Origin of the sequence: Paenibacillus sp. GM2 (assembly GCF_900069005.2) — a bacterium.
Classification (GTDB): Bacteria; Bacillota; Bacilli; order Paenibacillales; family Paenibacillaceae; genus Fontibacillus.
In genome coordinates this window covers 1-57671 of the sequence record NZ_LN831273.1, presented here as the reverse complement: position 1 = coordinate 57671, position 57671 = coordinate 1, and the positions used below count along the sequence as shown (strand labels likewise).

Here is a 57671-nt window from a genome sequence, read left to right as displayed (position 1 = left end):
CAACACCGCCGCCTGCACTGCCATCCACTGTTTTAGTGGCAAGTTCCTCTTGTGCCTTCAGCATTTGCTCTTGCATTTTCTTCACTTGCTTCATCATTTGGTTCATATTATTCACGTAAGCCACATCTCCTTCAATTCAAATAAGTGATTTCTTTATGTGTTGTAATCATACCAAAAAGTTACTCTTTAATCACGACGAGATCCTCGCCGAACATCTCCAGAGCTTCATCAACCCAAGGCTCCTTGCTCCCGCCTTGCTCTTCCTCATGTTGAAGCTCAAGAGGCTGGGCCGGAGCAGCTGCTCCGCTCTGAATCGCTTCAGTCCAGTCCTTCAGCATCATAGTCACCAGACGGTATGGCTTACCGAATTGGCGTTCGAGCACCTGCTCGATAACACCTCTATGGGCCGGCTTCTCTGTTGTCTCGCGGTGAATCTCATTCTTGAATGCAACCAGAATAGCATCCTCCAGTACAGAGACAGGCTCCCCGTTCATGAACCAGGCGTGAATTGTCACCTTTTCATCCTTAACAGCCTGCAGCACCTGGTGCCATTTGCTCTGAACCATAGCGGTATCCGAGCCAGCTTTCTCGGCGATGTACCGATCCATACCGGATGGTATTTTGGCTGCCGAGGAGACACGTGGCGATGCAGCTCTGGATGAACGGGCTGAGCTTGCTTGGCCAGAAGCCTGCGCTCCACCCCCGCCAGCTGCAGCGAGCCCCCCCTGCAGCGCCTTCTCGAGCTTCTTCTCCAGCTCGGCCAGCTGCTGCTTGAGCTGCTTAATCTCCGAGGCTTCAGCCGCGTGAGCAGCGCTTCCCGCCCCATCTCCCGGCGCGGATTCCTGCTGCGGAATGCTGCAGAGCTTCAATAAAGCAACCTCAAACAGCATCTGCGGCTGCTGGGAATACTTCATCTCCGTCTGATAGTGATTCAACGTCTCAATAATCCGGAACAATTGCGACCGTGAGAAAGCATGCGACATCTCCCTGTAATCCTCTGGGTCAAGCACACGCTCGGTCAGCTTGTCCGCCTGAGGGACGGTCTTGATCATTAGCAGATCGCGGAAATAATACATCAAGTTCTCCATGCACTTATCGGCGCTTTTGCCCTCCTGCATGAGCTGTTCAATAATCTGCATCATGCCGCCGACATCGCCTTCAATAAGGGTCTGAGCCAGCTGTGCGAACTGCTTGGACGGAATCCCCCCGGTCAAACTCATCACTTGCTCATAAGAGACATGTCCATTCGTAAATGAGGCGATCTGATCGAGAATGCTGAGGGCATCCCGCATCCCCCCGTCGGACAGCCTGCAAATATACTGAATAGCATCATCTTCGGCGGTGATCCCTTCTTGCTCGCATATCATCTTCAGACGACCGGCTTGCTCTTCCAAGGAGACACGACGGAAGTCAAAGCGCTGACAGCGTGAGATTACCGTCGCCGGAAGCCGGTGCGGCTCAGTTGTAGCCAGAATGAACATCACATGTGGAGGAGGCTCCTCAAGCGTCTTGAGGAGCGCATTGAAAGCTTCGGTTGTTAACATATGAACTTCATCGATAATATAAACCTTTTGCCGCACTTCCGTAGGGGCGTACTTCACCTTCTCACGAAGATCGCGGATTTCCTCGACCCCCCGGTTGGAAGCGGCGTCAATTTCAAGCACATCCATCACAGCGCCTGCGGTAATCCTCCGGCATGCTTCACACTCATTGCAAGGCTCTGCAGCAGGACCCTTCTCGCAGTTAACTGCTTTGGCCAAGACCTTGGCAGTAGTCGTCTTCCCCGTCCCGCGCGGTCCGCTAAATAAATACGCATGCGATAAGCGCTGCTCACGAATCGCATTCTGCAGTGTACGGATAATATGCTGTTGTCCTACCATGTCTTGAAACGACTGCGGCCGCCAAGCACGGTACAACGCAATATGCTCCATTGCGGCACCTTCTTTCTATCCCTAGGCGGCTCAGTCGCCGCCTTCTTATTATACTATACTCAGGTGAACAGAAAAACTTCTATTGTTACCCATCAGTTAGCAAAGAAGAAGTAACTACCAGAGTAGCCCCATCCCCATAAAAAAACATCTCTGTCCCAAGACAAAGATGTGTTCTTATCCAACTATGTAGCCGTGCACCTGTTATCGATCGTTGCGATCCAAGCGGCACCCTTATGGCTCAACTCGGGACAGGCACTCCTCCGGCACATGAGCGGGACTGCTTATGGCTGCTTCCTTCCGGACCTGACCAGGTTCACAGTTACTCATTGCGGAGGACCCATCCGTCAACGTCTGTCATAAAGACCGGACCTCACATCGACAAGACCTCTAACAGGAATTCAACCTCGCTATAGCGGATTGCGAGTTACAGGGCACCGCTACCTCCCCATCTAGCACGGTGAGATTAAGTATATCTCATGCCTATCCAAATTGCAACCTGGGAGAAAAACTTGGCTGCCCAACCAATTGCGGCAACAAATCTAGTCTTCTAATGGTGGGTTCTCTTCGCTGGCTGGCTTGTTCTCCGATTCATAATCCCCCTTGCTGGATATCAATGAATAGCCTATGCCGGAGTAGGTCTTAATCACTTCCTGATAGTGATCACAGCCCGCTTGCTTCAGCTTCTTGCGAACCCGGGCTACCGCTACTCTCAGGTACTCGATTTCGTTGCTATAGTCCGGTCCCCATACCGTCGTCAATATCTGCTCATGACTAATAATCTTGTCCATGTGCATCCCTAGAAGCTCCAGAATCAAATATTCAATATTGGTCAGCTTCACTTCATTCCCTTTGACATATACGCGCTTCTGAGCGATGTTGATCTCGAGGTTAAAGGTAGTAATCCGGCTTTCCTCCCGTCCGAGCTCATAATTCACCTTTGTTCTGCGCAGCACAGCCTTCACTCTGGCGAACAGCTCATCCAAGGAGAAGGGCTTCGTCAAATAGTCATCCGCCTCCAAATCGAAGGCTTGAAGCATATCGTCGGATGCGCTACGCGCCGTCAGGAAGATTACCGGGACCTTGCTAAATTTGCGGAGCTGCTTCAAAACCGTGAAGCCATCCATATCAGGCATCATCACATCAAGTAAAACCAGGTCAGGCTCATGCAAGTCGAATTGCTCCAGAAACTGCTCGCCGTTGGAGAATGTGCAGACTTGATAGTTAAAAGACAGCAAATTCGCTTTAATGAATCGCACGATCTTTGGTTCATCGTCCACGATTGCTATTTTATAGTTATTCTTCATCTTTACCTCCTATGGAACATGAATAATCGGCAGTTTAACGGTAAAGGTGCTTCCTTCATTTAATTGGCTCTTCACATATATCTCGCCGCCATGCTCGCGGATCAAGCCCTCACTGATCGACAGACCCAGGCCGGACCCTCCGCTTTTTCGTGCCGCTGAAATATCAGCTCTATAGAATCGCTCGAATATTTTCTTCTGATATTTCTCTGAGATACCGATCCCATTATCTGTTACTTCTATATAAATAAATTGATCATCATGATAAATATTGACGACAATCTTCTTTTCCTTCGCATCATTATAAGTAAGCCCATTAATAATCAGATTGATCAGAACCTGCCTCACACGAGCTTCATCTCCGTATAATAACGGGAAGTTGGACATCGTATCATAATTGAACACGATCTCGCCTTGGCTCACTACCTTCTCAGGCAGCTGATTTAATGTTCCCTTGATCAGTTGGAACAGCGGGAAGAAATCCTGATGCAATAGCAAAGTGCCGGTTTCAATTTTCTTCACGTCCATCCAGACGTCAATCAGCTCCTGTAAATGAAGCACATCCTCATGGATTCCTAACAGCAGATCATGAGAGAAGGACTCGTCCCATTTATTGGCTGCCCCTCTCAAGAGAGTCTCCACGCTTCCCCTGATATTGGTCAGTGGGGTCTTGAATTCATGACTGGCGATCGAGATCAGGTTGCTCTTGATCTGGTCAACCTCATATTCCTTCGTAATATCCCGGATGCTATACACATTGCCCAAGGGCTCACTATTCTCATACACCGCGAATTTCTTAATTTCAAAGTAACGGATTTTGCCGGGAAGCTGCGCCTTGATTCGGATCGAAGCTTCATTCTGGGCTGCAAACTCCTCAATATCAACCGACTCGAGCTCGTTAATCTGTATGAACATCTTAATGAGCTGGTTCTCATTAATTATCATTTTACCGTCATTATAGGTCTTAATGAATTGAACGAAAGCATCGTTTTGATGAATTACATTCCTTTGCAAGTTCAACAAAACAATCCCATCAGACATACTTTTCAGCAAATTGTCCAACTTGTACAGCCAGTCTCTGTATAGATCCGAATTCAACTTCGCTTGATATAAGGAGCTAAACAGGTTGGCAAGAGTGATTAAGCGCTCCGGCGGTTCATTCTTCGCTTCCTCGCTGCCTTCGTCATCAAATACAATCTTTCCGTTCTCGACCTCATGAATTTGAATCGAATGAACAACCGGGTTCCGGTTTGGGATTCGTTCATGAAGGAAATCCTCCCACTCCTCCCCTTGATGAACAGCACCGCTAGCGGTAATCGAATAATTCGGGAACCAGCAGCTTACTTGATAACTTGTTAAGTTCTGCAGTTCCTTCAGGCATTCTTTCAAGAAGAACTCCTTGCCAACTATCTGCGCATTGGGATTAAATCGATCATCCGTATCAAATTCTTCGCTCGCCGTCTTCTTTTGAGTCATTCGTGGGTCTCCATTCTTAAGACTGTTGTAATCATTCTAATTAGAAATGATGTGAAGAGCAACAGAAATGGAAAAACTCCATATTCTCAGCGAAGAATATGGAGTAATCCTATAATATCCGTTTCGATAAACTATGCGTTGACTTTAACAGTGCGTACCGTCTCAACTGTTACTTTACCGCTCTTGATAACGAACAATCTCGTCGGTACATCAATGATCGCATTTGTAACTGATTCAGAGTCGAGCAATACGAGGTCTGCATTATTGCCCACAGCGATTCCATAGCCCTTCAAGTCGAGAGCCTTCGCCGGATTCGTAGTGATCATTGGCAGAACCGTATGCAAGTCATCTGCACCGCCTAAATGGCCTACAGGAATCGCAATCATAGCTGTCAGCATCAAGTCGCCGTTACCATATGGTGTGAATGCGTTGCGAATATTATTCGTCGCAATACACATGTTTACACCGCCGTCGCGAAGTGCGCGGATAGGAGTAACTGTACGGCGAACGTTATAAGCATCATTACGCGCTCCAAGATGCAAGTCTGTGCATGGAAGGCTCATTACGCTGATTTTTGCTTCATTCATCTTCTCGATAATTGGCAGCAATTGCTCACGAGGCATAGCGGCGATGCTGGTCAAGTGACCTACCGATACTCTGCCTACGAAGCCTTCAGCAATAGTCTTCTCAGCAACATAGTCAATCGTGGTGCCTTCTGCATCATCCTTGAAGTCCTGATGAAGGTCGATTGGCTTATTGTATTTCTTAGCAAGCTCGAACACAAAGTCGATATGCTCTTTAGCTGAGATGTCATTGTATGGAACTCCACCAACGATATCGCAGCCCATCTCCATAGCCTCGTACATCATTTTATCCGTGCCTGGGGCTTTGAAGATTCCCTCTTGAGGGAAGGCAACAACTTGAATGTCGATCAGGTTCTTATACTCTTCACGGAGCTCAAGAATTACTTCAAGTCCTGTGAAGCCCTGGGATGGATCGAATTCAGAATGAGTCCGCAAATGAGTCGTACCGTTCTTAATGAGCATGTCCAATGTTCTGGTGGCACGATCGCGAATATCCTGCTTCGTAAACGTAGGCTTCAATTGGCCTGTAACCCGAATGGCCTCCTGCAATGTACCTGATTTGTTCGGCAGACGGTCTGCAATGAGCGCTTTATCCAAATGAAGATGGCTCTCTACTAGGCCTGGGATTAACACCTTACCGTTCGCTTCGATAACACGGCCTGCTTCCGCTTCGATATTCGCTTCTATGCCAACAATTTTCCCATTGTCGATTGCAATATCACGAAGCTCCGCGCCCTCAGCAATTCTTGCCTTCTTAATCAAGATATCCATTGTTTGTTCCTCCCGGTTGAATAATTAATGATTTGCGTAAATCCGAACGACTGTGACTTATCCGAAGATCAACGAAAGTACCAACAGGATGGCCATCGAGAGTCCAACCCACTTCGCATTACCTTTAACGACTTGCAAAATTGGAATCTGGAACCCGGACGAAAGAGCTTGCATCGTAATATTAACGAAGCTGAGCTGACTTCCAAGACCTACACCCATCGCTACAAAACCAAAGGCAACAGGCGAGAATCCGAGAGTTACGGCAATTGGCAGTACCAGGGTCAGAATGGAACCCACGTATGCTCCGGCTGGAATACCAACCAATATACCTGCCAGTACGGCTACAGGAACAACGATAGCTGTAGGAGCCTGACTTGCTACGTTCGAGATCGCTGCAAATGCGCCGGTCTGACCGATCATATTAATGAAGGCCAGGAAAATACCTACGCTGAACAGACGTGTCAAAATATAAGTTGAACCATCAACCATCGCTTCCAGCGATTTGTTAAGTGTGAATTTCGTGCAAAGGAAAATCAAGAACACGGTCAACATGGTGTACACGAGCGGTGTAAACAAGCTATAGCTAATTGCTTTATTAATGATAGGTCCGAGAATAACCGATCCGAGCAAGAAGATTGCCGGGATTGTCATTTTAAACAGCTGTTTGTTGTTCATTCCAGCAAACTCGCTGCTCTCTTCACCTACGAAGAGCGCCTTTCTGCGTTTAGCTCCCCAGAATGCAATAGCGATACCAAGAATAACAAAGCCCAAAGTGAACAGACGCATTTCAGCTACATAGTCGGCTACTGGAATGCCGGACAACTTCGAGACGATCCCCGACTCCAGCGATGCAGGAGATGTTGTAAAGCTGACTGCAGATACGATAGACATCGCTGCAATAACTTCTGGAATAGCGCCCAATGCCGCCATCGCCAATGGTGCGATAACCATCGCGCTTCCGCCGCCGATGCCTGACATATAAGCTGCTGCAGCTTGCAGCAAAACGATAAATGCTGCGAAAATTTCAACGCGTCCCTTAATCCCTCTACGAACCAGGGTCAAGGCTGAGGTGTATCCACCTGATTTAAATACAGCCATCGCTACCGCCGAGTTAATAATCGGTACGGTAATCGAGAGCATACCCGGAATCGAGTCCAGGAAGGCCTGGTTGGCCTCAGTCAAAGATATGCCGCCGATGATCATAGCCATCACGCCGCCGACCAGACCAGCTGCAATCATATCCACTTTCATGAACAGCAGGACCAGAATGACAATCAGGGGCAGAATCGTTAATAGCGCGTACCATCCGGTAGGAGTCGGTACATCAGCACCAATGGAATCTGCCGCGAAGGCTTGCATAGGTAGCATGAGCAAGAACATGGCCAAAGTAAACATTGACGTTAAAAGATATTTTTTCGTCTTCATGGTATGCACCTTTCTATGCGAGTTTGTGATTCATTGAATCTGCATTTGGAACTAACCAAGTACCTGATTTGCCTTCCAGTGCATCTTGCAATTTATCAATTGAAGTAATGATGACATTTCTGCCCCCATTCTTCAAGAAGAGAATCGCCGCTTCGATCTTAGGCCCCATGCTTCCTTTCGGGAACTGCCCCTCATTCAGGTAAGCAATAGCCTCATCCAGCGTAATACGATCCAGGTTCTTCTGGTTCGGCTTGCCGAAGTTAATTGCCACTTGAGCAACACCTGTCAGAATGAACAAATAATCAGCTCCGATCTCTGCAGCGAGTAAAGCGCTGGCAAAGTCCTTGTCCACAACCGCTTCCACACCTTTAAGCTGTCCGTTCTCCTCTACGACAGGGATTCCTCCCCCGCCCACAGTAATGACTGTCAAGTCCTTGGACAGCAGCGCGTCAATGGCTTCCTTCTCAACAATCTTGGAAGGAATCGGTGATGGAACAACATGCCTGTAACCGCGGCCGCTGTCTTCCACGTAAGGGAAAGCCCCCCCTTCGGCGAAAGCCTTATCCAAACTTTCCTTCGTATAGAAAGGACCGATTGGCTTGGTTGGATTATTGAATGCCGGATCGTTCGCATCCACTTGCACCTGCGTTACCAATGATACAGCCTTCTTGTCCAATCCACGGCTAGCCAGCATGTTTGTAATCGTTTGCTGAATTAAATAACCTAAATTCCCTTGCGATTCAGCCCCATATACATCGAGAGGAAACATTGGAATAACATCAGCGGACAATTTCGCCTTAACTAGTGAATTACCTACTTGCGGCCCATTGCCATGGGTGACAACAACTTGATGCCCTTGTGCGATCATATCAACAATGGGTTGGCAACTTGTTAAGATATTCACTTTCTGTTCGGCAATCGTGCCTTTTTGACCCTCTTGGATGATGGCGTTTCCACCAATTGCAATAAGCATTTTACTCATAATAACCTCTCCATATTGAAACTAAATAAGATAGCTATCTATACCTTAATCATACGTAGGGTAATCCCTTAAATCTAATCAAAAGTTCATTAAAATAATCGGCAATTCAGCTTCAAAAAAATAAAATAAACATAACAAAGGCAGTTATAAAACGGCCGTTTTCCCTTAGTGTCAATGAAGGGCACAGCAACGATATATAGGGCGAGTTATGAGAATTCCCAAGTTGCAGCTGAACAATTTTCCCTGTAACCCGCCCATGAAGTGCATTACAAATCTATAACAATCCACATGACATGATGGCAAATAAGAGTCCGAAATACGTATCCATCCCAGAACTGCTGCCTACATCCAGCAAAGCTGTTGCACATTCTTCGAAATCGTAATCCGGTTCATTCAGCAGCGCGGCAAGTATATCTAGTATTACTGTGCTGAAGTAGCCCTCGCATGCGCTGTAATAATAGTTGACACTAACCTGTGTCGTTAAGCTGGGCAGCTTGCCCATAATTCGACTTATCGCCCAGGATACCCCGGAGTCTGCTTTGCCGAGTATTCGCTCGATGGCCATAATCCCCACGAGGAAGTCATCGCCGCTTGGCGTCAACCCTTGCCCCCGACCGATAAAATATTTGATCAAGTCGAGGTTTATCTCATGACCCGGTTTTTTGATGGCCTGTGATAAATCCAATAAACGGTGCTCCATCTCCGAATTGGCCTCCCGGGTCTCAAGCAGTGCCAACGCATCATTTAAGGTTAAACCCAGTCCCAGCTCTTTATTCATGCTTGTGGCTAAATCACGCATCTTCGGAGCCCATTCGGATAACCAAAGGTCCGGTTGTGCCCGCAGCTTCAAAGAACAATCGAAGGAATCCATCAATGAGATGTGAATGTGAACATTGCAGTTCGTAAATGTGAGCTGCTGCTGCTCGCGGTTCCACACAACCTCCTCGCCGATAAATGTCTCGGCAAGCAGACGATCGTATAAATACGACTCGATGTGAATGCCAAATGGTACTCCATTTCCATATTCCGTTCCTACAAAGACAAGATATTTACCGAAGGCTATATTAAGCCCATTGGTAAATATGCTCTGAACAACTCCAAAGCTCCTTATCTGGCTCAGGAAAAACACCGATGCGCTATACCGCCCTCTAGATATGAACGTAGCTGGATAGAGCATTAAACTTCAATTCCCATTTTCTCCGCATAAGCCATCAAAGCCTTCTCGAAACAACCGAACGGAACGCGAACTGTACCTGCGCCAACCTGACCTACGCCTGCTTGTTTATGCGCAATACCGGTATTGATAATCGGTGTAATTCCCGTCTCTACGACTTTGCGGATGTCGATGCCCAGACAAGTACCTTGGAAGTTCCATGTAGGAATTGCATAGTTAGAGTTGTAAGCAATACAAATTTCGCTCATCTCATTGCTGATGGCCAGCGCGTCATCAAATCCGCCTGCACCTACAAAACGGGTTACCCCAGGAGCTGCTACCATCGCCATGGCGCCAACCCCAAATGTCTCAGTGATTGCGGAGTCACCCATATCCGGGTTCGCATCATCTTGAGTATAGCCAGTAAAGAACAGACCTTCCGGTGTATTAACAGGCGCTGTGAACCATTGGTCACCAAGTCCTGCCACGCGGATTCCGAACTCATGACCATTACGAGTCATCGCGGTCACGATCGTGCCGTATTCAATGGTACGGGAAGCATCCATAGCCGCTTTTGCCGAAGCCATCATAATATTCAGGAAGAACTGATCGGTATCGGCAAGGAACTTCATAACATCATGTTTTGTCTTCTCGTCCAAATCAACGATCGTCAGGTAAGGGGCGACCTCTTTAAGGAAAACAAGCGATGCGGCAATATTGCGTTGGTGGAATTCATCCCCCATCGTAATTGCCTTACCGATAATAACATTCACGTTTAATCCGCCATCCATCAGTTTCAGAACCTTGGACAACGTTGGGGCAAGTACGTCTCTCATCCAGTTCAAACGGTTGATGACTTCTTCGCTATAAGCGCCGAAACGAAGCACTTTACCGATACCTTCGTTCATCGTGCAGTAAGCACGGTTGCCATGCTCTTTGTTTTCAACAACCAACACCGGCATATTAGCAGACGTGATTCCACCCATCGGCCCTACAGCAGAGACGTGATGGCAAGGAATGAATTGAACCTCTCCACCCTCCAGCATTTTACGTGCCCCGGTCTCATCAGCAGCCCAGCCTTCGAACAAGACCGCGCCCACACATGATCCCTTCATCGGATCCGTCATATTCTCCCATTTCATTGGCGGTCCTGCATGAAGCAGGACTTTCCCGTTCAGTTCCGGAATGACCGATTTCGCCGGAACAACGTCCAGTAGGAATGGTTGTGAATTTTTTATTTTCTCAATAACCGCTTGATTAGCCTCATCAATGGTTGAATACATTCTCATCACCCCATGTTATATTTTTTACATTTTATTGAGGATGCTTAAAATCTTTCTCAGCTTTTCGTTGCCGCCAGCTACAGGTCTCCAATCGAACTGGACCACGCGGCTGCCTTCTGTCTCCAGATTGTCCGCAAAGCTGCTCAGACCAATATTGATAACACGAGGTTTGGATTCGAGCAGTTGCTTCAATTCTTCGGACGGTGCAGCAACAGTTACGTTAGGCAGATTTGCCTCTTGAACCGGAAGCTCTCTGGAGCCCACTTGAACTTCATGGCCAATAATGCGAAGAGCTGTACGTACAGCACTGAAGTTGCTATCAGTAATAATTGCGCCAGCTTCTTGCATCAGCTTCAATTGCGCATCATATCCCTGAGGATCGTTTTTCGTTCCGCAAATAGAGCCCACAAAATACAGCTTACGGCCTTCGTTGGCCGCTTCCGCAACGGCTCTTTTCACCACTTTGGACAAAGGAGTAGCCATATCTTCATGCGAGCCATAACCCAGCACGAGATCAAATAGAATAACCGCAACATCGGATTGCTTCGCAGCCTTCTCAATGAATTGGAAGCGAGTAGTTCCATCGATCATAGGGTGAGGACGGCCTTGCGTATACATATCATCACCAAGGTCAATGACTTCATGACCATCATATTGCAGCAAATAGCCTTCATCATGTTTATTGTCCTTGGCTGCATGAAGGGATTCCTTCATGATCGTAGCGGCTTCATAAGCAAGCGTACCGCCCGTATACAGACCACGGATTTTTGTCTGACCTGCTGCCAGTCCAAGATCAGCAGGCAATGCAGCTTCAGGCGCTACTTCCAGCTTGGAGCCTTTTGCCAATTCAACCGCCATAATCGCCGCTTCTTCAAGCGTATGAGCAAATTTAATGGTTGGCAAATACGATTCAGGCTTCTCGCCCATAAAGATCGCTACAGCTGGCTTACCGATATTCGCCAACAACGCTACAACTTGTTCGCGTACTTTCGGTGCCGGTGGCTTAGAAATAACAACCACTACTTCTGTATCCGCATTGTTAGCGAGAGCACGGATTCCATCCAGCATAGTAGTCGCTTCAATCTCCTCAGACAAGTCGCGGCCACCAGTTCCAAGCGCATGGCTGATACCTGCACCCATCTTGTCAATCAGCGTAATTACTTCTTGAATTCCTGTACCAGAAGCACCAACAACACCGATATTCCCTTTATTTACAACGTTGGAGAAGGCGATCGGTACTCCGCCTATAACAGCGGTACCACAATCCGGTCCCATTACGATCAGGCCCTTTTCCTTGGCAGAATCCTTGACACGCTTCTCATCTTCAATCGCTACGTTGTCGCTGAACATGAAGACATGGAGCCCGTTCTCCAGCGCGCTCATCGCTTCCTCAGCAGCATATTTACCCGGAATCGAAATGACGGCCAGATTAGCATCCGGCATCGCCTTCACAGCACGATCCCATGTTCTAACTTTTTCTACTTTATTGCTAGCAGACGCAGTCGCTTGATTCTTCAAAAATTGTTCTACTTCTTCAAGAACGGTGCTGACAATCTCTCCATTTTCAGCATCGATGGCGATGCATAGATCACTAGGTGCGGCCTTGTCGAGCTCAGGCGCGTACATCCCCGTATTTTTCATAATATCAATGTTAGCCGGGGTTCCCATCATAACAGAAACTTGATTAACACCTTCAATACCAGACAACTTATTGGACATAAGCATCAGACTTACGGAGTCTTGATATAAGTTTGGCTTAATGATAATGTGCAGCAAGCCAATCCCTCCTAATTCATGTAGTTGGCAATTACAAACTCATTGTACCTGTAGGGCCATAACAATCGCATAAATTCTAAGAGCAGGACATTAAAAATAGATAAACCGCTGTCATTTCTCTGAAACTATTAATAACAGGAAAATATTGATATATTTATAGAGTATAGTTTTGAATGAACTGGTTATAGGGAGGAATTTTAATTTTGAAAATGAAAAAACTTGGGACGCTAATATTGGGAGTATCCTTATTCGCTGCTACCCTGTCAGGTGCTTATCCAACCAGAGCAGAGGCGGCATCATCGGTTCAAATTCTGCTTGACGGCTATCCATTGTCTTTCTCTGGAGAACCTTTAGTCGTGAAGGGAACCACTATGGTGCCTTTCCGCTCGATCTCCGAAGCGTTGGGTATCGAGGTGACCTGGAATCAGGCACAAAAAACCATTACAGCAATAAAAGGGGCGGGAGATAATTCAGTTCAGGTTGTACTTACACTGAACAATCAGGAAGCCATCGTGAACAACTCTTCCGTCAAACTGGCTGTAGCCCCTATATCGCAAAACGGCACTACATTGATTCCGCTTAGCTTCTTCAGCCAACAATTTGGCGCCAAAGTAGGCTGGAATCAAGCCAGCCGTACCGTCTCAATCATTTCACCACCAAAGAAGATGTATACGCTTGGCTTCTATGCAATCTCTTCCTTCTCCGATATAAATACAGTTCCTGACTTTAGCGCTATATCTTATGGATGGAGCAGAATCGATGAGAACGGGAAGTTTACTACGAAAGGAAATGTATTTCAAATCCCTTCGGCAGCCGGTGATATCACCCCTGAAGTTCTGATTAACGATGCAGCCCAGGCAGATACAATTCCTTATCTGATGGTCTACTCGAGTGATGTCAAAGGGGAGTTAACAAAGATCATTGAGGATCAGACCTACAGAGAACAAGCGATAGCAGATATGGTTCAAGCGGCTGCCGATTACAATTTCCAAGGAATCATGCTTGATTTTGAGGGTTTAGGACTAACCACAGACAAAGAATTAACCCGCTCCTCCTTCAACGCCTTCGTCAAGCAGCTTGCCACAGCAACAAAAGCGGCTAACTTGAAGTTATCGCTGGCCCTCCATCCACTCAATTCTTCCTATAAGGGATATGATTATAAGACACTGGGTCAATTGGCGGATGAACTGGTTATTATGGCGTACAATTATGAAGGCGGCAGCTCCAAGAAACCAGAGCCGGTTGATAAAGTGAACGAGGCGGTTACGTTGGCTCTGAAAGAGACCGATAAATCCAAACTGATCCTTGGACTGAATATGGATAATGAGGATGAGAACTCCGTCAACACTTTGATTGGACTTGCCAAACGTTATGATCTGAAGGGCATCGCCATTTGGCGGCTCGGTATTGTTAATAAGAATGAGTGGAACTCCATTTATAACACAGTTGAATTTAAATCGTAGGAAATACATCATCTATTCGGGCACTTATTTCATTTCTTTGTTAAAGAAAAATCCCCTGTCCTATATTATGGACAGGGGATTTGCATTTATGCAATTCGCTGCTAAGCAGCTTTACTCTTACAAGCCGTATTTCTTTTTGAATTTATCCACACGACCACCAGCATCCACAAATTTTTGCTTACCTGTGAAGAATGGATGGCAGTTGGAGCAAATTTCAACGCGCAGATCTTGTTTTACGGAACCAGTTTCAAAGGTATTGCCGCAAGCGCAAGTTACCGTAGTCACGTGGTATTTGGGTTGAATTGCTTCGTTCATGACTTTCACCTCTTTCCGCCCTGCACCTCATGCGTGTACAGAGTTATAATGGCAACAAAAAAAATTATAGCATGCTGCTGTTCACTATGCAATCACAATAAATGTGAATTACCATCTTACCTTTGCCCTTGTTAGTTCAGCAGGGGGTACATGCGTATAAGATCCGATGACCACATCGGGCAGCTCCGCCTGGAATATCTCGATGGCCTGCTTCATACCAAGGATATCGCCTTGTGCCTTAGGGATAAGCTCCAGATAACTCTCCGGATCAATGTTTAAATTCCGCAGTTGAATCAGCTTCAAATCCGTACGGCGGGCAAGTTCAACCATCGCCTCAATCTCTTCCTCCCGGTCAGTTACCCCGGGGAAAATCAAATAGTTGATGGAAGTATAGACCCCTTGACTGGCTGCATATTTCAGCGATTTCTCTACATTGGCTAGTGTGTAGCCCCGCGGCTTATAGTATGCATTGTAATGATCGTCCAGAGCGCTAATGGTACTGACTCGCATCAGGTCCAATCCAGCATCAACAATACCATGAATATGGTCGGACAACCCTGCGTTCGTATTAATATTAATATAGCCCATATCGGTCTGGCGCCGCACTTCACGGATGGCTTCAATAATCAGCTTAGCCTGTGTGGATGGTTCTCCTTCGCAGCCCTGTCCAAAGCTAATAATCGATTCCGGCGTCTTTAAATGTTCTAGCATAATTTCTACCAATTCATCCACACGCGGACGGAAATTCATTCGCGTCTGCGGGGAGACAAATCCGCTATCATCCGGTTGCTCCGAAATGCAGCCAAAGCAGCCAGCATTGCAAGAATAAGAGACAGGAACTGCCCCCTCCCAACGATTCAGAAAAGTATTGGAAGCAGTCAAACACTCATATCCTAAAGCGCAATTTGAGAGATGCTCGTAGAGACGATTATCCGGATACTTCGCTTGCAGCGCCTTCACATTCTGTTTTAACTCCAGCGGATCACAATTCAGTGGATTCCATTTCTCAGGATCATCTGATCGCCGAGCCGTTACATAAAACTGCCCATCATTCCACACTACAGCCGAATAGCCAAATAGCGGCAGCTTGTATTCTTTGTCTGTCTTCACATAACCGGGAAGACATAGCCTTGTATATCCCTGGGGAAGCAACGCCCCCACGGCTTGAACATCTCCCTGGAGCGGAAGCATCTCACCCGTATCCGGGTCCATTCCGATCGGACGAGTACAAGGAAGACCTACTAGTGTAGCCCCTTCCGGCAGTGGAATCAACTCATCCTCCATGATCTCTACGATCATATCAGCACTGCGGGCCAAGCCATACAATGACGGGTGATCGTAAACCTGTCCTTGCGCATCAGCATATACTAAATACATGTTGTTCTCCTCTTCAGAATATCTCTCTTGGGGAAGTTCAATGCTTACGAGGCTGTTTTTAATGATAATATATAGCTCCGCTTCTCAGCTTTATTCAACTAAAGCGCCATAAAAAAACATATCATAAACATAAACTTTGGTTCAGACCTGTTGATTATTTATCAAGGATTAGGGCATCACGCAACCGCGTTTATTAAGACCCGGAATTGGACCCTGAACCAGAGGCTTGCGTCCCGTTGCGTACAGAACGGCGTGCGCTGGTTCCACCAGACGAAGTGTTATTTCCCGATGCCGATGTATCAAATGAAGCGAGAAACTCTTGATTCGTCTTAGAATCGCGCAGCTTCTTCAAGAAACCTTCGACAAAATCATAGGAATCATTCATGCTTTTACGGATCGCCCAGATGGTATCCAGCTCTTCTTTATTCAGCAGAACTTCTTCACGCCGTGTACCGGAACGACGGATATCGATAGCCGGGAAAATTCTTCTCTCCGCCAATTTACGATCAAGATGCAGCTCCATATTGCCAGTACCCTTAAATTCCTCATAAATAATATCGTCCATACGAGAACCGGTGTCCACCAGCGCAGTCGCCAGAATCGTCAAGCTTCCGCCTTCCTCCACATTCCGGGCTGAGCCGAAGAATCGCTTAGGACGATGGAAAGCCGCCGGGTCAATCCCCCCGCTTAAAGTTCGACCTGATGGTGGTACAACCAGATTATATGCCCGTGCCAGACGGGTGATACTGTCCAATAAAATAACAACATCCTTCTTGTGCTCCACCAAACGTAAAGCACGCTGCAATACAAGCTCAGCTACTTTGATATGATTCTCCGGCAGCTCATCAAAAGTTGAAGCGATAACTTCCCCCTTCACGGAGCGTTGCATGTCCGTTACTTCTTCAGGACGTTCATCAATCAACAATACGAATAGCTCAACCTCTGGATAATTAGTGGATATGCTGTGGGCAATTTCTTTAAGCAGCAGCGTCTTTCCCGCTTTAGGCGGCGCGACGATCAGACCGCGCTGTCCTAGTCCAACGGGAGCTAGCAAATCCATAATTCGCGTGGATAAATGTGTTGGGGATGTTTCTAGTACGACTTTTTCTTGTGGGTAAAGTGGAGTAAGTGCCGGGAAATGCAAACGTTCTGCAGCAATATTAGGGTTCTCTCCATTTACGGCATTTACTTGCAGAAGTCCAAAGTAGCGTTCATTCTCCTTCGGCGCTCTGCATTTACCTGAGACCAGATCGCCGGTTCTAAGGTCAAACTTGCGAATCTGCGAGGCGGAGATGTAAATGTCCTCCGTGCTAGGTAAATAGTTGATCGGCCTGAGGAAGCCGTAGCCCTCCGGCAAGATCTCTAGAACGCCTTCCATAAACATAAGTCCGCTCTGCTCTGCCTGAGCTCTTAGAATCGCAAAAATCAGTTCTTTCTTTTTTAATTGGCCGTAATATGGAATCTGATACTGTTTGGCCAGCTTGTACAGCTCCGTCAGCTTCATCCCTTCCAAGTCGGCAATTTGAAGATCCATGTAAAAACCACCTATTCAATTTTAATCATTTACTATCATATAATTTTGAAATCTATGAGAGCATATTTTGTTGACACCATACTATATTATCTCCTGTTCTCAGGCAACTTATGCGGGCAGCAGGGATGTTATTCCACCTGCCGCCATACATCGGCCCCCAAGGACCTGAGATTCGTAACCAAATTATCATATCCGCGGTCAATATATTCTACTCCAGATACTTCGGTAATTCCTTCTTTCACCGTTAATCCGGCAATGACCAGGGCAGCGCCAGCGCGCAAATCGGATGCCTTCACCTTAGCTGCATTGAGCGCCCCGCCTTCGATGACAGCCGATCGGCCCTCTACACGGATTTTGGCTCCCATTCGTACCAGCTCCGGAACATGCTTGAAACGGTTGCTGTATACGAAATCACTCAATACATTAACCCCTTCGGCCTGCGTAAGCAGACTAGTCATAGGCGACTGCAAATCTGTCGGGAATCCGGGGTATACGAGCGCTTTGACGTCAACATGCTCATATTTATCGGAACCGATGACGCGAATGGATTCATCCAATTCCTCCACAGTTACGCCCATTTCTAGCAATTTAGCAGTAAGTGCCTCAAGGTGCTTAGGAATAACGCCATCTATCACTACATCACCACGAGTCGCTGCCGCGGCGATCATATAGGTACCTGCTTGAATACGGTCAGGAATGATAGAATGCCGGCAACCTTTCAGCTTGGACACGCCTTCAATCCGAATCGTCTCCGTGCCGGCTCCCTTAATACTCGCACCCATGGAGTTCAATAATGTAGCTACATCTATAATTTCAGGCTCTTTAGCCGCATTTTCAATAATTGTGGAGCCTTTGGCCCGTGTGGCCGCCAGCATAATATTAATAGTTGCGCCTACGCTGCTGACATCCAAGTAAATCTTGGCTCCCCGCAGCTCTTTGGCATATAAATGTATGGAACCGTGTTCATTCGTTACAGTAGCGCCGAGCGCTTCGAATCCTTTGATATGCTGGTCAATTGGACGAGGCTCGAAATTGCAGCCCCCTGGCAAACCGATCGTTGCTTCATTAAACCGGCCTAGCAGAGCCCCCATTAAATAATAGGAAGCGCGCAGCTTCTTCACAGGCCCGTTAGGCATTGGGATAGATACTACATTGGAAGGGTCAATCTTCATATAATTGCCTTCCCACGATACGCGGGCCCCCAGCTCCTCCAAAATTTCTGAATAGACCGCAACATCACTCAAATGCGGCAAGTTGTCCAACACGACTTCGGACTCCGCCAACAACGCAGCCGGAATCAGGGCAATCGCACTGTTCTTGGCACCGCTGATCGAAACCGTACCGCGCAACGGGCGTCCGCCGCTAATCATTAATTTCTCCATAAGTTTAAGGGTCCCCCCACGTATTTTGCAGGCGGGACGACATGAGCGCCCCACATAATAAAGTAATGGAAATGGAAAGACACCGGCAAGCGCGGTGTACTCATCGTTTCCATATATATAACCGGACAGCCTTCTTGTCAAAGGCTGTCCTATTTGTTAACAAAGGTTATCTATCATCACAGCATCAAGCCAGACTAACTTAACCGTTAGTTACGCTTTGTTGCTAGAACCGAATTCACGGATCTTGCCAACAACGGTAGCTTTGATCTCGTCACGGCCTGGAACGATATATTTACGAGGATCATATTCGTTTGGTTTTGCTGCCAAAACTTCGCGAACCTTCTTCGTGAAGGAGATTTGGTTCTCCGTATTTACGTTGATCTTCGAAGTACCCAGGGAGATGGCCTTTTGAATGTCGTGTGTAGGGATGCCTGTGCCGCCATGAAGAACGAGCGGAAGCTTCACTGCATCACGAATTTCTTCCATTTCCTTGAATCCAAGGTTAGGCTCACCATGATAAGGTCCATGAACAGAACCAAGCGCAGGAGCAAGAGTATCGATACCTGATTCGTTAACGATGCGCACGCACTCTTGAAGGTCAGCATATTGGATGCCACCGATCACGTCGTCTTCTTGTCCGCCTACTGTTCCTACTTCAGCTTCAACGGAGACGCCTTTAGCGTGAGCATATTCTACTACTTTCTTCGTCATTTCGATGTTCTCATCGATTGGATGATGGGAACCGTCGATCATCACGGAAGTAAAGCCAGCATCGATGGCTTCTTTACATTTTTCGAAGCTGGAACCATGGTCCAGATGGATCGCAACTGGAACCGTAATTTTCATGTCATGAATAAGACCTTCTACCATCTTAACAACGGTATAGAAGCCGCTCATGTGACGCGCTGCGCCTTCGGATACGCCCAGAATTACTGGGGATTTCTCTTCTTCAGCAGCAGCAAGAATTCCTTGAGTCCACTCGAGGTTGTTAATGTTAAATTGACCTACGGCGTATTTCCCCTCAAGCGCTTTGTTCAACATGTCAGTCATGGATACTAATGGCATGGTTTCAATCCTCCTAAGGATGTTGGATTATCTAGATTTCTAGCCGACATTCACACATGTTTTATTATACCACATCGAGGCAAAAATACTATTCATGCTTTTGTATACAAAATACACAAAATATCATGTAAATAATGGTGAAATCAGCTAAATGGAAGAAGGAACCCCGCCGATTGCTTGCCGAGGTTCCTTCTGACTCTTAAAGGACGGCCCCGCCCTTTAAGTGCATATTTACCGCTGTGCGAATCTCATCGATGTCGAAAGGTTTGGTGAAGTGCATCAGTGCTCCGAGCTCGGTCGCTTCCTTAATCATGTCCAGCTCGCCATAAGCCGTCATCATGATCACTTTGATCTCGGGATTCACTTCCTTGATATGCTTCAGAATCTCAAGTCCGTCCATTCCCGGAATCTTCATATCAAGCAGAACTAGATCCGGCGACTCCGCACGTACAATCTCCAAGGCAATTTTGCCATTCGGTGCTTGAAACGTCATGTATCCCTCACTGCTGAATACTTCCATCAGTAAGATGCGGATACCATTCTGATCATCAACAATCAATACCTTCTTCTCATCCACAAAACAGACCTCCTACGATCCACCCATTTCATACTGAATGACTATATTCGCTTCAAATTTGTATATCCCTTCTAAAATGGAAAAAAGATACTATAAAAATCATTTGAGGCGAATATTTGGGATAGATCGTATGGTTCGTACTGCCTAAGCTAAACGTTCAATTTAGGATATATGAGTGATTGCCGCCTTCACGAACTCGCGGAACAATGGCTGTGGACGATTCGGACGGGACGTGAATTCCGGATGGAATTGTACAGCCAGGAACCAAGGGTGGCTCGGAAGCTCCACGATCTCGACCAATCTGCCGTCTGGCGAAGAACCGGAAATTTTCAGGCCGGCTGCTTCAATAGCCTCGCGGTAAGTATTATTGAATTCATAACGATGACGGTGTCTTTCATAGACCAGTTCATCATTATAGCATAGCATAGCCAAAGAACCCTCTTGCAGCTTACAAGGATACAGACCAAGACGCATCGTGCCGCCCAGATCTTCAATATCCTTCTGCTCCGGAAGCAGATCGATTACAGGGAATTCAGTAGATGGATTGATCTCAGAACTGTTAGCTCCTTCAAGGCCGGCAAGTGCACGTGCATATTCGATAACAGCAACCTGCATGCCCAAGCAAATTCCAAAGAACGGAATGTTGTTCTCACGCGCATAACGGATCGTCGTAATCTTGCCTTCGATTCCCCGATCGCCGAAGCCGCCCGGTACGAGAATCCCGCCTATGCCTTTCAGCATTTGCTCAACATTGTCTTCAGTGACTTCCTCAGCATTGACCCAACGAATCGATACATCAGCATTCGCATCAAATCCGGCATGGGAGAGGGATTCTACAACGCTCAAATAAGCATCATGCAGAGCAACATATTTCCCTACAATCGCGATCTCTACCTTCTTCTCCAGCTTGCTGATACGGTCAACCAGATGCTCCCATTCGCTCATATCCGGTGCAGGAGTGGTCAGCTTCAGATGATTAACGACAATCTCATCTAGGCCTTCCTCACGCAAATTCAAAGGCACTTCGTACAAAGTATTTGCATCGCGGCATTCTACCACGGCGCTAGCATCAATATCGCAGAACAGGGCGATCTTCGCCTTCATATCTTCGGACAGCTCATGCTCAGTACGGCATACGATCACATTAGGCTGAATGCCGATGCTGCGCAATTCTTTTACACTATGCTGAGTTGGCTTGGTCTTCACTTCACCGGCAGCTTTGATATAAGGAATCAGCGTAACATGGATATACATCACATTCTCACGGCCGATTTCACTCTTAATCTGACGAATCGCCTCCAGGAATGGCAGACTCTCGATATCGCCTACTGTACCCCCGATTTCGGTAATAACTACGTCCGAGCCCGCTTCACGTCCAGCGCGGAATACCCGTTCTTTGATCTCATTCGTGATGTGTGGGATGACCTGTACCGTGCCGCCCAAATATTCGCCGCGGCGTTCCTTACCAATAACAGAAGAATAGATTTTACCGGTCGTAACATTGCTGTTCTTCGACAGGTTAATATCAATAAACCGTTCATAATGGCCCAGATCAAGGTCGGTCTCGGCGCCGTCATCGGTAACGAATACTTCACCGTGCTGATATGGGCTCATTGTTCCCGGGTCCACGTTGATATAAGGGTCAAATTTCTGAATCGTTACTTTCAATCCTCTGTTCTTGAGCAGTCTTCCCAATGATGCAGCCGTAATCCCTTTACCTAATGAAGAAACGACCCCACCTGTCACGAAAATATATTTTGTCACAGTCCAAAAACCTCCTAAATTTGTACGGGTTCAAAAAGTCAGTCATATTAGAAGTCCGGGCTGAATTCATGATGATTGGAAATCAGCGACCAGGTACGTATAACGATGAAAATGACCTTTGAACAACCTTTGAACATTTACTCACAATCCCTGGCGACTATAGATCAATATAGCGTAACCCATTTAGCGTAAAAACATAGCCAAATGGGCATAAAAAAACAAAAAAGTGACACCCGAACAACGTCGGGGCACTTTTATATAAAATACATTATTTATGGTTGAATCATAAGCCCATGCAATAGTTTACTCGTTACCATAGCCCCTGTCAAGAGAAGGAGGAAGGTAAAATATTTGAAGTTTCTCTCTCTGTAGGAGGTAGTTCAAAAAACTCCTCTGGATCACGCGCTCTTAGTCTTCGTCGCTATATTCTTCTTCCTCAGACTCGTCATCCGCAAGATCGTCCTCTTCTTCTTCTTCATCCAGATCTTCCTCATCCAGAAGCGAGTCATCTTCTACACCCTCGACTTCTTCTTCCTCATCATCATCTGCAAACAAGTCATCGTCAGAATCCTCGTCAACTGCATCATAATCTTCGTCATCCTCGGAGCTGTAGCTATCCTCTTCCTCTTCAACGAAGTCGTCATCCAGATCGTCATCTTCGTCATTGATGATACGAGGGCGTTTGCCGCTGCTAACTGCATCCTCGGACTTCTCAAGCGGATACCAGCGCTTCAGACCCCACAGATTGGTGCCAACACAAGCGAAACGGCCATCGATATTAATCTCCGTATACAGTTGTGCAATAACGTCGCTAATTTCGTCCTCAGACATCCCACGAATCTTAGCAACCTCTTTCATCAGGTCACGATAATAATACGGCGTATTTGCCGCCTTCAGTACCATAAAAGCCAGGTCCACCATCGGGATTTCCTGAGCTTTCTCCGGGTCAATTTTCAAATTGAGCGAATTACTCACGTTACGGACACATCCTCTCACGCAATGTTCACCAAAAAATCGAGCTTAAATTATCGATTTCTTAATCTAACTTATCCATATCACAAAATAGTAAACCTTATTTAATGTCAAATTGCAAGTTTTAAAATGTGTTCATAAAGTGACCACCCAAACATAAAAAGAGGCAGGGCGATTACCCTGCCAATTGACTGTATCCGTTCGAAAAGGAGACCCTTATCTCCTCCCCGATGGCCCTGAAGGCCGCAGAGGGCCTTCACTTTATCCTATGTCCAGATTGCTGCATTGACACGCCGCACCTACGCCTAAGTTAGAAAAATCATCTTAACTTGACTCATTTTTCATTCAGCTGCCCATTTCCTGGAAACAGGGCCCCTTCCCCATTCGAGTCCTGATGCGTTGTCATAATATACTGCAACACGCTTCGTCAGGAGGGGCTAACTAATGGACTACTCCAAATTCCTGCGATATCTGAGCGAACACCTGGACACCTCTGGAACAGGCGGGCGGTACATTCTCCGCTTTGCCCAGAAATTGCAGTATAAAGAATGCTTGCGCCAGCTGCAGGATTACAAACGTCAATTCCCGGCCTTGCGGAGAGTTCGCGTCTCACCGCTACTGCAGGCCTTTTTCTGCCCTTTATCCCATAATAGTGGAAGCGTCGACACGAGATTCGGTTTGATGCTAGAAGAAGACACCCGAATTCGCGTTCATTCTGCTTCCACGGACAAAGACAAGAAAATTCCCCAGCCCTGGGGGGTGAAGCGTATCGGTGCGCAAGACGCCTGGTCTGTCTCCACCGGTAATCAAATCCGCATTGGGGTCATTGATACAGGTGCTGACTTCAGCCACCCCGATCTCAGATACAGCCTGGGCAGAGGAATTAATCTGTTCAACCGTGGAATGCTTCCTTACGATGATAATGGACATGGCACCCACATCGCCGGCACGATCGCCGCTTCCGGCGGCTCGAGAGGAATGATGGGCGTGGCCCCACGCTCGCTCGTCTATCCCGTGAAAGCATTCGACCATAACGGCTCCGCCTACGTCTCCGATATTATCCTCGGAATCGACTGGTGCATCAGAAACCGCATGCACATTATAAACATGAGCTTTGGAATGAAGAATAAGAGTCAATCCTTACAAAATATTATTAGCAAAGCCCACGCGTCAGGCATCATCGTCGTTGCCTCTTCAGGCAATGACAAGAAAACCCGCAGGATCGATTATCCGGCGCGGTATCCAAATACCATCTCCGTTGGAGCAACCGGAAAGGACGGACGCATCGCTTCCTTCAGCAATCACGGCCCTTATATTGACATCTATGCTCCCGGGGAGAAGGTTAGCTCATGCTGGCTGGGCGGAGGCTATCATGAGATGAATGGGACTTCTATGGCCACTTCTCATGTCAGCGGTGCTGTTGCCCTGCTGCTTGCGGCCCGTCCCGGACTGAAGCTGTCGGAGATTAAGAGAAGGCTGCGCCGCACCGCGCGTCCGATCCCTGCCACGGCGTCCAGGGCGAAGCCCGCTGCCGGGGAGCTCAACGCAGCAAGAATGCTTCGCAATAAGAGTCGCAGCAAGTCTTCCTGAAGACTGTGATTCCCGTTAAAATCTAAAAAAAGGCGATACTGACTCCCAATCAAAGTCAGCATCGCCTTCTATATTACATCCGTTCCGGCGCGGACACACCGATCAGACGAAGCACATTAGCCAGCGTTGTCCGTACAGCGCCGAGCAGGGCAAGCCGTGCTGCTGTTTGCTCGCCGTCCTCCGTAATTACGCGTTCCGCTCTGTAATAGCTGTGAAGCTGCGCAGCGAGCTCGTACACGTAGCGAACGAGACGGTGCGGGGCGAAATTATCGGCAGCGATTCCGATCTCCTCTGGCAATTCGCCAATCTTCCGCAGCAAATCATACTCATGCTCCGACGTCAGCTTGTTCAGATTTGCCGAATCTGGTGTCGGAAGCGCGATCCCCTGCTCTTCAGCCTGGCGGAAGATGCTGCAAATCCGCGCATGAGCGTATTGCACATAATACACCGGATTCTCATTGGAGGTGGAAATAGCCAGGTCCATATCAAAATCGAGATGGGAATCCATACTGCGCATAGTAAAGAAGTAACGTATTGCATCTACGCCCACTTCATCCATCAGGTCAACCATAGTGACCGCTTTGCCGGTCCGCTTGGACATCTTCACTTTCTCGCCGTCCTGGAACAGGCTGACCATCTGGGCAATCAACACCGTCAGCTTCTCAGGGTCCTTGCCCAGCGCCTGCATAGCCGCTTTGACCCGCGGAATATAACCATGGTGATCGGCGCCCCAAATATTAATCATCCGGTCGTAGCCGCGATCATACTTGTTGCGATGGTAGGCGATATCAGGAGTCAGGTAGGTATAGGTGCCGTCATTCTTCACAAGCACGCGATCCTTATCGTCGCCATATGGCGTCGTCTTCAGCCATGTAGCACCTTCCTGCTCATATGTCATGCCTTTGGAGCGAAGTTCATCCAGCGCAGCTTCAACCTGTCCGTCCGCATAGAGCGAAGTCTCGCTGAACCACTCATCGAAGCTGACGCGGAAGCGCTCCAGGTCGCGCTTGATCTTGTCCAACTCTTTATTTAAGCCATATTTGCGCAAGAACTGCGTACGTTCCTCCGCGGACATCGACATTAAGGCATCACCTTGTTCGGCAACCAGCTCTTTAGCGAAACCCTTAATATCCTCACCATAATAGCCGTCCTCCGGCATTTCTGCATCCTGTCCAAGCTCCTGCAGATATCTTGCTTCGATCGACTTGCACAGATTAACAACCTGGTTCCCGGCATCATTAATATAATATTCCCGAGTCACCCTATATCCGGCGAAATCGAGTACATTACAGAGCGCATCGCCTACAGCAGCTCCGCGGGCATGTCCCAGATGCAAACTGCCTGTCGGATTGGCGCTGACAAACTCCATTTGAATGTTCTGCCCCACCCCTTTATCCGTACGACCATAACCCTCACCTTGACGGTAGACCTGTTCAATAATCGGGAACAGATAGCTCTTGCTCAACGTGAAATTGATAAAGCCCGGGCCCGCAATATCTGCCTTGACAATTCCCGCCTTATCATGATCCAAATGCTCGATAATTGCCTCAGCAATTTGGCGAGGGTTCCGCTTGGCAATTCGAGTCAATTGCATCGCAGCATTCGTTGCCAGATCGCCATGGGCCTTATCCTTCGGAACTTCCAGTACAATTGCCGGAATATCCTCCCCCGCTGCCAGACCAGCGGCGCTAATCGCCTCGAATATGGCTTCTTTTAAATTCTGATTCACCTGTTCTAATGGATTGAGTGTCATCTTACGCTTCCTCCTGAATAAGTAGACTAATATTAAAATTCCCTGATAGCTCATCGTAAACATACAGATCGTAATTCCAGGCGACTTGTCCAAAAGCACCTGAAAGCTTGGATTCCAGCCGATGGGTTACCGTGGACAAATGGAATTTCGTGAACGGAGAGAAATAAAATCCGGGTAATTTATGTCCGGCGCGGAAGGTTTGCTCGGATTCCACCTCACCGTGGCGCATAATTTTAACCTCATCTCCCGAGATTTTAACAAGCGCCCGGGTTATTCCGCCGGTCGGCCCTTTCTCCGCTTCTTCATAGCGAATATAGATAACGTCGCCACGCATCATAACTTCGCCAGTCAGCTCCTGGAGCGTCTCCTCTTGCCCCTGACGGCTCCTGATTACAATTTTGGCTCCGTTCTTATCGGACATAACGCAAATCTCCATTCTATATATGAGTGTTCAACAAGTCCGGTCGAACAACCTCTATAATATTACATTGTATCCCACTGTACTACTATATCCAGTTCATTCCCGCAATTCAATCGGTATTGGCAAACATTCACCAGCCCTAGCATTCCCTTCCCTTGGGATGCTAACAAAATATCCAAGCAAAAACCGCCGGGTAAAAATACCGGCGGCTTCGACTATAGCTATATTATTTTACAAAACCGAGCAGCATTTCACGAATCAGCTTGGCAGCCACGATAGGCGTCTGTTCTGTTGGATCATAGATCGGCGCCACTTCAACCAGGTCACAGCCCACAACATGAACATCAGAGCCAGCGATCATATGAATCGCTTCCAGCAATTCTCTAGAAGTGATGCCACCAGCTTCGGCGGTTCCTGTTCCTGGCGCACATGAAGGATCGAGCACATCGATATCGATCGTCACATATACCGGACGGCTTCCCAGCTTCGGCAGAGCGCTCTTGAGCGGAGCAGCAACATCAAATGGGTAGAAATTCGTATTCTCGCGTCCGAACAGGAACTCCTCCTTGGAGCCTGATCGAATGCCAAATTGATATACATTCTCTCCGCCCATCAGAGCGGCCGCTTTACGAACCGGAGTCGAGTGCGAGAGAACCTCGCCTTCATACTGCTCGCGCAAATCTGCATGTGCATCGATATGAATGAGGGCCAGATCAGGATACTTCTCATACATTGCCTGGATTACAGGCCAAGTGACAAGATGCTCCCCGCCCAGACCGATCGGGAATTTACCGTCAGCCAGCAGGCCGCGTACATATTCGCCAATCACTTCAAGACTGCGGGATGCGTTCCCGAAGGGGAGCAGCAAATCTCCAGCATCAAAATAATCGAGGTCCAAAATACTTTTATCCAAATAAGGGCTGTATTCCTCTAGACCAACGGAGGCCTCGCGAATTCGTCCCGGACCAAAGCGAGAGCCTGGACGGAAGCTAACCGTATAATCCATTGGCATCCCGTAAATGACCGCTTTCGAAGCAGCATAATCCTCCGAACTACAAATAAATACATTACCCGAATAAGCCTGATCTAATTTCATTTTGCTTTTCCTCCTATTTTACAAGGTCTTCTACGAACTTGGGTAGTACGAATGCGGCCTTGTGCAGGCGCGGCGTATAATATTTCGTAGCGATCTCAGGTATTTTCGCCTCATCGACTTGGAGCGGATCATAGGTTTTGCTGCCTAGCGTAAATGTCCAAAGACCGCTTGGATAGGTTGGAATGTTAGCCCCATATACGCGTACGATCGGAAAGATCTCCTTCACGTCCTGATTCACCTTCTGGATCAAATCCGCCTTGAACCAAGGGTTGTCCGTCTGCGCAACGAAGATACCATCTTCCTTTAACGCTTCATAAATACCTTGATAGAATCCACGTTCGAACAATTGTACAGCGGGACCCACCGGTTCTGTGGAATCGACCATGATCACATCATATTTATTCTTGCTCTCGACAATATGCATGTACCCGTCATTCACTTGAACCTCAACGCGGGGATTGTCCAATTCTCCGGCAATCTCCGGCAAGAACTTCTTCGAATATTCTATAACTTTGCCATCGATATCGACGAGGATCGCCTTCTCCACTTCAGGATGCTTCAGCACCTCGCGAATCACACCGCCATCACCGCCTCCTACCACCAACACATGCTTCGGATTCGGGTGCGTAAAGAGAGCTGGATGAGCAACCATCTCATGATACACAAACTCATCCTTAACCGTTGTCATGACCATTCCATCCAAGACGAGCATTCGCCCGAACTCTTCCGTATCAATGATCGACAAATCCTGAAAATCCGTCTTCTCTGTAACTAACGTTTCCTTTATTTTTGCGGTAATGCCAAAGACGGGAGTTTGCTTCTCCGTAAACCACAATTCCATCGTACATCATTCCTTCCAGTAAATATTCAAAAAGGGCCTGCTTTTCAGCGCCGAAGCTTATACTTCCTTTCTAAAATACTTCAGTTGGATGCAGCAGCGCTGCTGCACATTTCCATAGAAAACAAACCTGGTAAGCATTCGTTTGTAGTGGGTACATGCTAGCACCTGATATGTTTCCGCAGAAAGCAAGACTCTCGATCGGTTTTCTTACCGAATGCGGTCTTTTTGAATTACCTTCTCCAATAGAATAGTTGTCTAGCCGCCATATTACACCCACGAGCGGATTTTCGGGGCCTCCAGCTTCACTTCTCGACTTCTCGCAAAGTTTCACTTCCTAATATATTGCACCAAACATAAGAAAGATTATATTAAAACAAGGTAAAATTGCAACAGTCTCTATTCTGCAAAAATGTAAACTCCCCGCTTTGCTGTTTCACCTGTGAATATCTCCTCCAAACTTTCCCATACTAAGAGTACATAACCTATGCCCGCCAGTGTTCACCAGTGCCCATAGGCTATGAAAATTGCTCTGCAAATTAATCGTTATTTATTACAAGGACCTATACGAACTAATGGCCTTTCGCGGCATTAAAACAAACATTTGATACATTCACAGGAGGGAGGCGTACAGTCATGCAAAGGCTCGTACGCAGCGGCAATCAACGCAAATCACCGCGCAAAAGGCGGTTGTTTCTTAAGCTCATCATATCCACCGGACTGCTTGGCGTGCTTGCTGCCGGTATCCTGCTGATCTACCTATATCAAACCAATCTTCCGCTATCCTATTCCGAACAGGGCTCCGAGCTCTTCAGTCGAAACGGCGAGACCATCGCCGTCTTCTCCGATGGGGGAAAGAACCGTGCCAGCGTTAAGCTGGCCGAGATCTCGCCATGGCTGATCCAGGCTACGCTTGCAACGGAAGACCGGCAATTTTATGATCATTTCGGCTTTGATGTCAAAGGAATGGCCCGAGCCATGTTCGTAAATTTAAAAGAGATGGAAAAAGTGCAGGGAGCAAGCACACTGACGCAACAGCTCGCCCGTAATCTCTATCTCTCTCATGAACGCACCTGGTCACGAAAAATCAAAGAGGCTATGTACACGGCACAACTGGAAATGAAGTACAGCAAAGAAGATATTCTGCAGATGTATCTGAACGAAATTTACTATGGCCACGGGGCATATGGAATTGAGACAGCCGCGCAGATGTACTTCGGCAAGCATGCTAAAGATCTCGATCTGGCGGAGAGCGCTATGCTGGCTGGCGTGCCCAAGGGTCCTACCTATTACTCCCCGTATAATCACATGAAGAACGCCAAGGACAGACAGAAGACCGTACTCTCCGCGATGGTGGTTACCGGTGATATTACGCAGCAGCAAGCCGATCAGGCCTATGAAGAGATGCTGTCCTTCCAGACGCGCCAGGAGCGTGCTGCCTTAAGCATTGCCCCTTATTTCCGCGATTACGTACGGAGTATCGTCGTTAATGAATTGGGCTTTGATGAGAACGAATTGGAGCATGGCGGACTTAAAATCTACACAACCCTTGATCTAGGGGCCCAGCAGGCGGCAGAAAATGCAGTTAAGTCTGAACTGAGCAATTCCGGGGATCTGGAGGCCGCGCTTGTCTCCATCGATCCACGCAACGGCCAGATTAGAGCGCTCGTCGGTGGGACGGACTATACCAAGAGCCAATATAATCATGTATTCGCTACAACCCGTCAGCCCGGATCAAGCTTCAAACCGATTATGTACTTGTCAGCGCTGGCTTCAGCGAAGATGACTAGCGCCAGCCAGTTCAACAGCCAGCCGACCTTGTTCCATTATGACGATAATCGCAAGACCTATAGTCCTAAAAACTTCGGGGGCAAATATTTGGGAGAAATTGATATGCGTCAGGCTATCGCTGCTTCGGATAATATTTATGCCGTGAATACCATACTCAAGATCGGCGCCGATCAAGTCATAGAAATGGCTCGGAAAATGGGCATTACCAGCCCGATGCAAGCCGTGCCTTCCCTTGCACTGGGGACCTCTCCCATCAGTCCCTTTGAAATGGCAACTGCCTTTGCGGTTATCAGCAATCAGGGACGAAGCGTTAAGCCAGTCGCCGTACTTCGCATCACTGATGAAGACGGAAAAGTACTGTATGAAGCGCCGCCGGCTAAAGAAGAGACCATCGTGGAGCCCGCTGCAGCCTACGTCCTGACCCAGTTAATGGAGAGCGTATTTGAGACAGGCGGAACGGGTAACCGGGTATCCTCTGATATTAAGCGTCCGGTCGCCGGAAAGACAGGCACAACAAGTACTGACGCTTGGCTTGTCGGCTTCACGCCCGAATTATCCACGGCTGTCTGGGTGGGGTATGACAAAGGCAAGACGCTGGATACCACCGAATCGCGAAAAGCAGCCCCGATCTTCGCCAAGTTCACAGAGAAGGCGCTGGAAAAGGTCCCGCCAAAAATATTCCCGATTCCCGACAGTGTCGTCAGCGTCTATATCGATCCCGTTTCCGGTAAATTAGCCACGGCTGATTGCCCTAATAAGAAGCTGGAAGTATTTATTCAAGGCACTGAACCGACGGAGTTCTGTTCTGCCCATAACAGCAACGAGCCTCCTCCGGAGCCAATACCTACCTCAGACAAACCTGAGAGCAAATCATGGTGGAAGGACCTGAAGAACTGGTGGATGAACTCGAAGCAAGATTGACAAGAAGCACCCGTCCCTATTTCAGCAAAGCTCAAGCCGGCCGGATAATCCGGCTGGCTTTGATTTTTACATTAATAAAATGAAGAAACGGCCCATTCATTCAAATGTTCATTTGAATATTCTTTGGAGAGGGTATATACTATACTCAAACAATCAAATAAACGTTTGAATATATATCTTTATCATTATGAGTTTAATGGAGGGAATACGATGGGAGACCAATTAGCCAAAGAGACTTATGAGCATGTGTGCGGCGACCCCACTAGAGCCGAGGTTCTGCGGCACACGTTATGTGAAGAGGATATTGAGGGCATGACGCAAATTTTCAAAGCCTTATCCGATTCAAATCGAATGAAAATCGCTTATCTGCTACAGAATCAGGAGTTATGTGTGTATGACATCTCTGTTATCCTCGGAACCTCCGTAGCCACCGCATCCCATCACCTGCGGCAATTAAAGTTAATGAACATCACAAAGTCCCGCAAGGACGGCAAGCATGTCTTCTATTCCTTGAAAGACCATCATATCCAGACGCTGATTACTATGACTCTGGAGCATCATAAGGAGAGGAACGATCATGAGTAGATCCGACGATCGTCAGCAAGCAGCTGCTTCTGACACAAGAGTTGAATATCGCGTTCAAGGATTGTCCTGCGCCAACTGTGCACGCGAGATGCAGGATCAAATCCGCAAGCTGGAGTACGGGCATGATGCCGCCCTAATGTACAATAGCGGTCGCCTGCTCATGCAGCCTGGGATTAATGTCCAAAAGGTAGAGAAAATCCTGAAAAGCGACGGCGCCTCACTCATTCATCCGGAGGCCAGCCGAGCCGAGGCAGAGGCGTCCACCGCTCTGGACTCCACTATCATCATAAATCCTGGCAAGCATCATTCTCACTCCCACGACCACGGCCATTCCAAGGACCATAATCATGCGGAAGGCCATAGCCATGGTCATGATCACAGTCAAGGACATAGTCATGGTGAAGGCGAAAGCAAGCGGGAGAAATGGTTCCTCAGTATTTCCGCCATTATATATATTTTAACTTTTGTATTGGGGAGTGTACTTCCCAAGAGCGTCCTCGTAGGGATGTATCTGGTCGCTATCGTACTCAGCGGATACCCGACCTTCCTGCGTGGTCTGCGGAACCTGACGCGTTTCCGGTTTAATATGGATACCCTGATGACCGTCGCTTTGGCAGGAGCCGTTATTATCGGCGAATGGAAGGAAGCTACCCTGGTCGCTATCCTGTTCGGGCTTAACGAAATTCTGGAAGGCTATGGCATGAGCCGTGCGCGGAAATCCATGGAGGCGCTGCTTGATGCAGCACCAAAGCAAGCCGTCCTGATTCGTGGAACAGAGGAAATTATCGTACCGATCGCCAGCCTGCAGGTCGGCGACACCGTGCTTGTTCGCCCTGGTGAGAAGATCCCTTCCGATGGTGTAGTCGCTGAAGGCCATAGTGCTGTGAATGAAGCGGCGATAACCGGCGAGTCGATCCCTGTGACGAAAAAGCCTGGCTCCAATGTATTTGGAGGCAGTGTGAATAGTGAAGGCTTATTGAAGATCAAGATCAGCAAAGCCTATGAAGATTCGTCCTTGGCCAAGATCATGCATCTGGTGCAAGAGGCTCAAGATACGAAGACGCCAACTGAATTATTTATTGATAAATTCGCTAAATACTACACACCGGCTATCATGATCATCGCCGCGCTAGTCGTACTGATCCCGCCACTGCTGTTAGGTCAGCCATGGATGAAATGGGTCTACGAAGGTTTGGCCATTCTGATTGTAGGTTGTCCATGTGCGCTTGTGCTGTCATCGCCAATTGCCCTTGTTAGCGGCATGACAAGAAGTGCCCGCAACGGTGTCCTGGTCAAAGGCGGTGTGCATCTGGAACAGCTTGGCAAGATCAATGCTATCGCTTTTGACAAGACCGGAACTTTAACCGAAGGCCGTCCTGCTGTTATTCGCGAGGTTGTCTATGAACCCGAGCGCTTCCATGCTATTGCCGGGGCTCTCGAAGCCGGGTCGCTGCATCCGCTCGCGCAAGCTATCGTCCGGCAGGTTGCTAGCCAAGGCATCGACAAATCAAGACTTCCTTCCGTCTCCGGAATGGTTACCTTGCCGGGTGTAGGGCTTGCTGCCGATGTCGATGGGGCCCGCTACTGGGCTGGCAGTGAAGAAATACTTGAGCAAATCTCAATTCGTGAAGAGACCCGCAAGCAAGTCAAAGCAGAGCTGAATCAACTTAAGCAAGAAGGACTAACGGTTGTAATCATTGCCGCCGAACATCAGGTACTCGGATTGTTTGGACTCGCCGACCAACTCAGAGCGGAAAGTCCGGACGTCATCGCCCAGCTCCATCGTTACGGCATCGAACATACCGTTATGCTTACCGGAGACCACTCTTATTCAGCTCGTTCGGTTGCCATGAAGACAGGGGTCACCGATTGGCACGCTGGACTGCTTCCGGAACAAAAGGTTGAACAAGTGAAGGAAATGGCCACTCGCTGGAATGTCGCGATGGTTGGCGATGGCATTAACGACGCACCGGCACTGGCAGCTTCGCGGCTTGGCATCGCTATGGGCAAAGGAACCGACAGCGCGGTTGAGACAGCCGATATCGTACTGATGCAGGATCATCTGGGCAAATTGCCGGGTGCGATCAAGATCGCCAGACAGGCGAGCCGAATCATCAAGTGGAATATCGGCATCTCCCTTAGCTTGAAGTTAATTGCTCTCTTGCTTACGATACCGGGCTGGTTGACCCTCTGGATCGCTGTCTTGTCCGATATGGGAGCAACCATCGTCGTAACCTTGCTAGGCCTCACCGTCCTGTTAGGTAAGGACGAATAAAGCCCGCCTTGGATAAGGAAACCAATCAAGGCCAGTTGAAGGCCTGAGCGACCGCGATTCAACGGGTGGTTTTCTTGCAAAAATAGAATTTCATCAACTTCGTTGACAACTTATAATAGTAACACTGGGAGTTGTATCGACATTGAGTCTTGAACACCGGCCTAAGTGGATGCTTATGAAGTCAGGTTTCCTTCGGAAACGTCTCAGATACTCATACGCAAACTAATATACGCTTCGCTCCTCAGTCCTAGCTCCGTTCAACCTTCCACGGTACTGTAAGCCGGATGATCTGAAGACGAACTAATATAATGCAAATAAGCACCCCATAGAGAGCAAACAGGTATGACCTGCTCATAACTCTATGGGGTGCTTATTCATTATTTATTCGAATGGTCCGTGCCTATGCTTCCAGCGCCGCCTTCAGCTCTTCCGGAGAATTCTCCCACCATTCTGCATTCGTGTCTATCAGCAATTGCTTAAGCGAAGCTTTCTGTTCCGGCGACAAGCCGTCGAGAATTACTTTTCGCTTCAGAGCATAATCCATCTTGTTCACGTGATCAGCGAGAATCTTCCAGCCACGGCGCGCTTCCTTATCAATAAGCATTTCACAAGCCGTCATCCCGCCGTAAAATTGCCCCTCCGGAGTTCGGTCAACCGCTACCCAAACGATCCAAACCTGACGACCATTTGGTACGTCCTCCCGATTTACAGAGAATTTAATCCCCTTCTCCACTTTACTCTTCGCATGCATGGCTCCGATATCAATATACGTCTCATCAACATCGATAATAACCGGGGACATACTGTTCAGATCAATTGAACCCGCCCCAAAACCCTTATGCTTGCTCTTCTCTTCATTACTAATAATATTAAGGGCGAAAATCTTCTTCCCCGTCTTCTGTGATTGGTCCATATTATCCTCCAATTCCCCTTTTCGTTCATACTCTGTGTATTTCAAAGCGAACAACGCCATCAAGCTGCAGTCGGAACGGTTTCCTCAACTTAATTTAATTTTAGCTAATAATCTTCCAAATGCAAACATATACATGCTGTAGATGCTTGTCAACGGGAGGTATCCATTGTATGACCCGAAGAATTTTGATCTTTGGCCTTTCCTTCGTCGCTCTATGCCTCGTCGCCGGAACGGCCCTGTATTTCTACCAACAGAGCCAAACTCATCAGGCTGCCTTCACCTTAGATAAGAACAAGCCTGGGCAAATAGCTGGGATAGAGCATGTATCCTCCGCGCCTCAGAGCGAGAGCATCCAGCAGCCAACCGCTGAGGTGCTCAGCAACCGTGTAACGGAATATCATATCAACGTTAAGCTGGATGAACAAGAGAATACGCTGACAGGTTCTGAGACGATTACCTGGACGCATCCTGGCAAGAAATCGGTCAACGAGCTCTACTTTCATTTATATCCGAATGCCTTTGCCTCGGCAGACAGTACATTTATGAAGGAATCGGGCGGCAAGCTGCGAAACGACGCCATGCCCAAGGATGGCTGGGGATCGATGGAGCTGACCGAAATTCGGACAACCGATGGGATCTCCCTGCTTCATCGGATTCAATATGTCCAACCCGATGACGGCAATGCCAAGGACAAGACGCTGGTTAGAGTTCGTCTGCCTGTCTCCGTCCAAGGCGGGGAGAGCATTACCCTAAAGATCAGCTTCACCGTGAAGCTGCCGAAGATCTTTGCCCGCATGGGCGCCGCTGGCGATTTTGTTATGGCTGGCCAATGGTTCCCCAAGATCAGCGTGTACGAGCCTGCCGGAACCAGGGGACGAGCCACTGAAGGTTGGAATCTGCATCAATACCATGGCAATTCAGAATTCTATTCCAATTTCAGTATATACAGTGTGGAGATCGATGTCCCCGACAGCTATACCGTTGCCGCCACCGGCTTCCCGACCAAAGCAGCTAACATCCAGAACGGACGGAAGCTCGTCCATTACTATGCCGATGATGTGCATGATTTCGCTTGGGCTGCTTCACCAGACTTCATCTATGCAGAAGAGCCTTTCTCTTCTGACACGATTCCTGGCGTAAGGATTAAGCTATATCTTGATCCTGCCCATAAGGATTTGAAGGAGCGTTATTTCTATGCCGCCAAGGTAGCCTTAGCCAACTTCAGCAAGTGGTATGGACGATACCCATACTCTACGTTATCGATTGTAGTCCCGCCTGCCGAGGCAAACGGCGCGGGGGGCATGGAGTATCCAACGCTGGTCACCTCCTTCGGAGCAAAGAGCGATTCCCCGGATTACAATGAGCTGGAACGTACCGTTATCCATGAGATCGCTCACCAGTATTTCTACGGAATGATCGCAAGTAATGAGTTCGAAGAGGCCTGGCTGGATGAAGGATTCGCCTCCTATGCCGAGGATAAGCTGATGGAGCAAGAATTCGCTACTAACCTTCCGCTTCCGGTCCAATCCGCCATCATCACTTCTCCAGCTTCCCTAACCCAGAATGCCTGGAAATATGGGGATAGCGATGTATACGCACAGAATGCTTATTATAGAGGAAAGCTGGTCCTGCTTGATATTGAGAAGCAAGTAGGCGCCAAGACGATGAAGCGGATTATGTCCAGCTACAGCCTGAAATACCGCTTCAAGCATCCGACAACAAAAGATTTCCAGCGGACCGTCGAGCAAATCACGGGCCGATCGTGGAAGGATTACTTCAACCAATACGTATATAGCGACAAAATGGCTGATTTTTCAGTGGATCGAATTCAAATTCATCCCTCCGATTCAAGCAGCGGCAACGGATTGATCTATGAGTCCATCATTGATATAAGCCGTAAGGGCGCCGACTATCCAGAGGTAGCCATATTGCTCTCGTTCAAGGATGGACATACTCTGCGCAAGACTTGGAAAGTGGATAACGACACCCTCCAGATCAAGGTTCAATACAAAGAGCCTGTGGATTGGGTACAAATCGATCCTGATTATGCGCTCGTTCTTGAGAATAAACACATTAACAATTACCTGAAGGCGGAGATTCAGGAGCCTGTGGGAACCCGCTCCACCTTAACGATTGTCAAATTGCTGGAAACCGTACTCGGCTCGTTATTATGGTAGGTACCCAACCTTTATAAATGCTGTATATGCTTCCGTAGCAAGTTTTTGTCCGCGGCTTATTCTGCGGAGGCATACCTTAACAAAACTTTGAGGGGGAAAAGTATGATCTATATACGTAGTGGATGGAGTCTTATAAAAAACCAGCTTCCCTCTATTATCATCCTGTTTCTATATCAGCTGCTATGGGGACTATTTTTATACAGGCTCGTCAATTCAGTAGTTACGGAGGTCCTGGTTAGATACCCAGATCCCCCGCCCAACATGCTCAGCCAGGCTCTATTCCTCCTGGAAGGCCAATACGAGCTCAAGCATAGCCCCGACATCCGTCTCTATCTGGGGTTGCTGCTCGGTATGGCTCTCATCCGACTACTAGTGACGCCTCTGCTCCAGGCGGGAGTCCTGTATGGCTTAATGCCCAAGGAGGAGCGAAAGAGCGGACTTCCGCTATTCCGCGGCATGAAGGAGTTTGGAAAGCCGGTATTCTTGTTCCTATTTATTGAGCTTATATTAATCAGTCTGCCGCTATTATGGATTCTCCCTCACGTCCAGGGAATTCTGCCAGACCTGCTTCGCTCAGGCTCGGTACAGATTGCTCCCATGCTGAAGATGTCGGCCGTTCTGCTCGCTTGGTTGATCTATTGCTGGCTTATTGACCAATGCTTGCTGTTCGCACAATTTGGCTATCTTTTCAAAAAGGGGCTATGGGGTTCTATTCTGATAGGTGTTCGATATGTGCTTCCTGGAGCGGGCATCTCTCTCTTACTCGGCATTTTTGCCCTGATCCTGTTCTTCATCTTTGGTTCAGTATCGTGGATTTGGACCGGAATACTCGCTCTTATTCTGCAGCAAAGCTATCCTTTCATACGAAGTTTGTTCCGAGTTTGGGAGGTAACCTCTCAATATCAACTATGGGAAATGAAGTCACAGAAAAGTTAAATTATTTTTACCATTATAATCCCTTATACCACAAGGCCTCCGCCAGAATCGGAGGTCTTGTTCTTTGTTTTTGTCTCTGAATCTTGTGAATTAGGCATTGCCAAAATATACTTCTCTTTGTTACAATAACAACAGCAGAAATTCAGTAACAGTTTTGTAATCATTCTTGTCATAATAAGTCAAGTAATAGCAATTGCGAGTGTAATTATAACAATTATTTACGAAATCATGGCCGAATTCCCTCCACGGGGAACGGGGGAACCACTTTGGGTGAATTGATCTCGCTAGAGAGGGATCATAGGGAACCTTCAACCGAATCCTTAAGCTAACCTCGTAGGCAATCGGAAGGAGTATTTTTCTTGAAGAAACAGTTAACTACATTAGCTCTTGGTGTTACATTGCTTTTCTCCATCGGAACTGGTAGCGCTTTCGCTGATTCCAAATTAGACTCTGCTATTGATGGAGCGTTAGGAACGAAATATGTATCCGGTGGGACAACGACTTCCGGGTTTGACTGCTCAGGGTTCACGATGTATGTATTCTCCAAGATCGGGGTCAAGCTTCCTCACCAATCGGGATCGCAATATAAAATGGGCGAATCCGTATCCAAGGATGAACTAATCGCTGGCGACCTGGTGTTCTTTAACACTTCAGGCAAAGGCATATCCCATGTAGGTATTTATGTAGGTGAAGGCAAATTTGCTCATGCATCCTCTTCCAAGGGCGTTGTAATCAGCAAATTGAGCGAGAAATATTATGTAGATCGTTATGTTGGAGCTAAGCGCGTTATGAGTTCTGATAAGTACGAAGATGTTACTGGAGAAGTTACAGACCACGATGATGTAGAATAATAACGAATTTTAAACCCACGGAGATTCATTTGGAATCATAACCGTGGGTTTTTTATTTGTCTAAGGGCCTGCTTTTTCCCCGCTTCTGGCCCTTTATGCCTATCTGCCTGGATAGAAACACCGACTTGCAGATCAAATCTATCGACAAGCTTGTCAAACCTGGGCGGGTTTGGTAAAATGACCAATGTAATAGTAACAAGTTTGTAATCTTTGTTGTAACTATCGTAACTTTTGGGTGCATCAACTAAGAACAGCCGAATTCCCCAGCACCCGGGAAACGGGGGAACCATTTAGGGTGAATTGGCCGCAATCCTGCCGCCATAGGGAACCTTCAACCGAATCCGCAAGCTAACCTCGCAGGCCTTGGAAGGAGCTTACATCTTGAGAAAAACAATCATCGCAGCCGCTGCAAGCCTAGCCATCTTCTTCACCATGCAAAGCGGCAATGCTTTTGCGAGTACCACTCTTACTAATGTTGTTGACTCGGTATACGGTACACCTTACAGACTTGGTGGAATTAGCGCCAGCAGCGGCTTTGACTGCTCAGGCTTCACCAAATACGTATATCAGAAAATGGGCGTAACCCTACCTCGCGTATCAACAGATCAGTTCAAGCAAGGCACTGCAGTAAGCAAGAGCCAGCTGAAGCCTGGCGATCTCGTCTTCTTCAATACGACGGGTAAAGGCGTCTCCCATGTAGGCATTTATGTGGGTAATGGAGAATTTGCACATTCTTCCTCCTCTAAAGGCGTTCGGATCGACAGCTTGAGCAATAGCTACTACAAAACGCGTTATGTAGGCGCCAAGCGTATCCTTAGCCAATATACTTATTCTCTGTATGCCCAAGCCTAATCTTCAGCGTTCAACCATTTAACTTTCATTCATTCATTTATCATCATTTATAACTATATAATGCAATTGATTCCACGCCCGGAATCAATTGCATTTTTTTATCTCCGATCCTGTAGCGCATCGTGCAAGCAAAATATTCTAAAATCGCACTAACACCTTTACAAGGAATAGAATTCCCGTTAGAGTGAGTTTAAAAAGGTATCTAGGCATCGTATCATGCAATAAGCAAGGAGGCGTAAATATGGAAAAGTATATTCCGAAATTTCTTATTGTACCTATGGAAGAAGACCATGGCGCAGACATCTGCACCTGGCGCTACGATTCTCCCTATGACGTATATAGCTGGCTCCCTTGGGAGCAGATGAAGGCGCTCGATGTAGAATTCGGCAATCCTGCACTACGGGCCGAACAATACGCCTCCCTATTGGATGAAAACGGCGAGCTCGCGGGCTTTGCCCAATACTTTCCCCTCAAAGGAGTAACCCGTATTGGGGTCGGGATGAGACCTGATTTATGCGGCCATGGTTACGGTAAATCATTTGTCATCGCGATCGTGGAGGAAGCGCTGCGTCGTAAGCCTGATAATGAGGTGGATCTTGAGGTTCTGACCTGGAACAAAAGAGCGATCCGAGCCTACCAGAAATCGGGCTTCGTGATTACTGATCTATATGAGAAGATGACGCCCGGCGGCATTTCCAAACCATACTATTGTATGGTATTTCGAGGATTCCCTAAAGAGGGAGAGTCTGGTCATAATGAACTTTAATGTTGTCTGTGATGATTTGCATATATTTTCAAGAAAACGCTAAATTATCATTACTTTTTTTGTCACAAACGCTATGATCCACTGCAATGTTCCGGTATAATGGAATGGATAGCTTACATAAAAGGGGCGATTCGTGTGCAGAAATGGATCATGAGCGGATTACTCGGCGTGGCATTCATTATGGCCATCGTGTTAATTTTCACCTTACCTGGTAAAGAGGAAGTGGCCAAAGAGGCCAAGCCAACCATGCCTGAAATTACTCTCAATGTTGATCAGGCCGATGCTACGATCAAGGCAAACTGTATCAGTTGCCATGGCGATCAACTGCAAGGTCAAGTTGGTCCGAATTTGCAGAAAATCGGAGCTCAATTAACAGCGGATCAGCTCTACGGCATCATCAAGAAAGGCAAAGGACAAATGCCGACCTTTAAGGATAGGCTGAAGGACGAAGAAATTGCGAACGTAGCCCTCTGGCTTGCGGAGCAAAAATAATCGCAGCACAAAGAACGCCCGCCAAGGGGATCCCTGGTGGGCGTTCTTCTATACGAGCCGGCTGTATAACATTGAGTTCCACTTCCAGCCGGTGTAGAAGCCTATCGATGCATCAGCCTACAGAACGCGCCTTCTCGAAAGCCTCGTTGTACTGCTGTGCTTCCTTAATATCAACGGCCGTTATACCGCCTTCCTCCCATGATGTCAGCCGAAGCGTCACTGTTTTATGGTCAATGGTTATAAAAGGGTGATGATTGAACGCCTCTGATATGGCTGCAACCTCATCGACAAAAGCGATTCCCTTCATATAATTAGAGAAGGTATATTTGCGAACGATCCATCGTCCTTCCTCTAGCTCCCATCCTTCCAGTCTCTCTAAATGCGCTTCTATTTCCTGCGGTGTAAACGGCATTTTTATTTCTACCTCCCGTTCGTTCTCAAAAAATATCCCCATATCATTCTTGCATCTGAACCGTACATGAGATATTAATTCATTATATTCTTCTATTCAACGATCATGCTATCCAATATATTACCATAGCGTTTACTGTATAAACAAAATAAGGGAATAAATATTAAATCAATGCAACGAAATCCAGTTCATCCTCTCCGATTAGGAAATTGATGCGATGGTTGTCCGCATCATAAATCACTACTGCGCTGCCAACGGAAATAACCGGCTCCGTGCCTAACGCAAAGAACAAGTCCTCGGCCAGCGCCTCCTGGACCTCCAGCTTCTCCTCCTTCGAGAGGATCTCCCATTCAGAAGCCTCCATCTCAAAGAAAATATAGCTATCAGATATCTGGCCTACCGCCTTCGTGAGATCTGCCAAAATATATTCATAATCTCTGCCATGCTTTACGCCCACGATGATTCTTCTCCCTTCACTCTAACGAATATTCAATCGTAGTCCCATTATACCGGAAAATCGCCCTTAAAAAAAAAGGGAATTCTGTCGATAAAAAAGATAAGCCATTTCCATAAAATCAGAAATGCCGTTCTGCAAGGATGCGGGTGGCAGAATTATGGAATAATTATCTCAAGGACGAGGTGTGCAATGGAAATCTCAACGATTATTGGACTTATTCTTGGACTCGTAGCACTCATTTGGGGAATGTTCCTAAAAGGTGCGCCGATCGAAAGCTTGGTCTCCAACCCCGCGGCCTTTGTCATTATCTTCGTGGGTACCGCTGCGACTCTGTTCATGGCGTTCCCGCTATCTGAGCTGAAGAAATTTCCGAAATTGCTCAAAATGACGGTCGTCAAGCCAAAAATTATTACGAAGGGTGAACTGATTGCGCTGTTTGCGGAGTGGGCCACAATTACCCGCCGTGAAGGGCTGCTCGCTCTGGAAGCCAAGGTAGAAGAAATTAATGACGATTTCTTGCGGAACGGAATGCGGATGATCATTGACGGCAATGATCAGGAATTCGTACAGGATGTCCTGACAGAGGACATCGCCGCTACGGAAGAAAGACACAAGGCAGGGGCGCAGATCTTCTCACAAGCCGGAATGTATGCTCCTACGCTCGGTGTACTCGGTGCCGTTGTCGGTCTGATTGCAGCATTGTCAGATATGAGCGATGTCGATGTTCTCTCCCATGCGATCTCAGGTGCATTTATCGCAACCGTGTTCGGTATTTTCACCGGTTACGTACTGTGGCATCCCATTGCCAATAAACTTAAACGTCTCTCAAAGAAAGAAATAGAGATTCGACTCATGATGGTAGAAGGCCTGTTATCCATTCAATCCGGGGTGTCTACAATCGCAATTCAACAAAAGCTTGCTGTATTCTTAACCCCTGCCGAACGCGCTCAAATCCTAGAAAAGGGGGCGGGTGAAGGTGCGCAAACGGAATAAACGCAATCAAGAGCATGAAGAGCATGCAGACGAGAGCTGGCTGCTCCCTTATTCTGACCTTATGACCCTTCTGCTTGCCATGTTCATCGTCCTGTTCGGAATGAGCTCCGTGAACGCGGAGAAATTCAAAGCGGTCAGCGATGCCTTTAACAACGTGCTCAGCGGCGGATCGGGGATTCTGGATCAGAGCTCATTCAATAGTAACGACATGCAATCCTTCAAAGCACAGCCTAAGCCGGACGAAGTAAAAGCGAGTGTAAACGAGCTTAAGCGTAGGGAGCAGGAAAACCTGGAAGGGCTTAAGAAACAATTGGATAACTATATTAAGCAGAATGGGCTGACCAATGATCTTGATACGAAGCTCAATCAGTCCCAGCTGATGATTACGATCAGCGACAAAGCGCTGTTCCCTTCAGGAGAAGCCGAGGTGAAGCCGGATGCCCGTAAGCTGGCCAAAGCCATCTCGGACATGCTAGAGCAGTTCCCGGACTATGAGGTTATCGTCTCCGGTCATACTGACAATGTACCGATATCCAATAAAGAATTCCCTTCAAACTGGGATCTTAGCTCCGCCCGGGCATTGAATTTTATGAAGATATTGATGCTGAATACACAGCTTGATCCACAGAAGTTCAGTGCGATTGGATACGGCGAGTATCATCCGGTATCCACCAACGACTCAGCAGTCGGCAGAGCACAGAACCGCCGCGTCGAAGTATCGATTATTCGCAAGTATGTCGATCCGGATCAGAAGCTAGGTGTAACTACGGCTCATGAATAAAAAAAGATGGAGACCAGAACTCTGGCTCCATCTTTTTTATTACCTCGTGCTGTTCATGAAGGTCTCATATAATTACCAAGCTTGTTACAGCTTATAATTCAACATCCCACCAAGCTCTCTTTTCTCCTGCTCGTTCAAATCCCGCCACGTTCCAACCTTCAATGATCCAAGCTGGATATTCATAATACGAATCCGCTGCAGCTTCTGTACTTCATACCCAAGCGCACTGCACATACGGCGAATCTGGCGATTCTTGCCCTCGACAAGTATAATCCGGAAGGTTCGATCAGAGATTCTTGTAATTTGGCAAGGCAGGGTCATGGCGCCCAGGATTCTAACACCCTCCCCCATTGCTTTCAGGAACGAAGGCGTAATCGGGCGGTTTACTGTAACGATATATTCCTTCTCATGCTTGCCTTCAGACCGCAGGATCTTGTTGACTATGTCGCCATCGCTGGTTAGCAGAATCAATCCTTCGGAATCCTTATCCAAGCGTCCGATTGGGAAAATACGTTCTTCATGTCCAATAAAATCGACGATGTTGCCTTTGATATGATGCTCTGTCGTACTCGTAATCCCGACAGGCTTATTCAGAGCGATGTAGACGTGCTTAGACGGCTTCTCCTGAAGAGGAGCCCCATTAATCCTCACATCATCTCCTGGCTCGGCCTGACTTCCCAGCTGAGCGGTTACACCGTTAATCGTTACCTTGCCGGACTCGACCAGCTTGTCTGCCTCCCGTCTGGAGCAATAGCCTGTCTCGCTGATAAATTTATTGATTCTCACCGTTGTATGGTCACCCCGTTATGCTATTTCTTCGCCCGTTGTGGTCGCAACTGGCTCTTGAACTTCCTTGATTCGCGGCAGGGTAATCGTCACGGTCGTTCCCTTACCCAGCTCACTATCGATTTCAAACATTCCCTTATGGCCTTCTATGATACGCTGACTGATCATTAGTCCGAGGCCTGTCCCCTTCTCTTTGCTCGTATAGAAAGGTTCTCCCAGCTTATCCAGCCGTTCCTTCGATATCCCTTCCCCTTCATCAATGAACCGAATCGCAATGTAATGCTCGTCATTGTCAGCGACCTGGAGCGTGATCCTTCCTCCTCCGGGCATCGCCTCCATTGCATTCTTCAACACATTAATGAACACCTGCTTTAATTGATTCTCTTCACAGTGTACCAGAAGAGGGGAAGTAGAGAAATGGTGCTCGAACACAATATTATGTAAATGCGCTTCACTATCCAGCAGCGATATCACATCGCCGACGGTATATCTGACATCCTTAATTTCGAACTGAACTGCCTGCGGCTTAGCTAGAATTAGAAATTCACTCACAATCATATTAATCCGCTCCAGTTCAGAGAGCATGATATCTGTATGTGTGTCATTGACGGTGCGCGTGCGCTGCTGCAATTGCAGGAATCCTCTGAGCGTAGTCAACGGATTGCGTATCTCATGCGCTACACCAGCCGCCAGCTGCCCCACCGTCCGCAGCTTCTCCGCGCGCCTGAGCAGTTCCTCCATTTTATTATGCTCCGTCATATCCCTTGAGATGTTGATCAGTGATACGATCTCACCGTCTTCATCGAATATCGGAGAGACGCTAATGCTTACATTAACTAATCGCCCATCCTTGCAAATGCGAGTTGTCTCAGCCAGGACATAAGGACGCCCCTCCCTAAGCTCCTTCAGCCAGGATTCTCTCTCCTCTTGATAAGAATAGGGCACAAAATCAAGCCTGGTGCCGACGATCTCCTCGCTATTCCAGCCATACAGCTGTTCGAACGCCCGATTTACTTCCAATATCCTGTCGCTTAGATCTGTTACATGAATCGCATCCGCCATCTGATTAATAATCGACTCCAGCCGTTCCTTGATTACCTGGTTCTCGTCGTTCTTCAGCTTCAGCTCTTCTGTATGATGCCCCATATAATCCGCCATCCTGTTGATCTGTTGTCCCAGAAGACCAAGCTCATCTTGGCGCTTTATCTCGATTTTGGCCTGGAAATCTCCCGAGGATAACCGGTTCACCTTATACAAAATGTCTTGAATCGGCCGAATCAGTTCTCCGGCAAGAATATAACTTGAGAACACGACGATTTGCAACAATATAATGGAGATTGAAATTTCGTTAATCACCTGCTTGGTGATCGCTGCTGAAATAGGTTCATAGCTGGAGATAATTCGAATCATGTAAGGCTGTTGATTGCTCGGTTGAATGGGGATAAGACACTCTAGTACGCGTTTGCCGTTAATGATTGTATCCTTGAGTAGGCTTGTCCCCTTCTCGGCGGCTTCTGCGGATTTCTCAAAGATATCAGTCTCATTCTTATACTTATACGTGCCAAATAGGATGCTGCGATGATCACGAAGTTCATCGGGGAAGAAACCTGTGATCTCCAATAGATGCTGGTTGGACCGGAGAGATTCATTCACAATTCTTTCCGGACTTGTCATGTCTAACATTCCGCCAAAAGAAGAGCCGTTCCCCATTTGTTGGCCGATTTCATTTCTCTTCACATAATCATATATGGAACGGGATTGTTCCACTGCCAGAGCAATTTGCTTAGCGATTAACATCATATTAGCTTCACTGTCTCTGCGAAGATTGTCACGAGTTGACAGAAAACTAAGAACAATGTTAACCGTTAATAGGGCCAGAGCAAAAAGAGACATCACTATAGATAATTTGAATTTAATGGACAAATGATCTTCTCACCTCTTGCAGGACATTGAGGTTAATGTCGAATCTTGCTTTGATACTACCCTCATCATAACCGTATTGTAAGATTTTGCAAAGACGTTGAAATTCCTATTTCCTTTATCTACAATTAAGAAAAAATATCTATTTTCTGCGATTTATTACCCGAAACCGCAAAAGTTATGCACAAGTTATGAACATATACACAAGGAAAAAGTCTAATATGTGTATAATAATGGGGATAAATAAGCAGTTATGAACAGTGTTATCCACAACATGTTAACAACGAATATTTGTTCGTTGGACAAAATACTGAATTTTTGATCTGAACAACCGCGAATGGAGCTGAATGGTCATGTCATTACCCTTAATGCACGAACCCCCTGCATCAACCTTTCCCCACGACTACTGGATGCGTGAAGCGATCGCCGAAGCGCGTAAAGCCGAAGCGATTGGCGAAGTGCCTATCGGTGCTGTTATTGTTCGTGGAGATGAAATTATAGGACGAGGATATAATCTAAGAGAAAGTTCACGGGATGGAACAGCCCATGCTGAAATGATCGCGATTCGTGAGGCTAGTGAATATCTGGATGCTTGGCGGCTGTTGCATTGCCGTCTATATGTAACCCTCGAGCCCTGCCCGATGTGTGCGGGAGCTATCGTCCAATGCCGAGTGCCGCATGTCATCTACGGTGCCGCAGATCCGAAGGCAGGCTGTGGTGGAACCATTATGAATCTGCTGCAGGAACCGAGGTTCAATCACCGCACAGAATTAACTGCAGGTGTGCTGGAAGAAGAGTGTGCGGACCTGCTCAAGCAATTTTTCAAGCAATTGCGCCAAAAATGACGCAGCATAAGAGAGGAAAGTTCAACCCCCTTATATAGCTAGGCTGGCTCGGAATTGATCCGAGCCAGCCTATTTAAACATATTATTAACCAACGCAGTAAGACCGTCTTCAAAGCTACTAATGAATAGCTTTTTTCTTGAAGCGCCCGCCTTTTACGTCATGGATATTTCCTACAGCCATAAAAGCATTCTCATCGTAATGATTAACGATTTCTTTAAGCTTGGCTTCTTCCAAGCGAGTAATTACACAAAATATAACCCGTTTCGGATCACCCGAAAATCCGCCCTCACCGGACAAATAAGTAACGCCACGACCCAAGCGGCTCAATATAGCAGATCCGATCTCATCGATTTGATCGCTAATGATCCAAACCGATTTGGATTCATTGAGACCATCCACTACGATATCAATTGATTTATAAGCGATATAATAAGCTAACAATGAGAACAAAGCACGCTCCCAGCTGAATACAAACCCAGCACTTAACAGTATGAAGAAGTTAAAGAACATAATAATCTCGCCCACGGAAAATGGCGTTCTGCGTGAAATCAGAATAGCTACAATCTCTGTTCCGTCCAATGATCCCCCAAACCGAATAACCATACCTGTCCCTAAACCGAGCAAAATTCCACCGAATACAAAAGCAAGCAGCGTGTCGCTGACAAAGGGGTCAACCGGGTGAAGCAATGTCGTACCAAGAGACATAACCGAGATTCCTAGCAAGGTAGAAATCGCAAAGGTCTTGCCAATTTGCTTATAGCCAACAATCAGGAATGGAAGGTTAAAAAGGAACAAAAAGATACCAAGCGGTAATTCAGATAAATAAGAGGACATTACGGAGATACCGGTAATTCCGCCGTCCGTAATCTTGTTCGGGACTAGGAATAGCTCCAGCGCTACTGAGACAATAATGGCACCTACAACAATAAAGATGGATCTCATCAGGATATTCCCTATAGACTTCTGCTTATGCTGTCTAATCATTTGGGATTTCGCTGCCTCAGAGATCGTATCCAAGTTGACAGAGTTCAAACGCATCACGTTCCTTTCATTTTCTTTAGTATAATTTTAGAGTTTCTCTCCCACTCGTGAGCGTCTCGCATGGTCAAGGCCCTACTTATATTATGACATTTTCTTTGTCTCATGTCTTGTTTATTTCAATTTAAGATAAAAAAAATCCGGCGATTTGCCGGAAGTTTGAAGCATTCAATCCATCTTATTTTGATACATTAGCCCTGTGGATTATGATGACTCACATGGTTGCGGTTCTTGACCTTCTTAGAGCCAGACAGCGGCTCTGGACCATCATGTTCCCTGTCATCCCTACGACGGTTATTCTGGTCTGTCTGCGTTCCTGGGGTTGTATATCCTTTAGGCTTGGTCATGTCGTAATTCCCTCCAATTCCATTGATATATCCCCCTGTAACTTGTGAAGAAACGACCCGCTTTATACAACAAAAAAATGAGGATTCTCATCCTCATTTCGGTTTGCTTCTATATACTGCCTTGATCAAGGTTAATGAAAAATAATCTGGCGGAGAGGATGGGATTCGAACCCATGTGGGCTTGCACCCTAACGGTTTTCAAGACCGCCCCGTTATGACCGCTTCGGTACCTCTCCAAGTATGAATCTGATTCGCGTAACAAATCAGATTCTAACATATTTTTTTTGCATGATCAAGTTATTTTTTTGTTGTGATCTTTTCCACGCCGCCCATATATGGACGAAGCACCTCAGGAATGACCACACTGCCATCCTCTTGCTGATAATTCTCCAGAATAGCAGCAACAGTACGCCCTACAGCCAAACCAGAGCCGTTCAAGGTGTGGACAAATTCCGGTTTTGCCTTTGGTTCCGGACGGAAACGAATATTAGCCCGACGTGCCTGGAAATCCTCTACATTCGAGCAGGAGGAAATCTCACGGTACATATTGCTCTGTGGCAGCCAGACCTCAAGATCATACGTCTTAGCCGCTGTAAAGCCAAGATCAGCCGTACATAGAGCCAATACGCGGTAAGGCAGGTCCAGGAGCTGCAGCACGCGCTCTGCATTCGCCGTCATTTGCTCCAATTCGTCATAGGATGTCTCCGGATGGACAACCTTGATCATCTCTACCTTGTTGAATTGATGCTGGCGGATCAATCCGCGCGTATCCCGTCCAGACGCACCTGCCTCAGAACGGAAGCAAGAACTGTATGCCACATATTTCTTCGGCAGATCCTCAGCATTCAGAATTTCTTCCCGATGATAGTTCGTTACAGGAACCTCTGCGGTCGGAATCAAGTAATAACCTTCCTCCGTCAGCTTGAATACATCCTCTTCAAACTTCGGAAGCTGTCCTGTGCCGTACAAACTGTCGCGATTAACGATATATGGGGGCAGCATTTCTACATAGCCGTGTTCATTGCTGTGCAAATCCATCATAAAGTTAATCAAGGCCCGTTCCAGGCGCGCTCCCAGACCCTTATAGAAAGTGAAGCGCGATCCGGTTACTTTGGCACCTGCTTCGAAATCAAGAATGTCCAGGTCCGTCGCGATATCCCAATGCGCCTTCGGCTCGAATGAGAACGAACGCGGCTCGCCAATACGGCGCACCTCCACATTATCATCCTCAGAAGCCCCGATCGGTACGCTGCTATGCGGAATGTTCGGAATGCTCATCGTTAGATTGTCGATCTTCACTTCGAGCTCACGAACTTCTTCATCCAGAGCCTTGATACGATCACCAACCTCGCGCATTTCCGTAATGAGATCATCCGCATCCTCTTTGTTCTTCTTACGCTTGGCCACCTCAGCAGATACTGTGTTACGACGGTTCTTCAGCGCTTCACTCTCCTGGAGCAGCTCCCGGCGCTTCTCATCAAGCGGTAAAAAATCCGAGATCATCTCCAATGATTTACCCCGGTTCTGAAGAGCTTGTTCGACACGAGCGTAGTCATTTCTTAATATTTTTACATCTAACATGGATAGTCCCTCCTAGAATCATCCCGTAGCAGGCCGTGCCGATTACAAGCTGAACAATAGACGCCGGGATCGCTTAAACGACAAGAATCAATCAAAAAAAACAACCTTGACCCTTGGTAAGAGTCAAAGGTGTCTTTAATATCAGCTTTATAGAAGTTGTTCAAATGAACTCAAACTTATTGTACGGCCGCTTGGTAAGTCTTAATCATCTCTGTAAAATAAGTATGCAGGGAATAATCATCCGTAAGCTCCGGATGGAAGGAAGAAACGAGAAGATGTCCTTGCCGGGCCGCTACAATCTCATCATTGTAGGTCGACAGAATATCAACTTCATTTCCCACCGCTGTAATTAAGGGGGCGCGAATAAATACAGCTCTGAGCGGCTCTTGAAGTCCCTTCACATCAAGATTCGTCTCGAAGCTCTCACGCTGGCGCCCAAAGGCATTTCGGGAGACTTTGATATCCATCAGCCCGAGATGCGCTTCTTCTCCGCTTTCTATTTCTTTGGCCATTACGATCAGTCCGGCACAAGTGCCAAATATCGGCTTTCCTTGCTCCGAGAACGCCCGAATAGCTTCAATAAATTCGTATTTCCGCATTAATTTGCCGATCGTTGTACTCTCGCCGCCCGGAATAATCAATCCATCCAGCTCTTCAAGCTGCTCAGTATGCTTCACAGCGACGCCCTCTGCTCCCGCTAGCTCTATGCTGTGGATATGCTCTGTTACAGCACCTTGCAACGCCAATACTCCTACCTTCATGGCCAAACCTTCTTTCTCTATCCAAGCTATCGACTTAAGACGCGATTCATGAACCATGAAGCGCGCCTCGGAGTCATCTTACCAACCGCGATCGGACATACGCTCAGCGGCGGACAATTTCGAAATTTCGATACCTTTCATCGGCGTACCCAGGTTCTTGGATACTTCCGCAATTAATTTGTAATCTGTATAATGGGTAGTCGCTTCTACAATCGCCCGAGCGAACTTCTCAGGACTATCCGATTTGAAAATCCCGGAACCGACGAATACGCCGTCAGCACCCAAATGCATCATCAGGGCAGCGTCTGCAGGAGTAGCCACTCCGCCAGCGGCAAAGTTTACAACCGGAAGCTTGCCAGCCTCATGGACTTCAAACAGCAGATCATAAGCCACGCCCAGATTTTTGGCTTCAGCATACAATTCGTCCTTGGACATGTTCTGTACTTTGCGAATTTGGCTATTGATCAGACGCATATGACGCACAGCTTCAACAATGTTCCCCGTTCCTGGTTCACCTTTCGTACGAATCATCGATGCGCCTTCGCTAATACGGCGAAGCGCTTCACCCAGATCCTTCGCACCGCAGACAAACGGAACGGTAAAATCACGTTTATCAATATGGAAGACTTCATCTGCCGGAGTCAGAACTTCACTCTCATCCAGATAGTCTACCCCAAGCGATTCCAAAACTTTAGCTTCCACATAATGACCGATCCGTGCTTTGGCCATAACCGGAATAGATACTACTTTCATGACTTCTTCAACGATGGTTGGGTCAGCCATGCGGGCTACGCCGCCAGCTGCACGAATATCGGAAGGAACCCGCTCCAAAGCCATAACAGCGGTCGCACCAGCTGCTTCAGCGATCTTAGCTTGCTCGGCATTCATAACGTCCATAATGACGCCGCCTTTTTGCATCTCAGCCATACCTCTTTTAACTCTCGATGTTCCAGTTTCCATAAATTCCACGCCTCCCGATAATAATCTAACTTGATATTTTACATCAGTCGCCTAAAATATACAACCCATTCACTCGGAATTTATTCGTTCTAGAACAAATTCTTAATGCCGTTGAACAAATCGCTGAAGAAGTCACCGATTGCCCGCATGAAAAGCTTGAACCAGTTGGCCTTCTCTGCATCCTGGGAAGTAATTAGGTCAACCGTCTTCTCCAATGTCTGATTCATTCCATCTGGCTTCAAGGTGTAAGTCACTGTTCCAACCTTGGTTCCCTTTGGAAGCGGAGCTGTCAGAGATGCGCTTTCCGGCGTCATCGTGACTTTGGACTCCACCTTACTAATGTCCGCACCCTTTGGAATAACAAAGGCCACTTCTTGGCTGCTTACAAGCGGAACCTCAGTGTTCTTCGCCTTCTTCACCGTAATTGTCTCAGATCCAGTTACCGTCGCATTAGGAGCAACGACCTGTTTGGTCTCGAAGTTGTTAAAGCCGTAGTCGAGCACTTTGCGCGTTTCAACAAAGCGCGCCGAATCACTGGAGGTGCCCATCACGACGCTGATCAGACGATGACCATCACGAACGGCGGTTCCCGTAAAGCAGTTGCCTGCATTTTGCGTATGGCCTGTCTTCAGGCCGTCAAGACCTTCATAAGCATATTTTTTGAAATTGGTTATGTTCTTATTAGCTTCAAGCATCCAGTTCAAATTGACGATTGGTGTCTTATCGCGCTCTCTGAATTGGTATGTCTGCAGCGAAGTAAATTGGTTGAAATCCGGATGGTCAGTTACAATATATCGAGCCAAAATAGCCGCATCCTTGGCCGACATCACTGTCTCCTGATCCCCAGGAGTACGAAACTCCTCCGGCATATCCTTAATATCAAGACCTGTAGAATTGGCGAAATGAGCTGTAGTCATCCCCATACGCTTCGCTTCATCATTCATTAATTGCACGAATTCCTGCTCGGAGCCGGCCACAAATTCGGCCAAAGCAACCGTTGCATCGTTGGCTGAGCCAATTGCCATGGCGGCATAGAGGTCCTTAACTGTATGCTGATCCCCTTCAGCCAGGAAAATCCGTGATCCTTTAGTCAAAGAAGCATTTTTACCTGTAGTTACTACGGTATCCCAACTGGTCTTACCTTGCTTCACATACTCCGCCACGATGTACTCAGACATCATCTTGGTCATGCTTGCAGGTGGCAGTGCTTCTTCACCATTTACGTCAAGCAGAACTTGCCCGGTCTCCGCATCCATCAGAATAGCCGATCCTACCTTCAAATCGAGAGATTCTACGGATGGTATAGCCGCTCCTTTTGCAGGAGTGGTTGATTTCGTCGTTGTTGTCGATTCTTTTTGCGTCGTTTGCTGCGTTCCAGTCTCAGCCAGCGCCATCGCTGGAACCAGAGAGAAGCACAACATATTCAAAACCAATATAGAAGCAGCACTTTTACGAATAAAATGCGGTTTCATAGTTTGCTTGGAAGTCGGAATTGCGCGTTGTTTTCTTTTCAGTTTCAATGTTCCTTAAGCTCCCCTCATATTCTCGATTATTGCTTAGTCTATTCTATCACAGGGCACCCTGCAAAAAAAGACAGGCCCAGCGATTTCCGCCTGGCCTGTCTTTCTCCAATCTCTTTCTTCTATTAACTAATAGAATAGTTAGGTGCTTCCTTCGTAATTTGGATATCATGCGGATGACTCTCACGAAGTCCCGCGCCTGTAATTCGTACAAATTCTGTATCGTTACGAAGCTCGTCCAGATTCTTGGCTCCACAGTAGCCCATACCTGAGCGAAGTCCGCCAAGCAACTGGTGAATCGTATCGGCAAGCGGCCCTTTATAAGCTACGCGGCCTTCAATTCCCTCGGGAACCAGCTTCTTGTCATCGTCCTGGAAGTAGCGGTCCTTGCTGCCTTGCTTCATCGCAGCCATAGAACCCATACCTCTGTATACTTTGTAGCGGCGCCCTTGGTAAATTTCAGACTCGCCAGGGCTCTCTTCGGTACCTGCAAACATGCTTCCCAACATTACAGCATGTCCACCTGCAGCCAAGGCCTTGGTAATCTCGCCAGAATATTTGATACCGCCATCGGCAATAATCGGAATGCCGTATTCACGAGCTACCGTAGCACAGTCATAGATCGCTGTGATTTGCGGTACACCGATTCCGGCAATTACCCGGGTCGTACAAATCGAACCTGGCCCGATACCCACCTTAACGACTGAAGCGCCCGCCTTAATCAGTTCACGCGTAGCTTCACCTGTTGCCACATTACCTGCGATAATCGTCAACTCAGGATATTTTTTACGGATATCAGACACCGCTTCAATAATATTAATATGATGACCATGTGCAGAGTCGAGCACGATGACATCCGCACCAGCACCCACCAATGCCTCAGTCCGTTCAAACATATCCTTGGAAATACCTACAGCCGCTCCAACCAGCAGCCTACCTTGGGAATCCTTAGCCGCATTCGGGAATTGGATCGCCTTCTCAATATCTTTAATTGTAATAAGTCCTTTGAGAATATTATTGTCATCCACTAATGGCAGCTTCTCAATTTTGTGTTTCTGCAGAATAACCTCTGCCTGTTGGAGGGTTGTACCTACAGGTGCAGTCACCAAATTCTCATGAGTCATAACTTCACTGATCTTGATGCTGTAATCATGCACGAAACGCAAGTCACGGTTCGTCAAAATGCCAATTAGCTTATTATTCTCATCTACGATCGGTACGCCGGAAATCCGGAATTTACCCATTACTGTCTCTGCATCAGAGACAAGATGATCAGCCGTCAAGGAGAACGGGTTCGTAATTACACCACTTTCCGAACGTTTAACCCGGTCCACTTCCTCTGCCTGCTGTTCAATTGGCATGTTTTTATGAATAATACCAATACCGCCTTCGCGAGCAATTGCAATTGCCAGAGCTGATTCAGTTACCGTATCCATGCCCGCACTGATCAAAGGCACATTCAACTTCACACGATCGCTGAGCTTAGTCGATACATCAACTTCCTTAGGCAATGTTTCTGATTTGCGAGGGATTAGTAGTACATCATCAAATGTTAAGCCTTCTTTGTTAAATTTGCTTTCCCACACCTTGAAATTTCCTCCTTTAGTTTGAACTACCATTCGACCGATTCCCGTATAAATCAAGGCCAATTCCTTACTTACGAAAATATATTAATTGCAATCTTAGCAAAGCCCCTATAGGCTGTCAAGAAAATGTGTCAGGAAAAAAGGTTAGGCTCCTCAGCACACACGACTGTCCATCAGCAGTGTACATATCTGCAATTTCGAACATTTTATGATCATAATACTGCCCCAAACGCTTCATTTTGATTCCGATTATTGGATGGATAGCTTTAGACGAAACAGGGACTGCCCCTCTGCAGCGAAAGCTACATTAGAACAATCCCTCAATTTTAAGTATGCAAATTATCTGCCTCAGAACTATATATGATGCTGCCCTTGAATGATTTCATCGATAACCCCATATTGCTTCGCTTCCTCCGCGGTCATGAAGAAGTCACGGTCCATATCCTTCTCAATCCGCTCCAGCGGCTGCCCCGTTCGCTCCGCTGCAATTTCATTAAGTCGACTGCGAATGCTAATAATCCGTCTGGCACTAATCGCGATGTCGCTTGCCTGCCCTTGCACACCACCATGAGGCTGATGAATCATAACCTCGCTATTCGGAAGCGCAAACCGCTTCCCCTTTGTACCAGCTAACAGCAAAATGGCCGCAAATGAAGCTGCCATCCCCGAACAAATCGTCTGCACATCCGGCTTAACATATTGCATCGTGTCATAGATGGCAAAGCCAGCTGAGGTCGCGCCACCGGGACTATTGATATAGAAGTGAATATCCTTCTCCGGGTCCTCCGCCGCTAGAAATAGCATTTGCGCCACAATACTGTTCGCAACGGTATCATTAATCTCCGAGCCTAAGAAGATAATCCGGTCCTTCAGTAGTCTGGAGTAAATATCATACGATCGTTCTCCATGGGAGGTCTGGTCAATAACATAAGGAATCACTGTACTCATCTTGTATTGCCTCCTTTAAAAAGGTTGGTTAACTGCGTTGTCAATCTACACCGTTCAATCCACAGCTTAAGCTGCCATGCTCCGGAATAGGTCGTGACCGAGCAGCAGGCTAAACGGTTTCATCTCAGCATGAGTCTTCTGTCTGGATCTATCCTTATGCACGTATTGCACCGCAGGAAGAACATCCCTGCTTCCTTCGTTCATTAACTGGAGCAATGCTGCAGCATCCTGTTCATGGAATGCCTTAATATAGGCATAGACCGTGCTCTCATCCACTTGCGAGGCAGGGTAAGAGCTGAACAGTCTCTTTACCTTGCCTGAGTCATCAGCCTGCCTCTTAGGGTCTACCAAGGCCTTTAGCTTGGTCCGGACACGATGCAGCAGGGCCTTCACCGCACCCTCGGTCATATTCAACATCCCCGATACTTCTCTAGCTGTGAACTTCAGGCCGTCGATTAATAGAAGGACCGTCCTCTGCTCCGGATTGAACCTCTGAATCATCAACTCCATGATGTGATGGAAAGCAGAAGGATCATAAGGCGGGTACGAACTCAACGGCGCTTCTAATTGCTCAGGTTCCACAGGCAACGATACCGTATCCAGGCGCTTCCGTCGTCCCTGGTCAATCCATGCATTACGAGCAGCGCGATATAAGAAGGCCCGGGTTATATGAGCCTGTGCCAATGGCCTCTCCTGCACATAGACCCATACCTTCATCCAAGTCTCCTGAGCCAGATCATCCCCTTCCCAGACCGAGCCTGTCAGAGAACGGCAATATTTCTGCAGCACCCGATGATGCTCCTCGATCCATTCGGGAGAAGCTTCTGTATCCTCAACCTTTGGGTTCATGGGAATAATTCGATCCACTCGGCCATACCTCCTTACCATCTGATGATCTTTCTGTTCGCTCCTTACAGAGCCTTCACTGTAATAAACGAAAAAATCACCGCAATCGATACGGTGATATAAATTTTATCGTAAGTTATTCTGTTCTTATTGTATTCCATATACAAAAAAACCACCACCGATTAACGGTAGTGGTTCTTATCGCTTGGCGGCTTCCTACTCTCCCAGGACCCTTCGGTCCAAGTACCATCGGCGCTAGAGGGCTTAACGGTCGTGTTCGGGATGGGTACGTGTGGAACCCCTCCGCCATCGCCACCAAACGTTCAAGGTTAATCCTTGAAAACTGGATACGAAACTCATTTTGCAGGTTTTAGATGTTTTTTGGATAAGCCCTCGACCGATTAGTACCTGTCAGCTCCATACATTGCTGCACTTCCACCTCAGGCCTATCAACCTCGTCGTCTTCAAGGGGTCTTACTCGTTGGGAAATCTCATCTTGAG

Annotated in this window: 50 protein-coding genes, 1 tRNA gene, 2 rRNA genes, 1 other RNA gene and 2 riboswitches (1 of these 56 running past the window's edge); of the genes, 14 read left to right on the top strand and 40 right to left on the bottom strand. The window is 47.3% G+C overall.

Translation table 11 applies throughout. The features are described from left to right. From BN1360_RS01250 to fdrA, 11 genes are all read right to left on the bottom strand, one after another. Positions 1–115, bottom strand: the beginning of a protein-coding gene (locus BN1360_RS01250; RefSeq protein ID WP_068778096.1) for a YbaB/EbfC family nucleoid-associated protein. It extends 197 nt beyond the left edge of the window; 115 of the gene's 312 nt are visible here — the first part of the coding sequence; it begins with the start codon at positions 113–115; its stop codon lies off the left edge, out of view. Between the two features lie 64 nt (positions 116–179). Further along, positions 180–1931 carry a DNA polymerase III subunit gamma/tau gene (gene dnaX / locus BN1360_RS01245; protein ID WP_068778095.1) on the bottom strand — a complete coding sequence of 584 codons (1752 nt, stop codon included), beginning with the start codon at positions 1929–1931 and terminating at the stop codon, positions 180–182. 190 nt (positions 1932–2121) lie between these two features. Next, an RNA gene (gene ffs, locus BN1360_RS01240) (signal recognition particle sRNA large type) lies at positions 2122–2389 on the bottom strand. Positions 2390–2470: 81 nt separating this feature from the next. Further along, positions 2471–3235, bottom strand: a complete 765-nt coding sequence (locus tag BN1360_RS01235; RefSeq protein ID WP_069188262.1) for a response regulator transcription factor — start codon at positions 3233–3235, stop codon at positions 2471–2473. Between the two features lie 9 nt (positions 3236–3244). Beyond that, on the bottom strand, positions 3245–4708 hold the full coding sequence (locus BN1360_RS01230) for a sensor histidine kinase (RefSeq protein ID WP_068778094.1): 1464 nt from the start codon (positions 4706–4708) through the stop codon (positions 3245–3247). A gap of 131 nt (positions 4709–4839) precedes the next feature. Beyond that, positions 4840–6063: an amidohydrolase family protein gene (locus BN1360_RS01225; RefSeq protein ID WP_068778093.1), complete on the bottom strand. Its 1224-nt coding sequence runs from the start codon at positions 6061–6063 to the stop codon at positions 4840–4842. Positions 6064–6120: 57 nt separating this feature from the next. After that, the gene (locus tag BN1360_RS01220) at positions 6121–7488 is read right to left on the bottom strand and encodes a citrate transporter (protein ID WP_068778092.1); all 1368 of its coding nucleotides are present in this window, start codon (positions 7486–7488) and stop codon (positions 6121–6123) included. Between the two features lie 13 nt (positions 7489–7501). Next, on the bottom strand, positions 7502–8470 hold the full coding sequence (gene arcC / locus BN1360_RS01215) for a carbamate kinase (protein ID WP_068778091.1): 969 nt from the start codon (positions 8468–8470) through the stop codon (positions 7502–7504). A gap of 274 nt (positions 8471–8744) precedes the next feature. Next, positions 8745–9647 (bottom strand): oxamate carbamoyltransferase subunit AllH family protein, encoded by a 903-nt coding sequence (locus BN1360_RS01210; protein ID WP_082789892.1) that lies wholly within the window; start codon positions 9645–9647, stop codon positions 8745–8747. Further along, complete coding sequence (locus BN1360_RS01205) at positions 9647–10906, bottom strand: YlbE family protein (RefSeq protein WP_068778089.1); 1260 nt, start codon at positions 10904–10906, stop codon at positions 9647–9649. The genes BN1360_RS01210 and BN1360_RS01205 overlap by 1 nt, the downstream gene beginning before the upstream one ends. A gap of 24 nt (positions 10907–10930) precedes the next feature. Then, complete coding sequence (gene fdrA, locus BN1360_RS01200) at positions 10931–12682, bottom strand: acyl-CoA synthetase FdrA (protein WP_068778088.1); 1752 nt, start codon at positions 12680–12682, stop codon at positions 10931–10933. A 209-nt stretch (positions 12683–12891) separates the two neighbouring features. On the opposite strand from fdrA, the gene BN1360_RS01195 reads away from it, so the two are divergent. Continuing rightward, positions 12892–14145, top strand: a complete 1254-nt coding sequence (locus BN1360_RS01195; protein ID WP_068778103.1) for a stalk domain-containing protein — start codon at positions 12892–12894, stop codon at positions 14143–14145. 117 nt (positions 14146–14262) lie between these two features. On the opposite strand, the gene rpmE is transcribed toward BN1360_RS01195, so the two are convergent. The 8 genes from rpmE to rpoE all read right to left on the bottom strand — a co-directional run bounded on the left by rpmE (position 14263) and on the right by rpoE (position 23134). Continuing rightward, a complete protein-coding gene (gene rpmE / locus BN1360_RS01190) occupies positions 14263–14460 on the bottom strand; it encodes a 50S ribosomal protein L31 (protein WP_068778087.1) in 198 nt (65 codons plus the stop codon). A 108-nt stretch (positions 14461–14568) separates the two neighbouring features. Further along, a complete protein-coding gene (locus BN1360_RS01185; RefSeq protein ID WP_068778086.1) occupies positions 14569–15837 on the bottom strand; it encodes a radical SAM family protein in 1269 nt (422 codons plus the stop codon). A 193-nt stretch (positions 15838–16030) separates the two neighbouring features. Further along, complete coding sequence (gene rho / locus BN1360_RS01180; protein ID WP_068778085.1) at positions 16031–17371, bottom strand: transcription termination factor Rho; 1341 nt, start codon at positions 17369–17371, stop codon at positions 16031–16033. Between the two features lie 128 nt (positions 17372–17499). After that, the gene (locus BN1360_RS01175) at positions 17500–18753 is read right to left on the bottom strand and encodes a UDP-N-acetylglucosamine 1-carboxyvinyltransferase (RefSeq protein WP_068778084.1); all 1254 of its coding nucleotides are present in this window, start codon (positions 18751–18753) and stop codon (positions 17500–17502) included. Between the two features lie 210 nt (positions 18754–18963). Further along, complete coding sequence (fba, locus tag BN1360_RS01170; RefSeq protein WP_068778083.1) at positions 18964–19818, bottom strand: class II fructose-1,6-bisphosphate aldolase; 855 nt, start codon at positions 19816–19818, stop codon at positions 18964–18966. Between the two features lie 199 nt (positions 19819–20017). Further along, a complete protein-coding gene (locus BN1360_RS01165; RefSeq protein WP_068778082.1) occupies positions 20018–20395 on the bottom strand; it encodes a response regulator in 378 nt (125 codons plus the stop codon). Between the two features lie 162 nt (positions 20396–20557). Then, positions 20558–22159: a CTP synthase gene (locus BN1360_RS01160; RefSeq protein ID WP_068778081.1), complete on the bottom strand. Its 1602-nt coding sequence runs from the start codon at positions 22157–22159 to the stop codon at positions 20558–20560. A 408-nt stretch (positions 22160–22567) separates the two neighbouring features. Next, positions 22568–23134: a DNA-directed RNA polymerase subunit delta gene (gene rpoE, locus BN1360_RS01155; protein WP_068778080.1), complete on the bottom strand. Its 567-nt coding sequence runs from the start codon at positions 23132–23134 to the stop codon at positions 22568–22570. Between the two features lie 441 nt (positions 23135–23575). Here rpoE and BN1360_RS01150 point away from each other — a divergent pair, with 441 nt between their 5' ends. After that, positions 23576–24721, top strand: a complete 1146-nt coding sequence (locus BN1360_RS01150; protein ID WP_068778079.1) for a S8 family peptidase — start codon at positions 23576–23578, stop codon at positions 24719–24721. Between the two features lie 73 nt (positions 24722–24794). On the opposite strand, the gene argS is transcribed toward BN1360_RS01150, so the two are convergent. From argS to speE, 4 genes are all read right to left on the bottom strand, one after another. Next, positions 24795–26474: an arginine--tRNA ligase gene (gene argS, locus BN1360_RS01145; RefSeq protein WP_068778078.1), complete on the bottom strand. Its 1680-nt coding sequence runs from the start codon at positions 26472–26474 to the stop codon at positions 24795–24797. Between the two features lies 1 nt (position 26475). After that, entirely contained in the window at positions 26476–26895 is a 420-nt protein-coding gene (locus tag BN1360_RS01140; protein ID WP_068778077.1) for a YwiB family protein, read from the bottom strand. A gap of 226 nt (positions 26896–27121) precedes the next feature. Then, positions 27122–27991 carry an agmatinase gene (gene speB / locus BN1360_RS01135; RefSeq protein ID WP_068778076.1) on the bottom strand — a complete coding sequence of 290 codons (870 nt, stop codon included), beginning with the start codon at positions 27989–27991 and terminating at the stop codon, positions 27122–27124. Between the two features lie 13 nt (positions 27992–28004). After that, entirely contained in the window at positions 28005–28832 is an 828-nt protein-coding gene (speE, locus tag BN1360_RS01130; protein WP_068778075.1) for a polyamine aminopropyltransferase, read from the bottom strand. A gap of 633 nt (positions 28833–29465) precedes the next feature. On the opposite strand from speE, the gene BN1360_RS01125 reads away from it, so the two are divergent. From BN1360_RS01125 to BN1360_RS01115, 3 genes are all read left to right on the top strand, one after another. Next, positions 29466–31541, top strand: a complete 2076-nt coding sequence (locus BN1360_RS01125; RefSeq protein ID WP_068778074.1) for a transglycosylase domain-containing protein — start codon at positions 29466–29468, stop codon at positions 31539–31541. Between the two features lie 210 nt (positions 31542–31751). Then, complete coding sequence (locus BN1360_RS01120; protein WP_068778073.1) at positions 31752–32126, top strand: ArsR/SmtB family transcription factor; 375 nt, start codon at positions 31752–31754, stop codon at positions 32124–32126. Next, positions 32119–34401, top strand: a complete 2283-nt coding sequence (locus BN1360_RS01115; RefSeq protein ID WP_068778072.1) for a heavy metal translocating P-type ATPase — start codon at positions 32119–32121, stop codon at positions 34399–34401. The genes BN1360_RS01120 and BN1360_RS01115 overlap by 8 nt, the downstream gene beginning before the upstream one ends. 400 nt (positions 34402–34801) lie before the next feature. Here the strand turns inward: BN1360_RS01115 and BN1360_RS01110 are convergent, their stop codons facing one another. Then, positions 34802–35314: a YwhD family protein gene (locus BN1360_RS01110; protein WP_068778102.1), complete on the bottom strand. Its 513-nt coding sequence runs from the start codon at positions 35312–35314 to the stop codon at positions 34802–34804. Between the two features lie 170 nt (positions 35315–35484). On the opposite strand from BN1360_RS01110, the gene BN1360_RS01105 reads away from it, so the two are divergent. From BN1360_RS01105 to BN1360_RS01080, 6 genes are all read left to right on the top strand, one after another. Then, positions 35485–37491: a M1 family metallopeptidase gene (locus BN1360_RS01105; protein ID WP_068778071.1), complete on the top strand. Its 2007-nt coding sequence runs from the start codon at positions 35485–35487 to the stop codon at positions 37489–37491. A gap of 102 nt (positions 37492–37593) precedes the next feature. Next, on the top strand, positions 37594–38427 hold the full coding sequence (locus tag BN1360_RS01100) for a hypothetical protein (RefSeq protein WP_068778070.1): 834 nt from the start codon (positions 37594–37596) through the stop codon (positions 38425–38427). 220 nt (positions 38428–38647) lie between these two features. Further along, a riboswitch (cyclic di-AMP (ydaO/yuaA leader) is annotated at positions 38648–38783 on the top strand. Positions 38784–38786: 3 nt separating this feature from the next. Next, positions 38787–39278: a C40 family peptidase gene (locus BN1360_RS01095; protein ID WP_068778069.1), complete on the top strand. Its 492-nt coding sequence runs from the start codon at positions 38787–38789 to the stop codon at positions 39276–39278. 242 nt (positions 39279–39520) lie between these two features. Next, a riboswitch (cyclic di-AMP (ydaO/yuaA leader) is annotated at positions 39521–39656 on the top strand. Between the two features lie 3 nt (positions 39657–39659). Continuing rightward, positions 39660–40130: a C40 family peptidase gene (locus BN1360_RS01090; RefSeq protein ID WP_068778067.1), complete on the top strand. Its 471-nt coding sequence runs from the start codon at positions 39660–39662 to the stop codon at positions 40128–40130. A 241-nt stretch (positions 40131–40371) separates the two neighbouring features. Continuing rightward, on the top strand, positions 40372–40896 hold the full coding sequence (locus BN1360_RS01085; protein WP_068778066.1) for a GNAT family N-acetyltransferase: 525 nt from the start codon (positions 40372–40374) through the stop codon (positions 40894–40896). Positions 40897–41031: 135 nt separating this feature from the next. Continuing rightward, positions 41032–41388 carry a c-type cytochrome gene (locus BN1360_RS01080; protein WP_068778065.1) on the top strand — a complete coding sequence of 119 codons (357 nt, stop codon included), beginning with the start codon at positions 41032–41034 and terminating at the stop codon, positions 41386–41388. 112 nt (positions 41389–41500) lie between these two features. On the opposite strand, the gene BN1360_RS01075 is transcribed toward BN1360_RS01080, so the two are convergent. Both BN1360_RS01075 and BN1360_RS01070 read right to left on the bottom strand, forming a co-directional pair. After that, positions 41501–41800, bottom strand: a complete 300-nt coding sequence (locus tag BN1360_RS01075; RefSeq protein ID WP_068778064.1) for a 4a-hydroxytetrahydrobiopterin dehydratase — start codon at positions 41798–41800, stop codon at positions 41501–41503. A gap of 163 nt (positions 41801–41963) precedes the next feature. Next, on the bottom strand, positions 41964–42257 hold the full coding sequence (locus tag BN1360_RS01070; protein WP_068778063.1) for a hypothetical protein: 294 nt from the start codon (positions 42255–42257) through the stop codon (positions 41964–41966). A gap of 189 nt (positions 42258–42446) precedes the next feature. Between BN1360_RS01070 and motA the strand changes: the two genes are divergently transcribed. Continuing rightward, positions 42447–43250, top strand: coding sequence for a flagellar motor stator protein MotA (gene motA / locus BN1360_RS01065; protein ID WP_068778062.1), 804 nt, complete (start codon positions 42447–42449; stop codon positions 43248–43250). Next, entirely contained in the window at positions 43234–44031 is a 798-nt protein-coding gene (gene motB / locus BN1360_RS01060; RefSeq protein ID WP_068778061.1) for a flagellar motor protein MotB, read from the top strand. Before motA ends, motB begins: the two co-directional genes overlap by 17 nt. Before the next feature lie 84 nt (positions 44032–44115). Here motB and rluF read toward each other — a convergent pair whose 3' ends face one another. Together rluF and BN1360_RS01050 are read right to left on the bottom strand one after the other, a co-directional pair. Next, on the bottom strand, positions 44116–44817 hold the full coding sequence (rluF, locus tag BN1360_RS01055; RefSeq protein WP_068778060.1) for a 23S rRNA pseudouridine(2604) synthase RluF: 702 nt from the start codon (positions 44815–44817) through the stop codon (positions 44116–44118). 18 nt (positions 44818–44835) lie between these two features. Continuing rightward, positions 44836–46740, bottom strand: a complete 1905-nt coding sequence (locus BN1360_RS01050) for a HAMP domain-containing sensor histidine kinase (RefSeq protein ID WP_068778059.1) — start codon at positions 46738–46740, stop codon at positions 44836–44838. A gap of 344 nt (positions 46741–47084) precedes the next feature. On the opposite strand from BN1360_RS01050, the gene tadA reads away from it, so the two are divergent. Next, positions 47085–47582, top strand: coding sequence for a tRNA adenosine(34) deaminase TadA (gene tadA, locus BN1360_RS01045; protein WP_195714214.1), 498 nt, complete (start codon positions 47085–47087; stop codon positions 47580–47582). A 118-nt stretch (positions 47583–47700) separates the two neighbouring features. Here tadA and BN1360_RS01040 read toward each other — a convergent pair whose 3' ends face one another. The 12 genes from BN1360_RS01040 to BN1360_RS00985 form a co-directional block, all read right to left on the bottom strand. Further along, positions 47701–48621 carry a YitT family protein gene (locus BN1360_RS01040; RefSeq protein WP_420707864.1) on the bottom strand — a complete coding sequence of 307 codons (921 nt, stop codon included), beginning with the start codon at positions 48619–48621 and terminating at the stop codon, positions 47701–47703. 191 nt (positions 48622–48812) lie between these two features. Then, positions 48813–48968 carry a small acid-soluble spore protein P gene (locus BN1360_RS01035; RefSeq protein ID WP_082789891.1) on the bottom strand — a complete coding sequence of 52 codons (156 nt, stop codon included), beginning with the start codon at positions 48966–48968 and terminating at the stop codon, positions 48813–48815. Positions 48969–49115: 147 nt separating this feature from the next. After that, positions 49116–49204: transfer RNA gene (locus BN1360_RS01030), tRNA-Ser, on the bottom strand. A gap of 61 nt (positions 49205–49265) precedes the next feature. After that, positions 49266–50549, bottom strand: a complete 1284-nt coding sequence (gene serS / locus BN1360_RS01025; RefSeq protein ID WP_068778057.1) for a serine--tRNA ligase — start codon at positions 50547–50549, stop codon at positions 49266–49268. Positions 50550–50725: 176 nt separating this feature from the next. Then, positions 50726–51310 carry a pyridoxal 5'-phosphate synthase glutaminase subunit PdxT gene (pdxT, locus tag BN1360_RS01020; protein ID WP_068778056.1) on the bottom strand — a complete coding sequence of 195 codons (585 nt, stop codon included), beginning with the start codon at positions 51308–51310 and terminating at the stop codon, positions 50726–50728. 78 nt (positions 51311–51388) lie between these two features. Beyond that, positions 51389–52270 carry a pyridoxal 5'-phosphate synthase lyase subunit PdxS gene (pdxS, locus tag BN1360_RS01015; RefSeq protein WP_068778055.1) on the bottom strand — a complete coding sequence of 294 codons (882 nt, stop codon included), beginning with the start codon at positions 52268–52270 and terminating at the stop codon, positions 51389–51391. A gap of 89 nt (positions 52271–52359) precedes the next feature. Continuing rightward, a complete protein-coding gene (locus tag BN1360_RS01010; RefSeq protein ID WP_068778100.1) occupies positions 52360–53742 on the bottom strand; it encodes a D-alanyl-D-alanine carboxypeptidase family protein in 1383 nt (460 codons plus the stop codon). Positions 53743–53915: 173 nt separating this feature from the next. Continuing rightward, complete coding sequence (guaB, locus tag BN1360_RS01005) at positions 53916–55376, bottom strand: IMP dehydrogenase (RefSeq protein WP_068778054.1); 1461 nt, start codon at positions 55374–55376, stop codon at positions 53916–53918. Positions 55377–55730: 354 nt separating this feature from the next. Further along, positions 55731–56324: an ATP-dependent Clp endopeptidase proteolytic subunit ClpP gene (gene clpP / locus BN1360_RS01000; protein ID WP_068778053.1), complete on the bottom strand. Its 594-nt coding sequence runs from the start codon at positions 56322–56324 to the stop codon at positions 55731–55733. A 66-nt stretch (positions 56325–56390) separates the two neighbouring features. Beyond that, complete coding sequence (locus BN1360_RS00995; RefSeq protein ID WP_068778052.1) at positions 56391–57191, bottom strand: RNA polymerase sigma factor; 801 nt, start codon at positions 57189–57191, stop codon at positions 56391–56393. Positions 57192–57373: 182 nt separating this feature from the next. After that, positions 57374–57490, bottom strand: a 5S ribosomal RNA gene (rrf, locus tag BN1360_RS00990). A 61-nt stretch (positions 57491–57551) separates the two neighbouring features. Continuing rightward, positions 57552–57671 (bottom strand): 23S ribosomal RNA (locus BN1360_RS00985); the annotation flags it as partial.

Bases quoted from the DNA above. Each gene is read 5' to 3' on its own strand.
- dnaX (WP_068778095.1), bottom strand. From the start codon at position 1,931: ATGGAGCATATTGCGTTGTACCGTGCTTGGCGGCCGCAGTCGTTTCAA.
- BN1360_RS01235 (WP_069188262.1), bottom strand. From the start codon at position 3,235: ATGAAGAATAACTATAAAATAGCAATCGTGGACGATGAACCAAAGATC.
- BN1360_RS01230 (WP_068778094.1), bottom strand. From the start codon at position 4,708: ATGACTCAAAAGAAGACGGCGAGCGAAGAATTTGATACGGATGATCGA.
- BN1360_RS01225 (WP_068778093.1), bottom strand. From the start codon at position 6,063: ATGGATATCTTGATTAAGAAGGCAAGAATTGCTGAGGGCGCGGAGCTT.
- BN1360_RS01220 (WP_068778092.1), bottom strand. From the start codon at position 7,488: ATGAAGACGAAAAAATATCTTTTAACGTCAATGTTTACTTTGGCCATG.
- arcC (WP_068778091.1), bottom strand. From the start codon at position 8,470: ATGAGTAAAATGCTTATTGCAATTGGTGGAAACGCCATCATCCAAGAG.
- BN1360_RS01210 (WP_082789892.1), bottom strand. From the start codon at position 9,647: ATGCTCTATCCAGCTACGTTCATATCTAGAGGGCGGTATAGCGCATCG.
- BN1360_RS01205 (WP_068778089.1), bottom strand. From the start codon at position 10,906: ATGTATTCAACCATTGATGAGGCTAATCAAGCGGTTATTGAGAAAATA.
- BN1360_RS01195 (WP_068778103.1), top strand. From the start codon at position 12,892: ATGAAAAAACTTGGGACGCTAATATTGGGAGTATCCTTATTCGCTGCT.
- rpmE (WP_068778087.1), bottom strand. From the start codon at position 14,460: ATGAACGAAGCAATTCAACCCAAATACCACGTGACTACGGTAACTTGC.
- BN1360_RS01185 (WP_068778086.1), bottom strand. From the start codon at position 15,837: ATGTATTTAGTATATGCTGATGCGCAAGGACAGGTTTACGATCACCCG.
- rho (WP_068778085.1), bottom strand. From the start codon at position 17,371: ATGGATCTTCAAATTGCCGACTTGGAAGGGATGAAGCTGACGGAGCTG.
- BN1360_RS01175 (WP_068778084.1), bottom strand. From the start codon at position 18,753: ATGGAGAAATTAATGATTAGCGGCGGACGCCCGTTGCGCGGTACGGTT.
- fba (WP_068778083.1), bottom strand. From the start codon at position 19,818: ATGCCATTAGTATCCATGACTGACATGTTGAACAAAGCGCTTGAGGGG.
- BN1360_RS01150 (WP_068778079.1), top strand. From the start codon at position 23,576: ATGGACTACTCCAAATTCCTGCGATATCTGAGCGAACACCTGGACACC.
- argS (WP_068778078.1), bottom strand. From the start codon at position 26,474: ATGACACTCAATCCATTAGAACAGGTGAATCAGAATTTAAAAGAAGCC.
- BN1360_RS01140 (WP_068778077.1), bottom strand. From the start codon at position 26,895: ATGTCCGATAAGAACGGAGCCAAAATTGTAATCAGGAGCCGTCAGGGG.
- speB (WP_068778076.1), bottom strand. From the start codon at position 27,991: ATGAAATTAGATCAGGCTTATTCGGGTAATGTATTTATTTGTAGTTCG.
- speE (WP_068778075.1), bottom strand. From the start codon at position 28,832: ATGGAATTGTGGTTTACGGAGAAGCAAACTCCCGTCTTTGGCATTACC.
- BN1360_RS01125 (WP_068778074.1), top strand. From the start codon at position 29,466: ATGCAAAGGCTCGTACGCAGCGGCAATCAACGCAAATCACCGCGCAAA.
- BN1360_RS01120 (WP_068778073.1), top strand. From the start codon at position 31,752: ATGGGAGACCAATTAGCCAAAGAGACTTATGAGCATGTGTGCGGCGAC.
- BN1360_RS01115 (WP_068778072.1), top strand. From the start codon at position 32,119: ATGAGTAGATCCGACGATCGTCAGCAAGCAGCTGCTTCTGACACAAGA.
- BN1360_RS01110 (WP_068778102.1), bottom strand. From the start codon at position 35,314: ATGGACCAATCACAGAAGACGGGGAAGAAGATTTTCGCCCTTAATATT.
- BN1360_RS01105 (WP_068778071.1), top strand. From the start codon at position 35,485: ATGACCCGAAGAATTTTGATCTTTGGCCTTTCCTTCGTCGCTCTATGC.
- BN1360_RS01100 (WP_068778070.1), top strand. From the start codon at position 37,594: ATGATCTATATACGTAGTGGATGGAGTCTTATAAAAAACCAGCTTCCC.
- BN1360_RS01085 (WP_068778066.1), top strand. From the start codon at position 40,372: ATGGAAAAGTATATTCCGAAATTTCTTATTGTACCTATGGAAGAAGAC.
- BN1360_RS01075 (WP_068778064.1), bottom strand. From the start codon at position 41,800: ATGCCGTTTACACCGCAGGAAATAGAAGCGCATTTAGAGAGACTGGAA.
- motA (WP_068778062.1), top strand. From the start codon at position 42,447: ATGGAAATCTCAACGATTATTGGACTTATTCTTGGACTCGTAGCACTC.
- tadA (WP_195714214.1), top strand. From the start codon at position 47,085: ATGGTCATGTCATTACCCTTAATGCACGAACCCCCTGCATCAACCTTT.
- BN1360_RS01040 (WP_420707864.1), bottom strand. From the start codon at position 48,621: ATGCGTTTGAACTCTGTCAACTTGGATACGATCTCTGAGGCAGCGAAA.
- BN1360_RS01035 (WP_082789891.1), bottom strand. From the start codon at position 48,968: ATGACCAAGCCTAAAGGATATACAACCCCAGGAACGCAGACAGACCAG.
- serS (WP_068778057.1), bottom strand. From the start codon at position 50,549: ATGTTAGATGTAAAAATATTAAGAAATGACTACGCTCGTGTCGAACAA.
- pdxT (WP_068778056.1), bottom strand. From the start codon at position 51,310: ATGAAGGTAGGAGTATTGGCGTTGCAAGGTGCTGTAACAGAGCATATC.
- pdxS (WP_068778055.1), bottom strand. From the start codon at position 52,270: ATGGAAACTGGAACATCGAGAGTTAAAAGAGGTATGGCTGAGATGCAA.
- BN1360_RS01010 (WP_068778100.1), bottom strand. From the start codon at position 53,742: ATGAAACCGCATTTTATTCGTAAAAGTGCTGCTTCTATATTGGTTTTG.
- clpP (WP_068778053.1), bottom strand. From the start codon at position 56,324: ATGAGTACAGTGATTCCTTATGTTATTGACCAGACCTCCCATGGAGAA.